The organism is Rathayibacter sp. AY1F9 (assembly GCF_002932155.1).
Taxonomy (GTDB): Bacteria; Actinomycetota; Actinomycetes; order Actinomycetales; family Microbacteriaceae; genus Rathayibacter.
In genome coordinates this window covers 1-53433 of sequence record NZ_PSVA01000010.1, presented here as the reverse complement: position 1 = coordinate 53433, position 53433 = coordinate 1, and the positions used below count along the sequence as shown (strand labels likewise).

Below are 53433 nucleotides of genomic sequence, written 5' to 3'. Positions count from 1 at the left end.
GAAGTCGCGGTCGATCACGTCGTCGTGCACGATCAGCGCGGTGTGCAGGAGCTCGAACGCCGCGCCGAGGTGGGCGGCGGCCTCCGGATCCTGGCCGCCGTGGGCCTCGTACGCCGAGATCACCATCAGCGGGCGGAAGCGCTTGCCGCCGCGGGTGTTGGCCTCCAGCGTCTGCCAGAGGGTCAGGTAGCGGGGTCCGAGACGCACCGCCCGGGACCTCGCCAACGAGAAGAACCTGTCCAGGACGGCATCGACGTGCTCCTGCCTCAACCGGGACAGAACCACGGGGTCGCGCGTATCCACGTGGGAAGGCTAACAAAGGGGAGAACCAGGACGATAAGCCGGCTGATGTGTTGCGGCGTGCTTGACTTGCGGGTATGACTTCGCCAGCCGCCACTGTGCAGACGGACCGGATCGAGCAGGTGGTCCTCCTCGACGAGGCCGGGAACGCCGTGGGGGTCGCCGACAAGGCGACCGTGCACGACACGGCCACCCCCCTGCACCTCGCGTTCTCCTGCCACGTCTTCTCCCCGGACGGCGCGCTCCTGGTGACCCGCCGCGCGCTCGAGAAGCGCACCTGGCCGGGCGTCTGGACCAACTCCTTCTGCGGGCACCCCGCCCCGGGCGAGCGGATCGAGGACGCCGTCGTCCGCCGGGCCGAGCGCGAGCTCGGCGCCCGGCTGGCCACGCTGGAGGTCGCCCTGCCGGACTTCCGCTACCGCGCGGTCGACGCGTCCGGCGTCGTCGAGAACGAGATCTGCCCCGTCTACACGGCGACGCTGTCGAGCCGCGACGCCCTCGATCCGCGCCTCGACGAGGTCATGGACTACGAGTGGGTCGATGCCGAGTCGACGCTCGCCGCCGTCCGCTCGACCCCCTGGGCGTTCTCCCCCTGGCTCGTGCTGCAGCTCCCCCGCCTGCTGGGCTGACCCCCGCGCCCTGATCCCTTCGCCGGCGTCAGTCGGTGTAGACGTCCGTGCGGTGGAAGCCGAGCGCCGAGCGCGACGCGGTCGGACCGCGCTGGCCCTGGTACCGCGAGCTGTACTCCGCCGAGCCGTAGGGCTTCTCGGCGGGCGAGCTGAGGCGGAAGAAGCACATCTGGCCGATCTTCATCCCCGGCCAGAGCGTGATGGGGAGCGTCGCGACGTTGCTGAGCTCGAGGGTGACGTGGCCGGTGAAGCCCGGATCGATGAACCCGGCGGTCGAGTGGGTCAGCAGCCCGAGCCGTCCGAGAGAGCTCTTGCCCTCGAGGCGCGCCGCGATGTCGTCCGGCAGCGACACCTCCTCGTAGGTCGAGCCGAGCACGAACTCTCCCGGGTGGAGGATGAACGGCTCGCCCTGCGGCGTCTCGACCAGGCGGGTCAGCTCGGGCTGGTCCTCGGCCGGATCGATGTACGGGTAGCGGTGGTTGTCGAACAGCCGGAAGAAGCGGTCGAGGCGCACATCGACGGACGACGGCTGCAGCATCGACGGATCGTGCGGGGCGAGCCCCACGCGGCCGGAGGCGAGTTCGAGCGAGATGTCGCGGTCGGAGAGGAGCACGCTGCGATCCTAGGGCGTGGCGCGACCCGGGGCATGGGCCGGCTCCGGGCCTTGCTACGATGTCCTGGTGCGCCCGAGCGGCGCCGCGCGAGTGTAGTTCAATGGTAGAACTTCTGCTTCCCAAGCAGATGGCGCGGGTTCGATTCCCGTCACTCGCTCTCCTCCCCCCCCCTCGTCTGCGGCCGGTCCTCCGGCCCGACGCGAGCGGCTCCTCCTCCGGCGCTGCAGCGGCGTCCGTCAGCGCAGCGGCGTCCGGCAGCCCCGCGGTGTCCGTCAGCCCAGCAGCGGCAGCCGCCCGACGATCCTGTCGATCCGGTTCCTCGGCCCCACCAGGCTGACCGCGAGGTACTGCAGCTCGTCGGAGCCGCTCGCCGCCACCGCCTCCCGGTACTCGTCGTACACCCGGGTGGCCTGCGCCGACGCGGGCATGTCGGCGACGAACGTCCCGTCGTGCGCCTCGGCCTTCGCGCGGATCGCGAGCAGGGTCGCCGCGTCGGCGGCGAGGACCGTGCAGCCGGCCCACGGCAGACCGGGATGCAGCGATCCGGACGCGTCGGCGGGGCTCGGTCCGAGCAGTCCCGCGACGTGCGCGGCCGTCGCGGCGCCCACGCAGATCGCGGCGTTCACGGCGCGGCCGGCGGGGAGGGACTCGTCGACGACGACCACCCACTTGAGGCGGGCCGAGCGGGTGGGCGCGGCGGTGTCGATCTCGTCGGGGTGGAAGCCGACGGCGTCGGGGGCGGGGATGGTCATGATGCTCCTCGGTTCGTGCGCAGCGACGTCACGAACAGTAGGCAGGAGGGCTCCCCTTCGGCAGGATCTCCGTATGAACGACCAGCAGAACGGCCCAGGAGCGGCACTCGACGAACTCGACGTCCGGATCCTGCAGGTCCTGCAGTCGGATGCACGGATCACGAACCGTGACCTCGCAGCCGCCGTGCACGTCTCGCCGACCACCGCCCTCGACCGCACGAGGAGCCTCCGGCGCCGCGGCGTGATCACCGGCGCGACGCTCACTCTCGACTTCGCGGCCCTCGGGCGCGGCGTGCAGGCGCTGATCGCGGTCCGCATCCGTCCGCCGTCGCGCGAGATCATCGAGGCCTTCCGCGACTGGGTCGCCGGCCTCGACGAGACGGTCGGCGTGTTCGTCACCTCCGGCTCGGAGGACTTCTTCATCCACGTCGCCGTCCGCGACAACCAGGACCTCTACGCCTTCGTCATCGACGAGCTGACGCAGCGCCGCGAGGTCGCCGACGTGCGCACCTCGGTCGTCTACGAGCACCTGCGCGAGCAGGTCGTCCTGCCGCTGAAGCCGCACGGTCGCGCGGAGCGGTGAGGCGCCCGCGCGGCGTTTCGACGCGACACGCCGGGCGGATCCGCGGCAGCGCGCGGGATCGCGGGACGCAGAGGGCAGGGTGGAGGGGTGACAGAGCTCGTCCAGATCCCGTCGCCGGGCGTCGCCCTCGAGTACGGGCACCCCGGCCGGCCCGTGGTGGTCGTGCTGCACGACGTGTTCGGGCGCCTGCCGTGGCTGGAGCCGTTCGCCGAGGCCGTGGCGAAGCACGGCTACCACGTGCTCGTGCCCGACCTCTACGACGGCTGGGCCACGCTCGCCCCGGAGGACGCGCGCGACCTCGCCGCGATGGCCGCGCAGGACCGCACCCTCGCCGCCGTCGCCGAGGCGGTCGGCACCGGAGTCGCGGCCGGGGCGCCGCGCAGCGCCGTCATCGGCTTCGGCTTCGGCGGCCGCCTCGGGCTGCTCGCCGCGGGCACCGGGCTCGTGGACGCGGTGGTCGCGTACTACGCCACCCTCGGTGGGGAGGAGCACGTGCTGGTCCCGTGCCCCACCCTCCTGCACTACGCGCAGAGCGACGAGTGGCCCGCGGGCGACGACCCGGAGTCGTTCGTCGGGCGGCTGAAGGAGTCGGGGACGCCGGTCACGGCGCACACCTACCCGGACACGCAGCGGCACTTCGCGAACGGCAACCTGCGCGACGCGGTCAGCCCCGCCTCCGCGGCGCTCGCCTACGCGCGGACGCTCTCGTTCCTCAATCCCCAGCTCATCGACACCTGAGCTCAGCCCTGCACGTCGTGCAGGTGGTGCTGGACGTCGTGCAGGTAGTAGCGGGCGATCGTGTCGACCGTGAACGCCGCGCCGTCGCTGCGGCGGCCTCGGCGCTGCCACTGGGCACCGGCGACGGAGTCGAACACCTCGGCGATGCGCTCAGCCGCCTCGACCAGCTCGCGGCCGACCGTCGCGGGGTCCTGCTGGTCGTAGCGCTCCTCCACGGCGGTGACGTCCTGGTCCCAGTTGGGGTAGAGCGGGTCGTCGCCGGCGAGCATCAGCTGCACACGGGTGCGGTAGATGCGGTGCACGTCGCGCACGTGCGCGGCGTACTCGAGCGGCGACCAGGTCTCGTCGTCGGGCCGGCCCGCCGCGTCGTCGCGGTCGAGCACGTAGGGCCAGGCGGCGGCGTTCTCGCGGATGAGCTCGGCGACCTCGTCGGCGTCGACGAGCGAGGCGTCGAAACCGCATTCGAGGCACGGGCGCTCGAGGACCCAGGTCCAGTCCTTGGTGTCGGGAGTGATCGGCATGGCACCAGAGTAGGGCGCCGCCGGATCAGCAGCGCGTCGGGGTCCCCTGCACGGCGCCGCGCTCGCCGTCGGCCGTCCACGGGAGCTGGGGCAGGCCCTCGGCTCCCGCCGCGGCTCCCTGCTCGACCGCGATGGCGGCCAGGGTGCGGGCGACCGTCGCGGCGAAGTCCCCGCCGGGCGTCGAGCTGTTGATCGAGACGGCCACGGTCAGGCCCGAGACCGGGTCGGAGTACGCCGCGGTGACGAAGCCGGGCGCGAGGCCCGAGAAGCCGCGGAGGGGTCCCGCCTCGTGCCCGCCGAGCCCGGCGCGGAGGTAGTCGGCGCGGCCCTGGCCCTGGACGACCGGGTCCCGCCACATGGCGTCGTCCGCGGGATCGGCCGCGAGACCCGTCGCCAGCCGCCGGAGGTCCTCCAGATCGGTCAGCGCTCCGCCCGCGGCGCCGAGCGCGGACGGGGACGCGGCGGTGACGTCGAGCCGCACGTCGCAGCGCTTCTCCCCGGTCGCCGGGTCCAGCGCGACCGCGTAGCCGCGGGGGGACGGAGCGGGCAGGTCGACCTCGGAGGCGCCGGGCAGCTCCGTGCTGCGCAGCCCGTACCGCGGCACCACGTACTGGTCGTAGAGCTCCCCGATGCTCCGACCGGTCACCTGCGCGGCGACGATGCCGGCGAGCAGCGGACCGGTGGCGGAGTCGGACCACGCCGCTCCGGGCTCGGCCGAGGCGCCGCGCACCTGGGCCGCGGCGAGCAGCTCGAGCGTCGGCCACTGCCGCGGGGGGTTCTGGAGCACGGTCGGCCAGAGCGCCGAGCGGAAGTCGGCCAGGCCGGAGGTGTGCGCGCAGAGCTCGCGCAGCGTGAGGCCGTCGATGCCGGGCAGGGAGCGAAGCGTCTCGCCGACGTCGGCGTCGAGGTCGACCCGGCCGGAGTCGGCGAGGGCGAGGACCACGTCGCAGGTCATCGCCTCGGTGCCGCCGGTGCCGAGCCGCAGGTGCGCGTCGGTGGTGAGGGCGGTGGCGCGCTCGTCCGACTCCCAGCCGACCGCGCCCTCCCAGCTGCCGCCCCATGGCGACCAGACGCCGGCGACCGCTCCGGTCGCGCCGGCGACGCCGACCGTCTCGTCGAGGAACCCCGACAGGGCGGAGGCGAGCTCCTCCGACGCCGCCTGCGCGGGCGCCTCCGCCACGCGCGAGGCGGCGGCGGGCGTGCAGCCGGCCAGTGCGAGCACGATGACCGGGACGACGAGCAGCCCCGTCCGCGTCCGTCTGCGAGATCCCATGCCGTGCGACTCCCCCGTCGTCTGCGAACGGCACCACTGTACGGGGGCTCCGTCGGGCCGGAGAGGGCCGCTGAGCGCCCGATCGCGATTCGTGTCCTGACCGTGACCGGCGGAGTCCACCCCGTTCCCAAACCGGCAGGCGCCCGGTTACGAAGAGAGGGAGTACAGCGCAGAGGCGCTGCTCGAAGGAGGTAAGAGACCATGCGCAGATCCCCCAATCGACTGCTGGCGACTCTCTTCGGAGCCGTCTACGTCGTCGTCGGGCTGCTCGGCTTCGTCGTGACCGGAGGCGTGCAGTTCCTCTCGACCGAAGGCGGGCTCCTGCTCGGCATCTTCGAGGTGAACCCGCTGCACAACATCGCCCACCTGCTCATCGGAGGCGCACTGCTGATCGCGGGCCTGTCGACCGTCGCCGCGGCGAAGACCGTCAACGTGACCGTCGGAGCGGTGTACCTGCTGCTCGGCATCGTCGGCTTCTTCCTGGTCGACACCGCTCTGAACGTGCTGGCGCTGAACACCGCCGACCACTTCCTGCACCTGGCCAGCGCGCTGGTGCTCCTGGGAGTCGGACTCGGCACCGAGAAGACGGCGAGGACGCGCACCACCGCGACCGCCTGACCCGGGCGGCACCCGCCGCCCCCCTCTACTCCGTCCGCCGTGGGCCCGCCGTTTTCCGCGGCGGACGGACTGAACGGCCCCGGACGACACGATGCGGTGTGTCGATCCGGGGCCTCCTCTTCTTCCTCGATTCAGCGAAGGAGCCGCTATGACCACCGTGGCCCGCTGCAACGCCGCTTTCGCCGGACTCGGCGCCGGGCTCGTCCACCTCTCGCTCGCCGCCGGCGGCGAGGGCGTGCAGGCTCCGGTGATCGGAGCGCTCGGTGCTGTCGAAATCCTCTGGGCGGTCCTCGTCCTGGCACGCGGCCGGATCGTCGTGCCGCGCTCCGCGCTGGTCGTCGCGGTCGCCTCCCTGGCGGCGTTCGCCCTCGCTCTGGCCCTCGGCGCACTCGCCGAGCCCCTCCCCGCGCTGGCCGCCGCGGTCCTCCAGCTGATCGCGGTCGCCGTGGTGGCCGTCTCGCTCCGCTCTCCGCGCGTCGAGGAGAAGGCCGTCTCGCCGTCGCGAGCTCTCGTCGGACTCCTGGCCGGCGCGCTCACCGTCTCCGCTCTCGCCACCCCCGCCATGGCCGCCTCCTCGGGCGGCTCGGGCGACATGGGCGGGATGATGCACTCCGTCGTCGACCGCGGACACGGGCACTGACGCCCTCTGGTCCCAGCGGCTCCGCTCGGCTAAGGTAAGGCAGTCCTCAGTCGCCGAGGGAGGCCACCGTGTCGAACGTCATCCCGTTCTCCGAGGCCCTACGCCTGCGCATCGGGCAGTCCGGCGCGGACGACGAGGGCGCCGCCTTCATGACCTCGCTGATGACCGGCTCCGGCAGCCGCGACGACTACATCGCGCTCATCTCGCAGCACTACTTCGTCTACGAGGCCCTCGAGGCCGTGGCGGAGGACATGGCCGGCGATCCGGTCGCGGAGCCCTTCCTCTCGGCCAAGCTCACCCGGCTCCCCGCGATCGCGGAGGACCTGCGCTTCCTCGTCGGCGAGGACTGGCGCGAGCGCATCCGCCCGCTGCCCTCGACCAGCGCCTACGTCGACCGGATCCGCACCGTGGCCTCGGGCTGGAGCGGCGGCTTCGTCGCCCACCACTACACGCGCTACCTCGGTGACCTCTCCGGCTGCGCGATCGTCCGCGGGCTGCTGCAGCGGCGGTTCGGCTTCGAGACCAACGGCGTCGGCTTCTTCCTCTTCGGCGAGATCGCCGCACCGTCGGCCTTCCGCGCCACCTATCGCGAGCAGCTCGACGCCGCGGGCTGGGACGAGGAGGAGCGCGAGCGGGTCATCGCGGAGGTCGCGGAGGCGTACCGGCTGACGACGGAGCTGTTCCGCGATCTCGCCCGGACCTGCGCGGCGGCCTGAGGCCCCTGCTCCCACGTCCTCCGCGGGGCGTCAGTCCGCGGACGCCTCCGCGACGGCGGCCGGCTCGGCTCGCCGTTCGGACATGAAGCGCAGCACGTCCTTGTCGACGATGATGTCGCTCGGCCGGAGCGGCCGCGTCAGGTAGAGCCCCTCGAGGCTCGTGATGCGGCTGAGCGCCACGTAGGTCTGCCCGGGGGCGAAGGCGCGCTGCCCGAGGTCGACCACGGCGGAGTCGTAGGTCTTGCCCTGCGACTTGTGGATCGTGACCGCCCACGCCAGGCGGAGCGGGAACTGCGCGAACTCGGCGACGATCTCGCGGGTGAGCTTCTTCGTCGCGGCGGAGTAGGAGTAGCGGTAGCGCTCCCAGGTCGCGGGCTCGACCTCGTGGACCTCGCCGTCCACCTCGACCCACACCGTCCCCGCGACCTTCGTCACACGGCCGATCGTGCCGTTCACCCAGCGCTGCTCGGAGTCGTTGCGCAGGAACATCACGTGCGCGCCGATCTTGAGCTCGAGGTTCTGGTCCGCTGGATAGGCACGCCCTCCGAAGTCGCCGCTGATCTCGGCCGACGCGGTCTTCAGCGGGCCCTTCAGCCGCGCGAGCGCCGCCTGGTTGATGCGGTTGACCGTGTCGTTGCGGGTCGCGAGCGTGATCGCGTCGTCGGCCGGAGGCGTCCGCGCGCCCGCCGCGTTCAGCACGTCGGCGATCTCCTTCGTCACCATGCCGAAGCGGACCGCGTTGAGCATCCACTTGAAGCGCTCGTCGCTCTGCCGGTGGATCCGGCCGAGCTCGACGATCCGCAGCGGCGCCTCCTGCCAGACGAGGGCGTCGAAGAACCACAGCGAGCGGTAGCGGTCGGCGAAGTAGGCGCGCTCCTCCGGATCGCCGGGAACGGGTGCGAGCTGGAACGGGTCGCCGAAGAGGACGACCTGCACGCCCCCGAACGGCTCGGAGCGCCGCTGCCGCGCCTGCCGGAGGCTGCGGTCGATCCCGTCGAGCAGGTCGGCGTTGACCATGGAGATCTCGTCGATGACGAGCGTGTCGATGGTGTTGAGGAGCTTGCGCAGCTCGGGCGGCTGGTCGAGGTCGGAGTCGGCGATGACGCCGATCGGCAGTCGGAAGAGCGAGTGGATGGTCTGGCCGCCGACGTTCAGCGCCGCGACGCCGGTGGGGGCGCAGATGACGATCTGCTTGTCGGTGTTCCAGCTCAGGTGGTTGAGCAGGGTGGACTTGCCCGTGCCCGCGCGACCCGTGACGAACAGGTGCTCGCGCGTGTTCTCGATGAGGTCGAAGACCCGCTGCTGCTCGTCGGAGAGGGTCGGCTGAGTCACCGCTCCACTGTACCCGCGGGCCGCCGGGACCCCGGGCCCGGGCGCGGATCAGCCGCGCTTCTGGAGGGCGGCCAGGCGGTCGTTGTAGGCCGTGAGCTCGGCCTCTCCGGTGCGGTCGGCCTGGCGGTCGCGGCGCTTGGTCTCGCGGGCGTCGGAGCGGCTCCACATCATCGCGACGACGATCGCGAGCGCGAGGGTGGGGATCTCGCCGATGCTCCACGCGATGCCGCCGGCCGCCTGCTGATCGGCGAGCGCGGACGTGCCCCAGCCCATCGCTCCGTACCAGTCGGCGAGGAGCAGCCCCTCCCCCGTCATCAGTGCGAGGCCGAAGAAGGCGTGGAACGCCATGGTGCCCAGCAGCAGCAGGAGTCGCATCGCGTAGGGCACGCGGTGCACGCTCGGGTCCACTCCGATCAGGACGCTGACGAAGAGGTACCCGGTGATCAGGAAGTGGACGATCATCCACTCGTGGCCGATGTGGTCCGTGGTGGCCCAGCGGAACAGCGGGGAGTAGTAGAAGCCCCAGAGCGACCCGACGAACAGCAGCGCGGCGACGATCGGGTGCGAGATCGCGGTGGCGAAGCGCGAGTGCACAGCGAGCAGCACCCACTCGCGGGCGCCGCGGGAGCCGTCGGTGCGGCGGGCGGCGGCGCGGGCGATGAGCGTGACCGGTGCCGCCGGGACGAGCAGCAGCGGCACCGCCATGGTGAGGACCATGTGCGAGAGCATGTGGGCGCTGAACAGGTACTTCTCGTACGCGTTCACCCCGCCGTTCGTGATGTAGGCCAGGAGGAGCATGCCCGCGATCCAGAGGATCGTGCGGTGCAGGGGCCAGCGGTCGCCCCGGCGGTGCAGGCGCACCACTCCGGCGACGTAGAACGCGATGGCGAAGGAGCAGACCAGGAGCCAGACCAGGTCGATGTTCCAGAGCGTGAGGAAGTTCATCGCGCTCGCGGGCGGCGGCAGGGGCTCGCCCGTCAGCAGCTGGGCCGGGGTCGGATCCGTGAGCTGGCTCGCGGCGATCTGGTCGACCGGGGTCGCGGTGCGCGCGAGAGCCGCGGCGACTCCGGACGCGATCCCCATGAAGGCGATCTCGGCGCCGACGAGCCACCAGAAGCTGCGGCCGCCGACACCGCCGGCCTTCCGCATCCGCTCGATGAGGTAGCGGCGCTGCAGAACGCCGAACAGGCCCAGCGCGACCAGCGCCGCGACCTTGACCAGCACGAGGATCCCGTAGCCGGTCAGCAGGTTGTCGAGAGTGGCGAGCCGGAGCTCGGCGCTGACGTACCCGGACGCCGCGACCACGACGAAGCTCACGAGCGCGAGGCTGGAGTAGCGCTCGATCACGGGCAGCAGGCGGGAGCCGCCGAGCAGGGGCCGCAGGGCGATGACGGTGATGAGGCCGCCCAGCCAGATCGCCGCGAAGACGAGGTGCAGGCCCAGCGCCGTGACGGCGGCGTCGTGCCCGCTCGCTCCCGCCGCGTGCCCCTGCTGCGCCATCGGCAGCAGCGTGAGCAGGGCCAGGCCCGTGACGAAGACGAGCGCGGTCTGGTTGCGGACGGCGAAGCAGAGGACGGTGACGACGGCCGCGAGCAGCGTCGTGATGAGCCAGGCCTGGCCGACCTCGATGCTGCCGATGAAGTAGCTGAGCTTGGTGCCGAAGTCGCGGTCGAGGCTCAGGGGCGTCTGCGTGACGTTGAGGAAGGTGAGGAACCCGGTCACCGCGCTGGCCGCCGCGAAGAAGGCGGCGCTGGCGGCGGCGACGTCGAGGGCGATCGAGAACTCGGTGCGCGGCTCGGGCGCGGCCTCGGCGGGCGCGGGGCGCGCGGGGGCGACCGCGGTGCGCGTCGATCCGGCGCGGGAGGAGGACTGGCCGCCGCGCGAGGACTGGCCGCCCCGCGCGGAGGCGTGAGCGGTCGAAGAGCGGGACGAGGACCGGGCGTCGCGGGCGGCGGCGGCGCGGGGGCTCAGCGCGAACAGCGTCAGCACGAGCGAGCCGATCATGCCCGCGGCGCCGAGATTGACGGCCAGCTTGGCGATCGGGAGGCCGTAGCGGACCACGGGGCCGGGATCGTTCAGCAGCGGAGCCGCGGCTCCCCCGCCGAAGGCCAGGGCCGCGAGGAGGGCGACGAGCGCTGCGGCGACGAGCACGAGCGCAGGGCCGACGATCCGGACGGTTCGATTCACCGGGCCAGCCTACGTTCCGCGGCTGATCGGCAGCCGCGTCCGCGGACGATCGGCGGCCGCGTCCGCGGACGACGACGGCCCCGGCGCAGTGCCGGGGCCGTGTCGGAGGGCGCGACTACTTCGCGGCGGCCTTGAGCTTGGTGCCCGCGGAGACCTTGACCGAGTGGCCGGCGGCGATCTGGATGGTCTCGCCGGTCTGCGGGTTGCGGCCGGTGCGCGCGGCGCGGGAGGTGCGCTCGACGGCGATCCAGCCGGGGATGGTGACCTTCACGTCGTTCGACACGGAGTCGGCGAGGGTGGTGAAGAGCGAGTCGAGGACGCCGTTGACGGCGGCCTGGCTCTGGCCGGAGTCGGCGGCGATCTTCGCGACGAGCTCGGTGCGGTTGAGCGACTTGTCAGCCATGGAGTGTCCTCCCAGGACGTTCTCGCTGTCGGAACAGCTGGTTTCGATGGATCGTCCTCGGCCGGGGACGGACGTCCTCAACCGGTCGGACCGTCGGTAACCTACCAGCCCCGCCCCGGATCTCCGGCGATTCCGGCCTCGAGACGCCCGGAACGACGCCGATCGCGCCGGTCGGTCCCTCCACAGGAGGCGCTCGGCGCCTCTCGTCCACCGATCCGCCGATCGCCACTCCGCAGAGTCCGCCGCCTGACGAGGATCGGCTCATGACGACGACGGCACTCCTCCCTCCATCCGCTCCGGCCGACGCGGCCCTCCCCCGGCCGCCCCGGCGGCACCCTCCCGCTCGCCGGCCGTACGAGCCCGGCCTCGCCGCGCTCGCGCTGGGCCTGCTCGCGCTCGCGTCCTCCGTGCATCCGCTCTGGGCCCTCCCCGCCGTCGCCGTGGCGGTCGCCGCGGTGATCGCGTCCGTGCGGGCGCTACGGTGGGCGGGCGAGCGGAGGAGCGCGGTGGCCGGGCTCGCCTGCGCGGCTCTCGCGCTGCTCGTCTGCACCGTCACGGCACCCGCCTCCGTGCGGGCGGGCCTCGCCGTGCTGGCCTGGATCGCCGCCCTGCGGCCCGGCTCGTGAGCGGGCGCGGCTCCGGTCCAGCCCGCCTCGCTACAGTGACGGCGGCCCGCGCCCGAGCGGGCCGGGAGGACGGCCACGATGGCTCAGACGGACGGTTGGATCTCGACGGCGATCTGGTGGCACGTCTACCCGCTCGGCTTCACGGGCGCCGAGGCGAGCGCCTCGGAGGGTCCGGGCCCGGACGACGAGCCGCAGCACCGCCTCCGCGCCCTGCTCCCCTGGCTCGACGACCTGCTGGCGCTGGGCTGCAACGGGCTGCTGCTGGGGCCGGTCTTCGCCTCCTCCACCCACGGCTACGACACGGTCGACCACTTCCGGGTCGATCCCCGCCTCGGCGACGAGGCAGACCTCGACGCGCTGATCGCCGCGTGCCGCGAGCGCGGGATCCGGGTGCTGCTCGACGGGGTCTTCAACCACGTGGGACGGGAGCACCCCTGGTGGCGTGCCGCCGTCGCGGCCGGCGAGGGCTCCCCCGAGGCGGCGCGCTTCTCCCGCAGCGAGCGGTCGCAGGAGGTCGACGGCCTCCGCGTCGACGTGTTCGAGGGGCACGACGCCCTGGTCGAGCTCGACAACGGGAACCCCGAGGTCGCGGAGCACGTGTCCTCCGTGCTCGCGCACTGGCTCGAGCGGGGCATCGACGGCTGGCGGCTCGACGCGGCGTACGCGGTCGCGCCGGCGGCCTGGCACGCGGCGATCGACCCGGTGCGGCAGCGCTTCCCCGACGCGTGGTTCGTCGGCGAGGTCATCCACGGCGACTACACCGGCTACGTGCGGGAGTCGGGGCTCGACTCGGTCACGCAGTACGAGCTCTGGAAGGCCGTCCGCAACTCCCTCGAGGAGGCGAACCTCTTCGAGCTGGCCTGGTCCCTGAAGCGCCACGACGACTTCGTCCGCGAGTTCCTGCCCCTGACCTTCGTCGGCAACCACGACGTGACCCGGATCGCCAGCGCCGTCAGCGACGAGCGCCACCACGGCCACGCCACGGCGATCCTCGGCTTCGTCGCCGGCGTGCCGAGCATCTACTCCGGCGACGAGCGGGGCCTGCGCGGCGTCAAGGAGGAGCGGATCGGCGGCGACGACGCGATCCGCCCGGAGTTCCCGGCCGAGCCCGCCGAGTGGCCGGGCGGGGAGGCCTACCGGGCCCACCAGGAGGTCGTCGCGTTCCGCCGACGGAACCCGTGGCTGGTCGGCGCGAGCACCCGCACGGTCGACCTCTCCAACACCGCCGTGATGCTCGTGGCGGAGGGCCCGGAGGGACGCACCGCGCGGCTCGCGCTGAACATCGGCGACGAGACGGCGACCGTCGGCGGCGTCCAGGTCGCTCCCCACTCCTGGTCGCTGCACGACTGACCCGGCGCGCGGGCGGCCCGGCAGTGCGCGACGGAGCGTCGACCTCCGGGGGCCCGTCCTCTACGCTCGGGCGCATGCCGAGACCTGCACGAGGACCCTTCGACGGGCGAGCCGACTCGATCGACGACGCCGGGATGCCGGCGTCCGGACTCGAGCAGGCGTTCGCCGCCCCCGTCGACCCGGAGAGCGACCCCGGACCGGGCGAGAGGAGCGGCCTGTCGAGCCGCATCGCCCAGGAGCTGCTCGAGGACGGCTTCGGCCTCGACGCGAGCGACGAGGAGCCCCCGTCCCGCGCCGTGGAGATCGACGATCCCGCCCGCGCCGTGGGTGACGATCCCGCCCACCCCGTGCACGGCTCGATGTCCGGCGAGTTCGAGCGCCGCTGAGCCCGGCCGCCGTCGGTCGGTCGTCGACAGCCCGGCGGCACCGCTCCGCCCGCCGGCCGTCGTCACCCCGCCGGTACCGCGCCGCCGGCCGCCGGAGCCGGGTCCGGGCCGGCCGCCTGCAGCTCGGCGAGGAATCCGGGCCGGAGCACGCGTGCCTCGATCGACGCGGCTCCCGAGGTCCAGCCGTCGCCGAGCGGACGCTCGGGCGTGAGCAGCACGTGGCCCGGCGTCCCCGCTCGGCCGAGGGCGGCGGCGACGCGGCCCTCCGGATCGTAGAGGGCGTGGTCGACGAGCGGCCCGTAGACGGCGTGCACCGCGAAGTCCTCGCGGCTGCCGAGGAGGACGGGCAGCAGCTCCTCGCCCGGGCGCAGGCCGTGGGGCCACCAGCGGAAGCGCTCGACGAGCGCGTGGCAGGCGGCGCACGAGGGCGAGAAGAAGACGAGGTGCGTCGCCGGGCGGGACAGCTCCTCGAGCGTCAGGAGCTCGCCGGCCACTGTGACGAACGCGAGGTCGGCGGCCGAGAGGTCGCCCTCGGGCGCGCGCCCCGGCGCGGACTCCCTGTCGGCTGCGGACAGGCGGGCGGCCGCCCGGACGCGAGCGGCCGTCGACGCCGCAAGGCGGTCGCGCACCAGCACGAGCGAGACCGCGGCGAGAGCGGCGGCGAGCCCGGACGCCGCCGCCGAGGCACCGCCGCCGCCGAGCAGCGCGGCCGGAGCGAGCCCGCCGAGGGCCCCGGCGACCGCGAGCGCGAGCAGCACCGCGTTCCTCGCGACGGTGCGTCCGGTCATCCGTGCCGAGCCCAGCCCGCCGAAGCACTCGCAGTCGACGTCCTCCGTCGCGCGGACCGCGCGGACGGCGACGACGAGGAACACGGCGTCGAGGAGCGCCACCGGCACGAGGGCGGCACGGTGCGCCGGAGCGGGCGCCAGCACCACCGCGGCGCCCAGCGCGATCTCGACGACGGGGAAGGCGGCCGCGAACCAGCCGCGGCGCCGGAGGAGGAGGGGGACCCCGAGCGCCTCGAGGCTCGCCCGGAACCGCTCCGTGCGGCCGAGCTTCAGGGCGCCGCTGACGACGAGCACCGCGCCCGCGCACCACGCGGCGATCGCGAGAACCGCCTCCAGCATCCGTCGCCCTCCTCGCTCGGCATCGACCCGAGCAACGCTACCGGCGCGGACCGGCCTCCCGCGGCCGAGGCGGGGAACGGGGCGGAGACGGCGCGATCCGGCGCGTTCCGCCCTCCGGACGAGCCGCTGCCGGCGCATCCGGCGCCCCGATCCCTCCAGGCGGGGCGCCCCCGGGCTCCCTCCCGGTCCCGGACGGCCGCTCCGCCGTACACTGCGAGAGGATCGGAGGGGTCATGCGGGGACGGCGAGCGCGCGACGAGCGGCACGGCACGGCGGCGAGTCCGCCTGCGGCCGCCGCTCCCCCGGCTGCGGTCACGGCTCCGGCCCCCTCGGACTCGCCGGACGACGCCTCGGGCGACGTCTCGACCGGGATGCGGATCGCCGCCGCCTGGTCGTGGCGCTTCCTCGCCGTCGCCGGGCTCCTCTACCTCCTCGTGCGCCTCGTCTCGCTGCTGCCCGTGATCGTCGTGCCGGTGCTGATCGCGCTGCTGCTCACCGCGCTCCTCACCCCGCTGCGGAACCGGCTCGAGCGCCTGCGGCTCCCCCGCCCGCTCGCGGTCCTGGTCTCGATCGTCCTGATGCTCCTCCTGCTGACCGGCCTCGTCGGGCTGGTGATCGTGCAGTCGCGCTCCGGCTTCAGCGGAGTGGGGCAGCGCGCTCTCGACGCGGTCGACGGCGTCGAGGCGTGGCTGCGGAGCCCGCCGCTGTCGTTCTCGGATGTCCAGCTCTCGGACTGGGCGCAGCGCGCGGTCGACTGGGCCGACGCGCAGGCGTCGACGATCGCATCCGGGGCCCTCGCCGTCGGCTCCCAGCTGGCCGAGGTCTTCGCCGGAACCCTCCTCACCCTGTTCTCGCTGATCTTCCTGCTCCTCGACGGCCGCCGGATCTGGCACTGGTTCCTCCGCCTCCTCCCCCGCCGCGCCCGGCCGGCGATGGAGCGCGGCGGCGCCGCCGGCTGGCGGACCCTCAGCCAGTTCGTGATCGCGCAGCTCGGCGTCGCCGGGATCAACGCCGTCGGCATCGGCATCGGCGCGCTCGCGCTGCAGCTGCCGCTCGTCGTGCCGATCGCGATCGTGGTGTTCCTCGGCTCGTTCGTCCCGATCCTCGGCGCGATCGTGACCGGTGCGCTCGCCGCGCTGGTCGCGCTGCTGTTCAGCGGGCCCGTCGCCGCGCTGGTGATGGTCGGCGTCGTGATCCTGGTGCACCTGCTCGAGGGGCACGTGCTGCAGCCGCTCATCCTCGGGACCGCCGTGAAGGTGCATCCGCTCGCCGTGGTGCTCGGAGTCGCGACCGGGCTCGAGGTGGCCGGGCTCGCCGGGGCGCTGTTCGCGGTGCCGACCATCGCGACGCTGAACGCGGCGGTCACCGCCATGCGGGCGCGCGCGCCCGGAGCGGAGTGAGCGCGTTCGATCCGGCCGCCCGACCCGGATCGACGGTGCTGCCCGCCCTCGCCTGCCCGGTCTGCGGCGGCGCGCTCGCCCCCGATGCGCTGCCCCGCCCCTCCTCGCTCCGCTGCCCCCTCGGGCACAGCTCCGACCTCGCGCGCCAGGGCTACGCCTCGCTCCTGCGCGGGAGGCACGCGACCTCGGGCGACACCGCGGCGATGGTGCAGGCCCGCGCCGACCTGCTCGGCTCCGGCCACTACCGGGTGATCCAGGACGCGGTCGCCGCGGCCGTCCCCGCCGGCGCACGGCTCGTGGTCGACCTGGGCTGCGGCACCGGGGCGTACCTCGCGGCCGTGCTCGAGGCGCATCCGGCGGCGGACGGGCTGGGCCTGGACCTCTCGGCCCCGGCCGCCCGCCGCGCCGCCCGCGCGCACCCCCGGGCGGCGATCGCGACCGCGGACCTCTGGCAGCCCCTCCCGCTGGCCGACGCCTCCGCCGACGCGCTGCTCACCGTCTTCGCGCCGCGGAACGCCCCGGAGATGCGGCGGGTGCTCCGTCCGGGCGGCGTCGCCGTCGTCGTCACTCCGCGCGAGAGGCACCTGCACGAGATCCGCGAGCGGTTCGGGATGCTGGGCATCGACGCCGGCAAGGCGGAGCGGCTCGACGAGCAGCTGGCGGGGTTCGCGCTCGGGGAGCGCATCGAGCTGGACACGACGGTGCTCATGAGCGTCGACGAGCTGCGAGCCGAGGTGCTGATGGGGCCGAGTGCCCACCACGTGGATCCCGAGGCGCTGGACGCGCGGCTCGCGGCGGTGGAGGGGACGACCGCGGTGACGGTCGCGGTCACCGTGTCGCGCTTCGTGCGCGCGGAGTAGCGGCGGGCGCGCCGCCGGCCCCGCGTCAGTACGTCTCGCGCAGGCGCTCCTGGTCGACCACCGCTTCGCGGTCCGCGAGGCGGCGCAGGCCCGCGAGGGGCTGCGCCATCCGGTGGTTGCCGCGGAGAACGGGCTCGGCCCGGTCGAGGAAGGCCCAGTACCCGGCGGTCACCGGGCAGGCGTTCTCGCCCAGGCGCACCTTCGGGTCGAAGCGGCAGCCGCCGCAGTAGTCGGACATCCGGTTGATGTAGGCGCCGCCCGAGGCGTACGGCTTCGTCGCGACGACGCCGCCGTCGGCGTGCTGGGACATCCCGATCACGTTCGCCGGCATCACCCACTCCGTGCCGTCGACGAAGACGTCCACGAACCAGTCGTTGAGCTCCGCCGGATCCCACCCCCGCTGCAGTCCCCAGTTGCCGAGCACCATCAGGCGCTGGATGTGGTGCGCCCAGCCGTGCCGGTGCACGTCGTCGAGCGTCTCGTGCAGGCAGTTCGCCTCGATGCCGCTCGGGTCGAGCGCGAGCAGCCCGGCGGGCAGCGGCGTGGAGGCGCCGAGCGCGCGGCTGCGGTTCCGGTACTCCGGCCCGAGGTGCCAGAACAGGTTCCAGACGTAGTCGCGCCAGCCGAGGATCTGGCGGATGAACCCCTCCGTCGCCGCGATCGGCGCGCCCCCGGCGGCGTACTCCGCCTCGGCCGCCTCGACGACCGTCCGCGGATCGAGCACGCCGAGGTTCATCGGGGCGCTGAGCAGCGAGTGCGCCATCGTCCAGTCGCCCGAGAGCATCGCGTCCTCGTAGGTCCCGAAGTCGCCCAGCCGCGACGACACGAAGTCGGCGAGCGCCGCCTCTGCCTCGGCGGGCGTCGCGGCGAAGCGGCGCGGACCGTCGGCGCCGACCAGGCGGACCGCCCCCTCGGCCTCCCAGCGCGCGAGGTCGGCGCGCACCTCCTCGTCGATGTCGTCCTCCTCCGGCCACCACGGGTCCGGCAGGCCGAGCCGGGAGGCGCCCTTGGGCGGAGGCTGGCGGTTGTCGTGGTCGTAGTTCCAGCGGCCGCCCTCGGGCTGGTCGCCGCGCATCAGCACGCCGGTGCGCTCGCGGCTCCACCGGTAGAAGTCCTCCAGCAGCAGGCGCTTGCCCGAGCGGGAGAGCGCCCACTCGCGGAAGTCCTCCTCGGCCGTGATGAAGCCGCGGCTGGGCAGGACGCTCATGCCGAGCCTGCGGGCGAGGCGGCGGCCGCCGCGGGTCGGCGGGTCGATCACCTCGAGGTCGTCGCGCCCGGCGAGGGCCTCGCCGAAGGTCTCGGAGCGGACGTACTCGGCGCGGTCCCCGAGCTCGCGGGCGCGGTGGCGGAGCGCCGACAGCAGCAGCTGCGCCTTGGCGCGGTGCATCGGGCGGCGCCCGAACGCCGATCGGGCCTCGACCAGCAGCATCGGACCGCCGTCGTCGAAGGCAGGGCCGAGCTGGCCGATGACGCTCCAGCGGGTGCGAGGGGGTCTGCTCATCCTCGGAGGCTAGGCGGACGGATCCGGCGCCGGTAGGAGTTGCGCGGCACGGATGTGCAGCCGCCACGTCTTGCACCCCCGCCCCCGATGCAGAAGTCTCGGAGCGAGCGCGGCGGATCCGACCGCGCACCGACGCGACGAAGCGAGGAGGCCGCCATGGCCCACCACGACCACGACAACGAGCACCACGAGGGTCACGAGCACCACGACCACCACGAGGGTCACGACGAGCACACCGCCGGCCACGGCCGTCACGTCGCCGAGGGCACGAGCACCGAGGACACCGAAGGCGGCGAGTACACCTCGACGGAGGGCGTCTCGCACACCGCCGGCGAGGCCGAGGGCAGCTACGTCGACACCTCGGTCAACGAGCAGAGCACCGCCGACAAGGGCAGCTACGTCGACACCAGCGCCGCGGGCACCTCCGCCGAGGGCGAGGGCGAGTACACCGACCGCGACGAGTGACCCGCGCCCGGGCGCCGCGCGTCCCGCCGGGACACCGCGCTCCGGCCGGTGTCCCGGCGGGGAGCCGGCGCCTCGGCGGGACGCGGTGGTCCGCCGGCCCTTCAGGCGGGCTTCAGCGGGGCCGCGGCTAGCCTGGGCTCGCGCGGGGCCCCGCGCGCCGAGCCCGGGGAGGCCGCCATCCGCATCCTGGTCGTCGACGACGAGATCAACCTGCTCCGCGCCCTCGAGACGGGCCTGGAGGCCGAGGGCTTCGCCGTGGACACCGCCACCACCGGCACCGACGCCCTCTGGTACGCGCAGGAGGCCGACTACGCCGCCATCGTCCTCGACCTGATGCTCCCGGACGTCAGCGGCTTCCGCGTCTGCGAGCGGCTGCGCGCCGCCGAGGACTGGACCCCGATCCTGATGCTCACCGCGAAGGACGGCGACCTCGACCAGGTCGAGGCCCTCGACACCGGCGCCGACGACTACCTCACCAAGCCGTTCTCGTTCCCGGTGCTCGTCGCGCGGCTGCGCGCCCTCATCCGCCGCGGAGCCGCCGAGCGGCCCACGGTGCGCGTCGTCGGCGATCTCGTGCTGGATCCGGCGTCCCGGACCGTCGAGCGGGGCGGAGTCGCCGTGCCGCTGACCGCGCGCGAGTTCAGCGTCCTCGAGTACTTCGTCTCGCGGGCGGGCGAGGTCGTCTCCAAACGCGACGTCCTCGGAGCCGTCTGGGACTTCGACTACGACGGCGACCCGAACATCGTCGAGGTCTACGTCCGCACCCTGCGCAACAAGATCGACCGGCCCTTCGGCCGCGACACCCTCCGCACCCGGCGCGGGGCGGGCTACACGCTGGTGGCCGGGTGAGCCGCCGGAGCCTGCGGACCCGCATCACCGCGGCCGCGACCGCCGTGGTGGCCGCCGCCGCGCTCCTCGGGAGCGTGCTCTTCGTCCTGGTCCTCTCCTCCGTGCTCGCCTCGAGCGCCGCCTCCGCCGCCGACGCCGAGGCGGAGCGGGTCGCGGCGCTGGTCGAGCAGGGCGGCCCGGAGGCCGTCCGCGGCTCGGAGGGACTGGTCCAGCTCGTGGTCGACGGGCGGGTGACCGCCGCGGGCGAGGACGCGGAGGACCTCCCTCCGCTCGCGCTGGCCGAGAGCGACGACCCGGTCACGGTCGACGTGGACGACGAGGGGGCGGTGGTGGTCGCCGCCCGCGAGCTCGACGACGACTCCCTCGTCGTGGTCGGCGTGCCCGACGAGGGCCGCGAGGAGGCGGTGTCCACGACGATCGGGCTGCTCGCGGTCGCCGTCCCACTGCTGATCGCGCTGGTGGCGGTGGTGTGCGCCGTCGTCGTCGGCCGGGCGCTGCGCCCCGTGGAGCGGATGCGCGCGGAGGCCGAGGCGGTCACCTCCTCCGCCCTGGACCGCCGGATCGCCGCTCCCGGCTCCGGCGACGAGGTCGACCGGCTGGCGCACACCCTCAACCGGATGCTCGATCGGCTGCAGAGCGGGCAGGAGCGGCAGCGGCGCTTCGTCTCGGACGCCTCGCACGAGCTGCGCTCCCCCGTCGCGGCGCTGCGTCAGTCCGCGGAGGTGGCGCTCGCGCACCCGGACCGGCTCGACTCCGCCCGGCTGGCGAGGACGGTCGCGGAGGAGTCGGTGCGGCTCGGCGGGCTGATCGAGGGCCTGCTGCTGCTCGCCCGGGCGGACGAGGCGCGCCTGGCCGTGGCGGCGGCTCCCGTGGACCTCGACGACCTCGCCCTCGGCGAGGTGCGGCGCCTGCGCGACTCCGGAGCCCGGGTCGACGCGAGCGGGATCTCGCCCGTGCAGGCGGTGGCCGACGAGGCCCTGCTCTCGCGGGCGCTGCGGAACCTGGTCGACAACGCGGTGCGGCACCGCTCCTCGCAGCTGGCGCTCTCGACCCGGATCGACGGAGCGGAGGCGGTGCTCGCGGTGGACGACGACGGGCCGGGGATCCCGGCGGCGGAGCGCGAGCGGGTGCTCGAGCGCTTCGTTCGCCTCGACGAGGGCCGGGCGCGCGACGCCGGAGGCTCGGGCCTCGGCCTGGCGATCGTCGCCGGGATCGCCCGGGCCCACGGCGGACGGGTCGTCGTCGGCGACTCGGCGCTGGGCGGCGCCCGGGTCGAGGTACGGGTGCCGCTCGTCCGCTGAGCGGGCGCTTCAGGCTCGCTTCAGCGCCCGACCGCGAGAGTGCTGGAGGCGTCGACGAGCGGCGCCGGGACGGAGCCATCGTGCAGAAGAAGACGAAGATCATCGCCGGGATCGCCGGAGCGGTCGTGCTGATCGGAGCCGGGACGGGCATCGCCTACGCCGCGACCGACGGCTTCGAGGGATCCGACTCCCTCATCGGCAGCGACCTGGACCGCGCGAGCGAGGCAGCGCTCGCCGAGATCGGCGGCGGGACCGTCACCTCGGCCGAGCGCGACGACGACGGCGCCACCGGCTACGAGCTGGACCTGACCGACCGCGCCGGCCTCGAGTACGAGGTGCGCCTCGACGACTCCTTCGCCGTCCTGTCCGTCGACCCCGACGACCGCGCCCTCCAGGCCGGCTCCGACGACGACGGCGTGCCTGCCGGCGACCCGACCGCCGCCGCCGTGGACCCGGACGACCTCACCGGCGACGACCTCGCCCGCGCGAGCGAGGCGGCGCTGGGCGCCGTCGGCTCCGGGACCGTCACCGAGGCCGAGCGCAGCGACGACGCCGACCACGCCTTCGAGGTGGAGGTCACCCGCGAGGACGGCACGGACGTGGACGTCGAGCTCGACGCCGCGTTCGCCGTGCTCTCGACCCAGGAATAGCGCTCTAGCGGCCGCCGGGGCCCTTCGCGGCCCCGGGTGCGGCACCGCTGCCCGCGGGGGCGCCGACGCCGGTCGCCGCACCGCGAGCGCCCGGGCCGTTGCCGTTGCCGTTGCCGTTGCCGTTGCCGTTGCCGTTGCCGGGAGCGTTCCCGCTGTTGCCGGGTGCGTCGCCGCTGTTCCCCGGAGCGTCCCCGCTGTTCCCCGGAGCGTCGCCGCTGTTCCCCGGAGCGTCGTCGCCGGGAGCGGCCGGGGTCTCCTCCGCGGGCTCCTCCGGCTCGGTCGGCGTCTCCTCCGGCTCCGACTCCTCGGGCGAGGGGGCGGGGTCGTCCTCGGTCTCGACGGGGGCCGGCGTGTCCTCCGGCTCCTCCTCGACCGGGGTCGTCTCCTCGGGAGCCGGGGCGGTCGTCTCGGCCGGAGCCGGCTCCGGGGCTCCCGCGATCAGGGCCTCGAGGTCGGCGCGGACGACGTCGACCTGCGCCTGCACCGTCGCTGCGCGGTCGGAGCTGACGGAGTCCTCGGCGAGCGCGGCGTCGAGCGCCGACTGCAGCGAGGCGAGCTCGGTGAGAGCGCCCTGGTAGTCGTCGGCCGAGGCCTTCTCGGCGACGGCCACCACCGCGTCGTCGAGGGTCTGGGCGGTGCCCTCATCGATGCCCTGCGGCGCGGAGGAGCATCCGCTCAGCAGCAGGACCGAGGCGAGCACGGCGCCGGCGGCGCGCAGTCTGAGGCCCCTCACGAGCGGATGCTCTCGCGCAGCTGACGGAGGTGGTCGCCCAGCTCGCCGTCCACCTGCGGCAGAGGCGACTGGGGACCGTCGATCAGGATGATCGCGAGCCCGACGGCGACCGCGACCAGCGCGAGCACCAGCACGATCAGCCACGGGCTCGGGCCGCGGCGCTGCGGAGGGGCGGCCGCGGGGCGGAGCGGAGCCGTGCGCGGCGCCGGAGCGGTCTGCGGTGCCGGAGCGATCCGCGGTGCCGGAGCGATCCGCTCGGTCGCGGTGACGCGCTGCGTCGGAGCGATCGCCTCCGTGGCCGGGTAGGCGTCGGCCGCGAGCCGGCGGGTCGGGTCGAGCGCCTCCGTCCGCGTGATCGGCTCGGTCTCGGCGAGCGGCTCCGTCGACATCACCCGGGTGGCGGGGACGTCGGGGACGACGATGGCCGCCGGCGGGGAGTCGCGCCGCGGATCGATCAGGCGGCGTGCCGACTCCGCCACCTGCAGCGCGGCGGGACGCTCGCCGGGCTCGCGCCGCGTCATCGAGGTCAGGAGCGAGGTCCAGCCGCTGCCGAGCGACTCCGAGACCTCGGGGTCGCGGAGCAGGCGGGCGAGCGTGACCTCGATCGCCGAGCCCGTGAACGGGCGGCGGCCGGTCAGCGACTCCAGGAGCACCAGGCCGAGGGAGTAGATGTCGCTCGCCGAGGTGACCGGGTCGCCGTGCGCCTGCTCGGGGCTGAGGTAGGCGGCGGTGCCGATGAGGGTGCCGGGCGCGGTGATCCGCGTCGCGTCGATGAGGGAGGCGATGCCGAAGTCGGCCAGCTTCGGGCGGAACTCGCGGCTGGTCAGCGGGCTCGGGACGAGCAGCACGTTCGACGGCTTCACGTCGCGGTGCACGACTCCGGCCGCGTGGACCGTGTGCAGGGCCTCGCCGAGGTCGCCCGCCATCGAGGCGACGTCGTTCGGCGCGACCGGGCCCTCGGCGAGCCGCTCGGACAGGCTCGGGCCCTCGGCGAGCTCCATCACCATGTAGGCCTGGCCGTTGGTGTCGTCGCCGCCGTCGTGCGCGTCGTAGAGGGTGACGAGGGCGGGGTGGTTGAGCGCCGCGAGCAGCCGGATCTCGGACGCCTTGCGCTGCAGGTCCTGGGCGTCGTCGATGCCGGGGGCGAACATCTTCAGCGCGACGGAGCGGCCGAGGACGCCGTCTCTCGCCCGGTAGACCGTGGCCATGCCGCCGCGGCCGATGAGCTCCTCGATCGTGTACCGGCCGTCGACCGTCGTCCCGACGATGCGGGTGTCGCCTGTCCGGTGGGATGCCACGGGTCCTCCTCGCGGTCGGCGGCGGGTGTGCCGCGCCCCCCGGTGCGACCGTCGACCCAGGGTAGTACGTCGACCCTGCACGCCGCCCTCCCCCGGCCGGGCTGTCAAGCGGGTGCCCCCGCGCGCGCCCCGACGTAGCGTCGGAGGTCCCGACGAAAGGCGACGACATGGACCAGGACCGCACGGAGCAGGACGACCAGGGCTCGACCATCGGCAAGCCGGACGGGGCGGCTCCCGCCACCTCCTCCGAGAGCGAGACCATCGAGAAGGACATCTCGGAGTCGCCCGGCAGCGAGCGCGAGACCGAGGCCAAGCAGGACTCGGATCCGGCGGAGAGCCGCACCGAGGTCTCCGGCTCGGCCGAGGTGAAGGCCGTGCCCGGCACGGGCGGCCCGGACGACGTGGGCGACGTCGAGGTCGACCCCGACGAGGTCTCGCTGAACGGCAAGCCGTTCCCGGGTCACGCCGGCACGAAGTAGGACGCCCGGGAGGGGCGGGGCCGCGGCTCCGCCCCTCCCGTGCTCTCCGGTCCACCCACCACCCGTCGTCCGCCCTCGCCCGGGGGGTTCCGCAGATCGCGCGGATCGTCCCGCGCCTTCCGAGCGAACGGCCTCAGGCGACCGGCGTCAGCAGGCCCGGGTCGCGGCGGTCGACGGTGCGGGAGTTGTTCACGCGGCGGTCGACCGGGTGGGCCGTGACGGTCGAGGCCATCGCGACGGACGCCCGGTCGAGGGTGGCGAGCATCTCCTCGGCGGAGGCGAGCGGAGCCGGGTCGAGCCAGGCGTCGCGCACGTCGGGCGTGAGGAACACGGGCATCCGGTCGTGCACTTCGCCGGAGGCGTCGCGCGCCTCGCGGGTGATGATCGTGAAGGAGACGCGCCAGTCGTCGCCCTCCTTGCGGGCCGTGTAGAGGCCGGCCGCGGCGAGGATCGGCTCCTCGCCCTGCAGGAACCAGGGCTGCTTGCCGTCGGCGCGGGTCTCCCACTCGTAGTACCCGCGCATCGGGACGATCGCGCGCTGCTTGGCGAACGCCCCGCGGAACAGGCCGTTCGTCGCGACCGACTCGAGGCGCGCGTTGATCGGCGAGGGCCCCCTGCCCTTCGACCAGGACGGGGTGAAGCCCCAGGACGCGAGCTCCAGCTCGCGCTCCCGCTCGCCGTCGTGGAGCCGCTCGCGGACGATCGGCGCGACGTCGGTGGGAGCGACGCTGTAGTCGGGCGCCCAGTCCTCGGCGCGCCCGCCCGCGGCGACGAACTCGCGGATCAGCTCATCGGTCTCGGAGTCCATCGCGAAGCGGCCGCACATGCGGGACAGGCTACGCCGCACCTCCGACGCCGCGCGAGGCGCCCGGTCCGACCACCCGGGACTTCGCGGACCAGAAGCGCATCAGCGCGCCGGCGAGGATCGAGCCCAGCGCACCTGCGGCGAGGTCGCCGAGCGTGTCCTCGTAGCCGACGAAGATCGAGGAGTCGATGAAGCGGTGCCCCGCCCACTCGCCCCACTCCCACAGGACACCCGCCGTCGTCCCGAAGCAGGCGCAGAGCACGACCGCCGGGAGCAGCGGCCCGCGATCGCCCGCGACGGCAGGCACGACTCCGGCCCGCGCGGCGACGATGTAGGCCACCGCGGCGATCAGCCCGTTGAGCACGCAGTGCACGACCAGGTCCCACTGCGGCCAGGCCTCGTAGAGGCCGAGGACGCTGCTCCAGGACGCCACGAGCAGCGCGAGCCCGAAGAGGGCGTCGAGCGCCGGACGGATGCCGAGGAAGCGCGGCAGCACCAGCCCGATCGCCGCGAGCGCGAGCACCGCCACGTCGACCAGGTCCCAGCCGATCGCGGCCGCCACGATGCTCGCCGCCCCGATCGCGCGGATGCCGTCGGCCGTCCACTCCCCGCGGGTGCGCGGGGGCACCAAGAAGGTCTCGACGAGGGCGGAGCCGCTCACGGGTTCGTGAAGCGCAGCACGGCCTGGACCGGCTCGTGGTCGGAGGGCGCCGCTCCCCCGTAGCGGACGGCGTTGATCCCCGCGGAGACGACCTCGAACGCGCCCTCGCTGACGAGCAGCCAGTCGATCCGCTTGCCCGGCGCCGGCGGGCGGTAGTTCGAGAAGGTGCTCCACGAGTGGGTGAGGTGCTTCTCCGCCGTCTCCCACGCGTCCGCGAGGCGGCCCTCCTCGAGGATCGTCCGGTAGGGGACGGTGTCGACGTCGGTGTTGGTGTCGCCCATCACGATCGCGGGGCGTCCGAGCTCGAGGACGCGGCGGGCGATCAGCTCGGCGGAGCGCTGGCGCGAGCGCCGCGAGATGTGGTCGAAGTGGGTCGAGACCACGGTGAGCTCGCGGCTGGTCGCGTGATCGGTCAGCTCCGCGATCACGGCGGTGCGCGGGATGCGGTTGCCCCAGCTGCGCGAGCCGGCGACGTCCGGGGTGTCCGAGAGGGCGATCTGGGTCCAGTGCCGGACGGCGTAGCGGCTGCGGTCGACGAAGAGCATCACGCGCTCGCCGCCGCGGTCCGCGTCCCGGCCGAAGCCCATCGCCTCGAAGGAGGAGCCCAGCGCCTCGTGCACGGCGGCCGACTGGTCCGGCAGCGCCTCCTGCACGGCGAGGATCGAGGGGCGCTCCTGCTCCAGCACCCGCTGGACGAGCGGGCGGCGCCGGTCCCACTGGTCGACGGCGCGGGAGGTGAGGCGCGGCATCCGCCGGCGGATGTTGTAGGTCATCACGTGCAGATCGGGCGCCTCGGTCGGGCCGATCAGAGGCGTCGCGTCGGTCATCACTCCACCCTACGGGGGCGGATCGAGGTGCCACGGAGGCTTGCGGTGACCGCTCCCGGCCGCTCTACTTCGGACATGCCCCTCTCCCAGGACCTCACCGCTCTCGCCGACGAGCGCTTCGTCTCGCTCACCACGTTCCGGAAGTCCGGGGACGCCGTCTCGACCCCGGTCTGGATCGCCCGCGACGGCGACGAGCTGATCGTCACCACTCCCCGCCGCAGCGGCAAGGTGAAGCGCCTCCGCAACGACGCGCGGGTGACCCTCGTCCCGTGCGACCGCCGCGGCCGCGTCTCCGACTACGCGGTGCCGGTCGAGGCCGCCGCGGAGATCGACGCCGACCCCGGCGAGGTCGAGCGCCTGGGCCGCGTGTTCCTGGCGAAGTACCGGCTCGAGTACCGCGTGTTCCTCCTGATCGAGGGCCTGGTCACCCGCTCCGACCGCACCCGCGTGATGCTCCGCGTCTCCGACCGCTGACCCGCACCGCCCTACACCCCCGGAGGCTCCCGCCGGAAGGCCTGGGGGCCGCCGGACCCGGGGTCTACCGTGGGGCGATCGCCGGTGCCCCTGCGCGCTTCCCGCGCGCGCTCCGGCGGCAGTCAGAAGGAGCACGCAATGAGCATCGGAGCAGGGATCTTCCTCCTCGTCGTCGGCGCGGTCCTCGCCTTCGCGGTGGACGTGCAGGTGTCCGGGATCGACCTGAGGCTGGTCGGCTACATCCTCATGGCGGCCGGAGCGGTCGGCCTGATCCTCGGGCTGGTCCTGCTGACGCGCCGCCGCCAGGCCGTCTCGACCACGCGCTCGGCCGTCGACCCGGCCAGCGGCGAGCAGGTCACCCGCCGCTCGAGCGAGAGCGACGGCCCGCTGATCTGATCGGCGGATCGACGAAGGGCGGGACCTCGCGGTCCCGCCCTTCGTCGTTCACGGCCCTACTCGGCGGGCTCGTCCGGCTCGCCGCCGGAGACGGTGTCGGTGTCGCCGCCACCGGAGGAGGTGTCCGTCCCGGTGCCGTCGGGGAGGTCCTCGGTCTTCTCGGTGTCCTCACCCGTGGTGCGGTCGGTGCTCATGGCGCTCTCCCTTCGCGTCGGCGACCTGCCGACCCTCCCACTCTGCTCCGCCCGCGCCTCGCGGGGCAGGGGGTAGCGGAGGCGGAGGCCGGCGTGGAAGGCGCCTACTCCTCGACGACGATGGTGGTGATGACCGGGTTCCGGCGGTGGCGGCGGGTCAGCCAGCGGCCGAGGGTGCGCGTGATCAGCGCCTCCATGGCCTCGAGCTCGACCGGCTTGCCCGCGGCCTGCAGGACGGCGTCGTCGATCGCCTTGCTCGCATTGGCCTTCCAGCCCGGCTCCTCGACGAAGCCGCGGGTGAAGAACTCGACCGGCTCGCCGAGCGTGCCGCGGTCGAGGTCGGCGATGGCGAGGACCGTGATGGCCCCCTCCTCGGCGAGGACGATGCGGTCGTTCATCGCGTCCTCGGTGGCGACGCCCATCGTGGTGCCGTCGACCAGGATCTGGTCGGCCGGGATGCGCCCGCTGATGCGCGAGCGGCCCTTCACCAGGTCGATCGAGACGCCGTCCTCGATGACGAAGACGTCCTTCTCGTCGATCCCGGTGCGGGTCGCGATCGCCGCGTTCGCGGTGAGGTGGCGCCACTCGCCGTGCACGGGGAGCACCGCGGTGGGGCGGAGGATGTTGTAGCAGTAGGCGAGCTCGCCCGCGCTGGCGTGACCCGAGACGTGCACCTTGGCGTTGCCCTTGTGCACGACCGTGGCGCCCCAGCGGGTGAAGGCGTTGATGATCCGGTAGATCGCGTTCTCGTTGCCGGGGATCAGCGAGCTGGCCAGCAGCACGGTGTCGCCGGGGCCGATGTCGATGATGTGGTCCTTGTTGGCCATGCGCGAGAGCGCCGCCATCGGCTCGCCCTGCGAACCGGTGCAGATCATCACGATCTCGGTCGCGGGGAGCTTCTCGAGCACCTTCATGTCGACGACGAGGCCGGCCGGGATCTTGAGGTAGCCCAGGTCGGCGGCGATGCCCATGTTGCGGACCATCGAGCGGCCGACGAAGGCGACCTTGCGGCCGTGGCGCTGCGCGGCGTCGAGGACCTGCTGGATGCGGTGCACGTGGCTCGCGAAGCTGGACACGACGATGCGGCGCGGCGCGGTGCGGAACACCTGGTCGATCGCGGGGGCGAGGTCACCCTCCGAGATCGCGAAGCCGGGGACGTCGGCGTTCGTGGAGTCGACCAGGAACAGGTCGACTCCCTCGTCGCCGAGGCGCGCGAAGCCGGGGAGGTCGGTGGTGCGCCCGTCGAGCGGGAACTGGTCCATCTTGAAGTCGCCCGTGTGCAGCACGAGGCCGGCCTCGGTGCGGATCGCGACGGCGAGCCCGTCCGGGATGGAGTGGTTCACGGCGAGGAACTCGAGGTCGAAGACGCCGGCGTCGATCCGGTCGCCCTCCTTCACCGGGCGCGTGCGCGGCGTGATGCGGTGCTCCTGCAGCTTCGCGCTGATCAGCGCGAGGGTGAAGGTCGAGGCGATGATCGGGATGTCGCCGCGCTCCTTGAGGAGGTAGGGCACGCCGCCGATGTGGTCCTCGTGGCCGTGGGTGAGGACGATGGCCTCGATGTCCTTCAGGCGCGAGCGGATCGCGGCGAAGTCGGGGAGGATCACGTCGATGCCGGGCTGGTTCTCCTCGGGGAAGAGGACGCCGCAGTCGACGATGAGCAGCTTGCCCTTGTGCTCGAAGACGGTCATGTTGCGGCCGATCTCGCCGAGGCCGCCGAGCGGGGTGATCCGCATGGCGCCCTTCTCGAGGGGCTTGGGCTTGGGGAGCTCGAGGTGGTGGCGGGCGGGCTTGGCGGTTCTGGCGTTTCTCATGCGGTTCTTCCGGGAGGGAGTGGCTGGACGCGGGCGCGCGGCGCAGGGTCCGACCGCGCGCCCGGTCGGGCCGCGGTGATGTGTCGCTCCGGCGCTGTGAGCGCTGTCGGGAGCGGGTGGAGGTGTGCGGGACGGGGCCGGGCGGGGCCGCTCTCAGCGGGCGGTGCCGTCCGTGCGGCGCGCTCTCGCGCACCGACCGTCCCGTACATCCTGCCAGCGTTCCCTGGGTCGCGGGTCCAGGAGGCGGGATCCGGGCCTCGCAGGCGCTCAGGCGCGCGCGTCCTCGACCTCTCGCCGACCCACCGCGTCCTGGCGGCTGCGGAGGAGCTGGCGGCCTGGCGCGCGTGACGGGCGCCGTTCGATGGCTTTACTGCGCTTCACTCGATCTGGATAAAGCACAGTAAGACTCCTGAACCGGCCCGTATGGATGCCGTCGACAATCCCTACACGCCGAACGCGGGAGCGCGACCGGAGATCCTCATCGGCAGAGACGAGCAGACCCAGGCGTTCCGCACGCTGCTGACGCGCCTGCGACGGGGCCGCACGAACCAGTCGATGACCATCACGGGTCTGCGGGGCGTCGGAAAGACGGTCCTTCTCAACAGCTTCCGGACGATCGCCCAGGAGGAGAACGGGGAAGTGATCGAGTTCGAGGCGGTCAAGCACGACAAGGGCCGGTTCCGCCAGGTGCTGGCATCCCAGCTCAAGGCGGCACTCCTCCGCCTGTCCCCCGGCGCGAGATGGACCGACCGCGGGAGGCACGCCGCCGCGGTCTTGAGCGCCTTCGCGGTGTCTGTCGGAGCGGACGGCGTGTGGTCCATCGGATGGGGTGTACCGCCGGCAGAAGGGGTGGCCGATCATCGGGATCTCGGACTGGACCTGACGGACGTCCTCGTCGCCGTGGGTGAAGCGGCGGCCGAGCAGGGCGAGGGGATCGTCGTGCTCATCGACGAGGTCCAGTTCCTCGACTCACCGCAGCTCTAAGCGCTCATCCAAGCCATCCACAAGACCGTGCAGCGGAGCCTCCCCGTCACGTTCGTCGGTGCCGGTCCTCCGCAGATCGCCGAGCTGGTCGGCGATGCGAGATCGTACGCCGAGCGGCTCTTCACCTTTCCGCGGATCGACTCGCTCGATCACGACGAAGCGGTAGCGGCTCTCCGAGAGCCGGCAGCGGCCGAGGGCGCGGTCTACGACGACGACGCTGTTGAGCTCGCAGTCGAGATCACGAGCGGATACCCCTCTTTCATCCAGGAACGGGGCTACCAGGTCTGGACGGTGGCTGAGAACGATCGCATCCACCGGGAGGACGTCGAATTGGCGAGGGAGGCCTAGGAGGCGAAGCTGGACAGCTCCTTCTTCCGCGTGCGACTCGATCGGGCGAGTCCACTTCAGACCGCGTACATGCGAGCCATGGCGGAGCTCGGACCAGAGCCCCAGAAAGCGGGCGACGTCGCGGCGCTTCTGGAGCGCGCGTCCACTCAGCTCGGATCGGTCCGCGCGGAGCTGATCGGGATATGGCTCCTGTTCACTCCCGAGCACGGGTACGCCGCGTTCACTGTTCCGGACTTCGACCGGTTCATGAAGCGTGCAGTCCCCGTCTTGGAGGTGCCTCCCGTCGTGAGCCGGGGAGCCCGTCGAGCACCCGCCACCGAGGTCTGAGCCAGGCCGCACCCGTTCACGGCCGCCCGGCGTCAGGACTCGTCGGCCTCGAAGCGCAGGGACCGGTCGGCCACCGGCAGCCCGGAGTCGCGCACGGCGGCCTCGATCGCGGCGTGCCCGCCGTCGGGCGCGACGATCCGCAGGCCGTCCTCGGTCGCCCAGTAGGCGGTGACGCCGTGCTCCTCGACGAGGGTCGTGAGCAGCGCGGCGGTCCGCTCCTGCTCGCCGGGACCGACGGTGATCGCGGCCCAGGGACCGGAGATCTCGACCGGGGCGCCCCGCTCCGCGCCCGCAGCGTCCCGCAGGTCCTCCGCCGCGCGGACGATCGGGAGCAGCGCGGGCAGCCCGCCGGAGACGTCCTCGAAGGAGTCGAGGGCGAAGGCCCCCTCGCGGAGCGACGCGTGCAGCTCCAGGCCGCGGCCGAGGCCGTCGATCCGCTCGAGCAGGGCCGACGCGTCGACAGCGGGAGCGGGGCACGCGGCGGTCGGCTCCTCCGCGCCCGCGAAGGAGAGGGTGTTCCCGCCTGCGGACGTCGCCCGGAACGACCACAGCACCGGATCCGCGTACTCGGTCGCGCAGGCCGTCGCGAGGGCGTCGGCGAGCGCCGGCTCCTCGACCGCGACCCCGACCCAGGAGGTCGGCGGGCCGAACGCCGGCGCCTCGACCCAGCGCTCGGCGCCATCGAGGGAGACTCCGGGCACCGCGGCGACCTCGCTCGTCAGACGGTCGAAGCCGGCGTCGGGCCGTGCGAACGGCGTCTCGTCGATCGTCCAGACGAGGAGCGTCAGCCCGCCGGCGGCGAGGGCCGCGGCGAGGACGCCGGCGACGGGGAGGAGGAGGCGACGGGACACGCCCCCATCCTCGCTCCCCTCCTCCGCGGCGTCACGTGGACATCGGGTGAACGGACGGTGCGTCGGCGACGCCGGCTCCCGCCTCGATCGAGCGCATCATCCGGGTGTTCACGGGCGACGGGTGGACCGAGTCGACCCGGACGCCGGTGCCCGCGACCTCGAGGGCCGCGCTCCTGGTGAGCCCGGCGACCCCGCGCTTCGAGGCGACGGAGGGGCTGAGGCCCGGGGCGCCGTCGAGCCCGGCGACGGAGGAAGTGGTGATCACGCTGCCCCGCCCCTGCTCGATCATCCGCGGCAGCACGGAACGGAGCCGGTGCCGACCCGCTCCCAGCACGCTGGGCGGCCGCCGGCCGCCTGCCACGGGGGTCGACCTCCGCGGGGGTCAGGGGTTACCGGCGCAGTCCCGAGACGAGCGCGAGGAGCCCGTCCATCGACTCGACGACGAGGGGCGGGAGGTCGCCGCGCTCGGCGACGAAGGCGATCGGGGTGGTCGCGACGACGTGCCCGGCGAGCTCGCCGTCGACGTGCACGACCAGGAGGCCCGCCCCCTCGGCCTCGGGGGTGCCGACCACGACCTCCCGCTCGCCGAGGAAGCCGGTGCGCGGTTCCCTCCGGGCGGTGCGGATCCACGCGGGCAGCGGCTCCTCGGCGACGTACCTCGCAAGGGCGTCCTCGAGCGACGGGCAGGTCACGTCCTCCTGCGGCAGCCCGAGGCGGTGCGCCTCGAAGCCGCCGTCGACCGGCGTGATGAAGCCGAGCACGGCCTCCGGCTCCCGCGGGTCCTCGGTGCGGGCGCGGACCCGCCAGCCGTCGTCGCCGACCGGGTCGAGCTCCACGTCGTCGACGGTCGCGGGCAGTGCTGTGCGGATCACGGGTGGTCCTTCCTCGAGGGACCGTCCAGTCCACCGGACGGCGGAGGGCGCGTCACCGGGGTTGACGACGGTCGCACCACCCGCATCGAGCACGCCCGCTCCGGACGCGTCCGACTGCTCCCGCTCCGGCACAAGGCCCAGCGCGCGGGCCGCCGTCTCCGCTTGACTGGGGGCGACGCGCCGACCCTCGGCGCACCCGGGAGGCGACATGGCGAACCACCGTTTCGAGCTGCGGTCCGGCCGCGGGATGGGCGTCTCGGCGGCGGGCGATCCCGTCGCCGACCGGCTGGTGGTGTTCTGCCACCCCACTCCCGGAGCGGGCGGCTTCGACCCCGACCCGACCGTCACCGGTCCGTGGGGCCTGCACCTGCTGATCCTCGACCGCCCCGGCTACGGCGCCTCGGACCCGGTCGACGCCGCTCACGGCCGCGTCGAGGACCGCGCGGACGACCTCGCCGAGTACCTGCGCCGCTCCGAGCGCACCGCCCGCATGGTCGAGGGCGCCCGCTTCGGCAGCGTCGGCGTGGTCGGCTGGGGCTCCGGCGGCGCGTTCGCGCTCTCGCTCGCGGCCCGGCACCCCGACCTCGTGGACCGCCTCGCGCTGGTCGGCACCCCCGCGCCCCCGCAGGCCGGCGTGATCGTGCACCCCACCAGCGCGTGGGAGCGGCGCGAGACCCTCCGCGGGGAGGACGCCGACGCGATCGCCGCCGCCCTCCCGCAGACGCAGCCGGGCCTGGACGCGCTCGGGATCGACTCCGACGACCCGGTGCTCGCCACCCACGGCGGACTGCGCAACCGGCTGGAGCGGATGCTCGCCGAGGGCTGGCGGCAGGGCCCGAGCGGCGCCGCGACCGACCTCGCGGCGCTCCGCGACGGCTCCTGGGCCGACGACCTCGACCGGGTGACCGCCGAGACGCTCCTGGTCCACGGCGACGCGGACCCGGCGGCGAGCGCCGAGGACGGCCGCTGGTACCGCGGCCGCCTCGCGCGGGCGCGCACCGTGACGGTCGACGGAGCCGGCCGGCTGGCGCTCGTGCGCGAGTGGCGCCGGATCCTCGACCACGTCGCTCCGCTCGAGCGCGGGGCGGAGGGCCGATGAGCCGCCTGGGCGCGGGCCCGCTCGTGCTCGTGTCGGCGATGGCGGTCTCGGGAGTCGTCCACCTGGTGCACCCGCGGACCTTCGACGCGGTGGTCCCGCGAGGGATGCCCGGCTCGGCGCGCGGATGGGTCCTCGTCTCGGGAGCGGCGGAGCTGGTCTGCGCGGCCGCGACGCTGCACCCGCGGAGCCGCGCGGCCGGCGGTCTCGCCTCCGCCGCCCTGATGGCCGCCGTCCTCCCCGGCAACGTGCAGATGGCGCGGGACGCCCGTCGGCCTCGGACCCGGGTGATCACGCTGCTGCGCCTCCCGCTCCAGATCCCGCTCGTGCTCTGGGGTCTTCAGGCGGCACGCAGCCGCTGACGCAAGCCCGCGCGTGCGCGGATCGCCCGCTGCTACCGTCCAGGCATGACCGACCAGAGCGCGGACGACCGCCACGACCAGCTGACCAGCGCCCCGAAGGCGACGGAGGCCGACGCGGCCCCGCGCATCGAGGTCTCCACCACCGAGGCCGGCGACACCCGCATCGACATCCGCGAGGACGCCGCCGTGCGACCGGGCCGTGTCGACGAGAACGGCGACGAGCTCGACGAGAGCCGCGACGATGCCTGAGCGCCGCCGTGCCGCGCTCGTCTACAACCCCGTCAAGGTCGACCTGGAGTCGGTGAAGGCCGCTGTGAAGCGCGCCGAGGAGGCCGCCGGCTGGGAGGAGACGCTCTGGTACGAGACCTCCGTCGAGGACCCCGGGGCCGGTCAGACGAAGGAGGCCCTCGCCGCGGGCGCCGACGTCGTGATCGCGGCCGGCGGCGACGGGACGGTCCGCGTCGTGGCGGAGGCCCTCCGCGGCTCCGACGCCTCGCTCGCGCTGCTGCCCTCCGGCACCGGCAACCTGCTCGCCCGCAACCTGAACCTCACGCTCGACGACATCGACAACTCCCTGACCGTCGCGTTCTCCGGACAGGACCGGGCGATCGACGTCGGGATGATCGACATCGAGACCTCCACGGGCCGCGACCGCCACGCCTACGTCGTGATGGCGGGCCTCGGGATCGACGCGAAGATGCTCGCCAACACCGACGACGACCTCAAGAAGCGGGCCGGCTGGCTCGCCTACGTGGACGCGCTGCGGAAGGCCCTGCTCGACAAGAACCAGCTCGAGTTCCGCTACCGCCTCGACGGCTCGAAGACCCGCAAGGTGCGCGCGCACACGATCATCGTGGGCAACTGCGGCGCCCTGCCGGCGAACATCCTCCTGCTGCCGGACGCGGCCGTCGACGACGGCGAGTTCGACATCGTCCTGCTGCGCCCCGAGGGCTTCTTCGGCTGGGTGCAGATCATCTTCAAGGTGGTGTGGGAGAACGGCGTGCTCCGCCGCAGCGGCGTCGTCGGCAAGAAGCTGATGGGCCTGACCAAGGAGGTGTCGGCCCTGCGGTACGTGAAGGGCCGCGACCTCACGGTCCGCCTCGAGCACGCGCAGGAGATCGAGCTCGACGGCGATCCGTTCGGCTCGACCTCGGCGTTCCGCACCTGGATCGAGCCCGGCGGGCTGACGGTGCGCGTCCCGGCGTAGCGCCGGCGGCGGCCGGGCGGATCCGCCCGGTCCGCCTCCCGCCGGGAGAGAGGATCGTCATCCCTCCCGGCGGAGGCGTCTGCTCCGAGCAGGGCGGTGCAGTGCGGCTTCGGGTACCGCACCCCATGCACCTGCATGAACACGGCGACTGTAGTGCGGAATCCGTCGCCGCCGCAACGATCCGCGGGGCTCCGGCGGCTCGAATGGGTAGTTCCACCGTGCGATGCTCCGTGGCAGCGACGGATTCCGCAGCTGACTCGCCCCGGCAGGAGCGTCATCGCCCGTCCGTCGATCGACGAGGCTTCTCCTCGGCACGGTGCCGACACGCGCACGAAACGCCCGCCCGCTAGCGTGCGGACATGACATTCCGTGCGTCAGCCGCGCTCAGCGCGCTCGTGGCCTCCTCCCTCCTCCTCGCACCCGCCGCCATCGCCTCCCCCGCCGCCCGCGCGGGCGCCGTCGACGGGGGCACCAGCGCCGGCGATCCGTACTTCCCCGGCCTCGGCAGCAGCGGCTTCGACGCCCTCACCTACAGCCTCGTCCTGAAGTACGATCCGGCGACCCGGGCCCTCGGCGGCAGGGCCGTGGTCACCCTCGCGCCCCAGAAGGACCTGCGCTCGCTCTCCTTCGACCTGACCGGCCTCACCGTCTCGAAGGTCACCGTCAACGCCGGGGGCGCCCGGTTCTCGCAGTCGGGGGACGAGCTGACCGTCACGCCCGCCCGGACCCTCCGGAAGGGCCTGCCCGCACTGGTGAGCATCGACTACGCCGGGATCACCGGGAACCCCGTCGACGGCACCGGGGCCCCCTTCGGCTGGTGGTCGACGGACGACGGCGCCCTGGTCGCCAGCGAGCCGGACGGCGCCTCGACCTGGTACCCCGTCAACGACTCGCCCGCCGACAAGGCGCGCTACACCTTCAGCATCACGGTCCCGGAGGGCCGGACGGTGGTCGCGAACGGCCTGCCGGTCGGCTCCCCCACCACGTCGAAGGGGTGGACGACCTCGCGCTGGGTCGAGACCAGCCCGATGGCGAGCTACCTCGCCATGGTGAACATCGGCGACTACGACCTGGTCCGCTCCACCCAGAGCGGCGTGACGACCATCGACGCGATCGACCGGGACATCACCGGCGACACCCGCGCCCGCACCGAGGCGGCGCTCGCGAAGCAGGGCGCGATCATCGACTACTTCTCCTCCGTCTTCGGCCCGTACCCGTTCCGCTCGGCCGGAGCCGTAGTCGACGACGAGCGGATCGGCTACGCTCTCGAGACCCAGGGCCGCTCGTTCTACTCCGGCGGCGCGGACGAATCGACCGTCGCGCACGAGACCGCGCACCAGTGGTACGGCGACAGCGTCACTCCGGAGACCTGGTCCGACATCTGGCTGAACGAGGGCTTCGCGACCTACGCCGAGTGGCTCTGGGAGGAGCACACCGGCGGCGCGAGCGTCACCGAGTCCGCCGCCCGGGTCGCCGCCGCTCCCGCCGACGACCCGTTCTGGTCGACCGCCGTCGCCGACCCCGGAGCTGGGGGCCTCTTCGACGCGCCCGTCTACGCCCGCGGCGGCCTGACCCTCGTCGCCCTCCGCGACCGGATCGGCGCGGACGCGTTCGGCGTGCTGCTGAAGCGCTGGGCCTCCGAGAACCGCTACTCGAACGCGACGACCGCCGACTTCCAGGCCCTGGCCGAGAACGTCTCCGGCTCCGACCTGGCGGACTTCTTCGATGCCTGGCTGCGCACGCCGGAGAAGCCCGCCGGTCTCTGACCCCCGCATCGCCGCGGCGCGGGCGGGGTGTCAAGGAGGGACGGCAGGTCGGCCCGAGCCGATACCGTCCCTCCATGGGCTTCTTCGACCGCAACGACTCCTCGACCAGCGCCGCAGCGCCGCAGCCGAGCGCACCCGATCCGCAGCGGCGGGTCTGGAGCGACGGCCTCGGCCGGTTCGCCACCCGCTGCCTCCAGGTCGTCATCGTCCTCCTGCTGGCCTCGGTGCTCGTCTTCGCGATGACGCAGCTCACGCTGGTGCTCATCCCCGTGATGATCGCGCTCATCCTCGCCGCGGCGATCCACCCGGTCCTGGCGTGGATGCGGCGCAAGGGCGTGCCGTCGATCCTCGCGACCTGGCTGGCGCTGATCGGGCTGCTCGCGATCCTCGGCGCGGTCGGCTGGCTGATCACGGTCGCGGTCCGCAACCAGTGGGACGAGCTGGTCAGCAGCGCCTCCGACGGCATCACCTCGCTGCAGGACTACGTGCAGCACCTGCCGTTCCAGATCACCGACGAGCAGATCGAGTCCGCCCGCCAGTCGGTCGTCGACTTCCTCACCTCCAGCTCGTTCGGCAACGGCGCGCTCGCGGGCGTCTCCGCGGCGGCGAACTTCATCACCGGCCTCGTGCTGATGATCGTGGTGCTGTTCTTCTTCATGAAGGACGGCCCGAAGATCTGGGAGTTCCTCCTGCGCCCCTTCACCGGCTCGGGCTACGAGCGCGCCAAGCGCGTCGGGCACAAGACGGTCGACGTGCTGGGCGGCTACGTCCGCGGAACGGCGACCGTCGCGGCGGTCGACGCGATCGGCATCGGCGTCGCGCTGGCGATCATCCAGGTGCCGCTGGCGATCCCGCTGGCCGTCATCGTCTTCCTCACCGCGTTCATCCCGATCGTCGGAGCCACGGCCGCCGGCATCCTCGCCGCTCTCGTCGCCCTGGTCGCCAACGGCCCGGTCGCCGCGCTGATCGTGATCCTGGTCGTCATCGGGGTCAACCAGCTCGAGGGCAACTTCCTCCAGCCGGTCGTGATGGCGCGCTCGCTGAAGCTGCACCCGCTGATCGTCCTGATCGCCCTGACCGTGGGCACCGTCCTCGCCGGCATCGTCGGCGCCGTGCTGGCCGTGCCGATCGCGGCCGTCGTCTGGGGCATCGTCTCGATCTGGAACGGACCCTCCGACCCCGCCGAGCCCGCGCGGCAGAAGCGCGCCGAGACGGTCTAGGCCCCCGGGATCGTCGAGCGCGCGCCTAGCGCTCGACGATCCCGTCGCGCAGAGCCTGCCTGCGGAGCGAGATCTTCGTGCCGACGGCCAGCCCTTCCGCCCGGTACTTGCCTCGGGCGCTGCGCAGCGAGCTCCGCGCGGCGTCCTGGGTGATGCCGAGGAGCGTGGCGACCTGCTTCAGCGGCATCCCGTCGACGAAGAGGCGGACGATCTCCCGCTCGCGGTGCGTCAGGGTGCCCGGGCGGTCGGCCCCGAGCAGCTCCCGCGTCTGCGCCGTCAGGAAGCGCTCGTCGCGCGCCGCCGCGCGGATCGCCGCGAGGATCGTCTCGGTCCGCTCGCTCTTGACCACGTAGCCGTGCGCCCCGGCCTCGAGCGCCCGGCTGATCGTGCCCGGCTCGGAGTGCGTGCTGATGATGATCGTGGCGGCGCCGGCGGCCGCGATGATCCGGATCTTCATGGCGAGGTCGAGCTCGTCGCCGAGGTCGATGTCGAGCAGCACCACGTCGGTCGGGAAGGCCGGATGCGCGAGCAGGTCCGTCCAGGTGCCGACCGTCGCCGCCACGCGGATGTCCGTGCCCGAGCGGCGGATCCACTCCGCCAGCGCCGCCAGCAGGATCGGGTGGTCGTCGAGGATGGCCAGCGTGATCGCGGGCTCGTCGCTCATGTCGTCGTCCTCCTCCGGGGCCGGTGGGCGACGAGGATCCTCGTCGCGCCGTGGTCGGTCGTCGTGCGGTACTCGCCGAGCTCGCTGAGGATGCCCCAGACCGAGCGGTCGAGGTCGCGGGCGCGGATGCCCGCGGCGACCAGGGCGAGCTCCACCCCGCCGCTCTGGCCCGGCTCCAGGCGGACGGCGAGCGGAGTCCTCCCCGCGGGGGCGGTGAGCAGCCAGAGCACCGAGAGCAGCCGCGAGCGGTCGAGCGGGGCCAGCAGCGCCGCAGCCCCGCTCGGATCGTCGATCGCGACAGCGGAGGACAGCAGCGCCGACTCCTCCACCGCGATCCTCAGCCAGGTGCGGTCGTGGCTGCGGGCGAGCGCCTCGCGGAGCTCGTCTCCGAGCACCCGCGCCCGCTCGCCCAGCTCCTCGTCCAGCGGCACCGGCGTCCGGACCCGTTCGAGGAGCTCCTCGATGCGGGCGTCCACCTGCGAGAACTCGTCGTCCGCGGCGTGGACGGTGCCGTCGGCCAGGCTGCGGTCGAGCGTGCGCCGCACGTACTGGTCGAGCGAGGTGAGCACGACGACGCACACGGCCGCGGGCGCGACGGCGAGGAGGACGTTGCTCACCGCGAGGGCGGCGCCTCCGTCGCCGAGGAGCGCCTGGCCGACGAGGCCGAGCGCCGTGAGCCCGACCAGGACCACCAGAGCGAGGAACGAGCGCGAGAGCGGCTGGAAGGTGATCAGCGCGATCACGCCCGCGCCCACTCCCACGCAGACCGACGGGTAGTACATCGGAGCCGGTGTCGGCAGGGCGTGGTCGGCGAACTCGAGCAGCAGCGCGGCCACGTCCACAGCGAGGACGCCCGCGAAGGCCCGGCGCGGCAGCTCGCCGTGGCGGCGGAGGGCGATCGAGACCCCCACCGCGCTCGCGGCGACGACCAGCAGCCAGGAGAGTCCGCTCAGCCAGGTCGCGGACCGCGCGTCGAGGGACCAGAGGTACGAGATCACTCCGCGGATGTCGAGCAGCACCGCCATCGTGAGGAAGCCCAGCCCGAGGTAGCTCCCGCTCAGGCGGTTCGGCCGGGTGAGGCGCTCGCGGATGCTCCACAGCGCGCCCGGGCTCCTGTCCGCCGCCCGGACCAGCTCCAGGAGCGTCCCCTCCTCCTGCCGCGACCCGCTCACAGCGGCACGCTCAGCAGCACGGTCGCGCCGGACCCGGGCGCCGAGAAGACCCGGACCTCGCCGCCCACCGCCTCGATCCGGCCGACGACCGACTCCGCGAGGCCGAGGCGTCCGGCCGCCACCGCGGCCGGGTCGAAACCGCGCCCCTCGTCCGAGACGACGACGCGGAGCGAGCCCGCCTCCTCCGCCACGCTCACGTGGGCCAGGTCCGCTCCGGAGTGGCGCCGCACGTTCTCGAGGCACTCCCCGGTCGCGCGCACCACGGCGTCGAGCACCTCGGGTCGGATCCGCGGCTGCGCACCGCCGTGCCAGCGCACCTCCACGCCCACCGCCGCCGACCGCCGACCGAGCGCGAGGAGCGCCTCCGGCACCCCGGCCGCCCCGTCCGGGTCCGGCTCCTCCACCGTCTCCAGACCGCGCAGGAGGGCCAGGTCGGCGGCGGCCCGGTCGCGCAGCACGGGAGCGGGTACGCCCTCCCCCCGGTGCGCCACCATTGTCAGCGTCGCCAGGATCGTGTCGTGCATCAGCCGCGCGTCGGCGCGGTGCCGGGACTCGCTCTCGCTCGAGCGGCGCTCGGCGTCGTGGGCGGTCCGGAGGCGGGCGGTGCCGACGTGCGCACGCGCGACGCAGCCCGCGAGCCACCGCGCGGCGGTCAGGAGCAGCGCCCAGCAGACGACGACCGAGATCAGGACGAAGGGAGCGCGCCCGGACGCGCCCGTCGCCGCCGCGCCGAGGGCGAGGACCGGGAGCAGCGCGAGGACCGCGGCCCACGGCATGCCCCGCCAGGAGCCGACGGCGAGCAGCGCGCACGGCAGCGCCATCGAGGCGAGCATCGTGATCCCGCCCAGAACGGCGCGGAGGGAGGCGTCGACGCCCGGCGAGAGGAAGGCGGCGAGTGCCGCGACGTCCAGCGCGGATCCCAGGATCACGGCCCTCGTCCCGGTCGCGACCGATCGGCCGGGCGCGAGCTGCACGAGCGCCGAGACGACCAGTAGCGCCAGGCTCGGCAGCACCGTGGTCAGCTGCGCGGGCGTCAGGGCGAGCAGGTGCAGCGCGGAGGCGGCGGTCAGCACCCCGCCCGCACGCCGGGCGCAGAGCACGCCGACCTCGCACTGCTCGCGCAGCAGCACCGCGGCGTCGGCGGGCCGGGGAGGCAGGGGCACGGTGACCTCGGGAGGACGGGCTCCGGGCTCGTTCCGGGGCGACGGTGGCGGGGAGGCTGTGGCGGGGAGGCTGTGGCGGGGATCGGCGGCGGGGATCGGCGGCGGGGAACGGCGCGATCCGAGTCGTATCGTGGCACACCGCGACCCGCCCGGACAGCGGTTCCGGCCGCCTCGCGCACGCGGATCGGCGCGCCGTCTGACGCGGGCGGTCGCGCTCGGGGGCCGTGATCCCGTAGAGTCGAGACATCTCCTGGGCGATCGCCCGAATTCCACGGCTGAGAAGTCGCACGACGACGAAGAGACTCAGCCCCTGATAGAGACCGCACCGACCGAGAGTATCGTCCTCGGTCGTCCGGTTCGAACGCCCGCCTCGCAGACGGGTACCGCCCTTCACAGGACGCCGCGGAAGCCGCGCCGTTCCTCGTTCGACCCCCGCTCCACCGGCTCGCCCGGTCCGCGGGACGTTCTCCCCCGCAGAGCCGCCCTCCCCCGGAGGCGCGAGCTCAGCCCCTAGACGACCCGGACGACTCCGGCAGACGCGTGTTTCACCCGCGGAGGCCGAGTCGAGCGGGTACCGCACACTCGTGCGGACTCTGACGACGCCGGCCCCGGTCGGCGTCATTAACACATAAGGAAAAGAAATGCCTACTGGCACCGTTAAGTGGTTCAACTCCGAAAAGGGCTTCGGCTTCATCGCTCCCGACGACGGAGGCGCCGACGTTTTCGCGCACTTCTCCGCCATCGCGAAGCAGGGCTACCGCGAGCTCGTCGAGAACCAGCACGTCGAGTACGACGTCGAGCAGGGCCGCAAGGGCCCGCAGGCCGCGAACATCCGCGGCGTCGGCGAGTAATCTCCGACTTCCGACGCCCCGTCGACCAGGATCCCCGGATCCGGTCGGCGGGGCGTCCGTCGTTGACGGGGTGATCCCGCCCCCGGCCGGCGGAGGCGAAACCCGTGTCACCCCTCCGGGCCGCAGGATCGGTATCCTCTCCGTGGCGGCTCCCGAGCTCACGGAGCCCGCGACGCCGTCCGGGACTCCGGCGCGTCGGCACCACTTCACGGCGGAGACAATGGGACGACTGATCTACGGACCGCAATCACTCGAGATCGACTTCGAGGACCGGCTCCTCGCGCACCTCAAGGTCGCGATGTTCACCAAGATGCGGCGGAACGAGTCGTTCAGCCTCTCCTGGAGCGAGCCGGAGTCGTCCGGCTACGGCCGCAGCTCCGTCTGGGTGCACCCGACGACTCCGCTGCACTTCCGGTTCCACGGCAGCAAGCGGCCGTCGCTGAACCGCCTGTGGATCGAGCAGTTCATCGCGAGCGCGAACAACACCGGCGAGATGACCGTGGTGCCGGAGCCGGCCGAGGGCTCCTGACCCGCGACGCTCCTCAGACCACGAGCGGCCGGGCCGTGTGCACGAGCTCCTCGTGCGGCAGGGCCCCGAGGCGCTCGGCGATCTCGGCACGGGCGCCTGCGTCGACCGACGCCCGGGCGTGCTCCTGCGGCCGCAGCGGCGTGAGGGTGACCAGGTCGGCGTGACCGGTCGCCAGGTCGAGCCGCTCGGGCAGGCCGGGGCTGCGCAGGCCCAGGAGGACACCGACGGTGCCCTGCTCATCGGTCCAGGCGGGCGGCGCCGCGACGTTCGCGAGCCGCGCCGTGTCGAGGGAGCTGCGACAGCACACCCCCTGGAGGGCGGCCCGTCGGGCGGCCTCGTACAGCAGGCGGAAGTGCCAGTGGTTCCAGAGCTCGGCGGTGGGGACGCCGCGGACGGCGGACGTCTCGAGGCACAGCTCGAGGCCGAGACCGGTGCCGGGATGCGCGAGCCGGTCGAAGGGATCGCTCAGCCCGTCGGTAGCGAGCACCACGGAGGCGCCGCGGTCCACGCGCAGGAACGCACGGTGATCGGTGGGCCAGCGCGCGCCGCCGCGGACGCCGGGATCCTCGGTCGAGACGACGACGGTGCGATCGAGCGCACCCACTCCGCGCCAGGCGTCGGCCCGGTCCTCCGCCACCGCCTCGGCCAGCGCCCGCCTCTCGTCCTCGGTCCATCGGACCTCACGAGTGCGGTTCAGGAACAACGACATGGGACTCCCCGTCCGCGCGACCGGCGTGCCGCGCTCCTGGAACGCTACGGCGCCCACCCCTGCTCCTCCTCCGAGCAACCGGAACGCCAGCTGTGTTTGTTGCGCGGCGGTCCCCGCCCGCCGCGGCGCGGTCGGCTCCCAGGAGTGGCCGGGCAGGTGGAGCGGGTCGCGTCCGGCTACGCCGAAACGCTGGAACGCGTTTCGACGGTTCGCCTCCGGCGGTGGTCGTTACCGCGGCGGTAGCCGGCCGCCGCGGAAGACGGCTCACCCCAGCGGGTTGATGCCGTTGGTGCGCCAGCGCTCGTCGGCGAGCTGGCCGGGGGTGCCGGCGCTCGCGTTCTCGCCCAGGGGCTCGCCGCCCTCGACGGCGTCGGCGCCGAGCGCGGTGCCGGCTCCCTCGGCGGTGCTGCCGGGGGGAAGCAGGCCCTCCTCGTCCTCGCGGGGGCCGACCTCGTCCTCGGGGGCGTTCTCGGAGCCGCTCTCGCTCATCGGGTCGTAGCCGTGGTCCGGGTCGCGGCTCTCGTCGGCCGTCGTGTTCTCCTCGACCTCGGCGTCGGCGGGACGGACGTCGTCGGCCTTCTCCGCATCGGTGGAGGGGGTGGCCTCGAAGCCTGCGAACTCGGGGCTGTCGTCTGCGCTCATGGCCGCCACGGTAGCACCGGGCCCGCGGGCACCGGAGGGGGTTCCGCCGGGCTCCCGCGACGCCTCCGCTCAGCGGCCACGCCCTAGGCTCGGGGGGGCTGGCACGGACGACGGGAGCGACATGCGACGACTCGGGTACGACAGGTTCGGCGGGCCCGATCTGCTCTCGTGGCGGGAAGCGCCGGTGCCCATGCCAGGTCGCGGCGAGGTCCTGGTGCGCACGCGCGCGGCGAGCATCAACGCGACCGACGAGAAGATCCTGTCCGGCTCCGCGCGGATCATGGCCGTCGGCCGCTCCCGTCCCTACGGGTTCGGCCTCGACATCGCCGGCACCGTCGAGGCGCTCGGCCCGGGGTCGCACTCGGTCGCGATCGGCGACCGCGTGGTGGGGATGACCCGCGACGGCGACGCCTTCGCCGACGCGTCCATCGCCCGCAGCCGCTCGCTCGTCCCGATGCCCGACTCCCTCGGCTTCGTCGAGGCCGTCACGCTCGCGATGTCGGGCGGCACCGCGGTGGGCCTGGTGGACGCACTGCACGTGCGCGCCGGCGAGCGCGTCCTCGTCAGCGGCGGCTCGGGAGCCATCGGCGATCCGACGATCCAGCTGCTGGTGCGGGCGGGCTGCACGGTCGCGGCCACCGGCTCGGCCGCCTCCGCCGACCTGCTCCGCTCGCTCGGCGCCGAGCCGCACGACTACCGCGCGCTCGACCTCGGGGTGCTGGGCGGCCGCTTCGACGTGGTCGTCGACGTCTCCGGCCACCTGCCGGTCGACGACGCGGCGATCCTCCTGGCCGAGGGCGGGCGCATCACGACGCTGGTGCCGAGCGGTCCGGCGCTGGTCTCGCAGGCGACGGGCCTCGTCCTCCGCGACCGCCCGCGGGTGCGCAACATGATCGTGGTGGCGACGGCGGAGCGGATCGGGCGCGCGGTCTCGCTCGCCACCTCCGGCGAGCTGCGGCCCCGGCCGGGCGCCGTGCATCCGCTGGGCGACGTCGTCGACGTGCTGTCGCGCCGAGCGACCGGCGCCGACCGCACGATCGGCAAGATCGTCTTCACCGCCGACGACTCGGCTCCGCTGAGCTGACCTCCGGCTCCTCCTCCTCTGCCGGGCGGCCGAGCGAGAGCGTGGCCAGGAAGCCGACGGCGAGGAACCCGGCGGCGGCGAAGGCCGCGTAGCGGGTGCCGTCCGAGAACGCCTCGCCCGCCGCCCGGGCCGCGTCGGCGGTTGCCGGCGACGCGGCGAGCCCGGCGATCGCGGCGCCGGAGGAGTCGACCACCGCGTCGACGGTGCTCGCGACCTGCTCCGCGGGGAGGCCCTGCTGCTCGAGCGAGGTCGTGAGGACCCCCGCGGTCGAGGTGTAGAGGATCGTCCCGAGCACGGCGATGCCGAGGGCGGAGCCGATCTGCCGTGCGGTCGACTGCGTGCCCGAGCCCTGCCCGCTGAGCTCGACGGGCACGTCCCGGAGCACGACCCCGGTCAGCTGCGCCGTCGCGAGGCCGACGCCGAAGCCGTAGACGGCGAGGAACGGGACGAGGGCCCACCACGGGGTGGAGTCGGAGACGACCAGGCCGATGCCCGCGACTCCGACGATCTCGGCCGCGAGGCCCACCCGCACGATCAGCACCGGCGCGACCCTGTTGCCGAAGGCGCCGGCGAAGCCCGAGGCGACGAAGGAGCCGAGCGCGAGCGCGAGGAGCACCAGGCCGGTCTGCACGGCCGTGTAGCCGAGGACGCTCTGGAGCCAGATCGGCAGCGCCAGGATGATCCCGAACTCGCCGAGCGAGACGATCATCGCGGCGAGGTTGCCGTTGCGGAACGAGGCGAGGCGGAAGAGCCCGATCGCGAGCATCGCGGAGCGCCCGGCGCGCTCGCGGGCCCGCGCCCAGAGGACGAAGGCGACCCCGGCGAGCACCGCGACGGCGAACGCGATCGGGACCGGCGAGAGGCCGAGCGGCCAGCTCCATCCGCCGACGCTCAGGCGCTCGTCGACACCCCACCAGCCGAGGGTGCGCCCCTCGATCAGGGCGAACACCAGGGAGGCGGAGGCGATGATCGAGAGCGCGGCGCCGACGAGGTCGACCCGCCGCCCGTCGGGCTGCCGCGACTCGTCGACGAACAGCAGCGCTCCGACCACGATGATCACGCCGAGCGGGATGTTGATGCCGAACGCCCAGCGCCACGAGAAGTCGGTGGTGAGCCAGCCGCCGAGCAGCGGGCCGACCGCGGTCATGCCGCCGATGGTCGAGCCCCAGACGGCGAAGGCGATGGCGCGCTCGCGCCCACGGAAGGTGGCGTTGATCAGCGAGAGGGTCGTCGGCAGCACCATCGCTCCTCCGACGCCCTGCACGACCCTGGAGAGGATCAGCAGGTCGCCGGTCGGAGCGAGGGCCGCCGCGACGGAGGAGAGCGCGAAGAGCGAGACGCCGACGATCAGCATGCGGCGCCGGCCCCAGCGGTCGGCGAGGGTGCCGAAGACCAGCAGGAGCGCGGCGAACACGAGCGTGTACGACTCCTGCACCCACTGCACCTGGGTCGAGGTGATCCCGAGATCGGCGACGATCGACGGGATGGCGACGTTGACGATGGTCGAGTCGACGATGATCGTCGCCACTCCGAGGCTGATGACGACCAGCCCGATCCACTTGCGGTTGCGCACGACGCTCTCCTCCGACGATTTAGTAAGCCAGCTGACTATATGCCCGCGGAGGGCGCCGTGTCGAAGGGAGGGCCTGGAAGATTAGCGGGAGGCGGGCGCGGCGACAAGGGCGCGAAGCTCCCGGAGCCGCCCGGTCAGGATGGACGCATGCCCGCATCCCCCCGTTCCTTCCCGTATCCCCTCGGCGTCTCCCTCCGCGGCGACGCCGGCGCCGACGTCGCCGTCTACTCCGAGACCGCGGACAGCGTCGAGGTCTGCCTCTTCGACGAGTCCGGAGCAGAGACCCGCGTCGCCCTCACCGAGCGGACCGGCCACGTCTTCCACGGCCTCGTCCCCGAGATGGGCATCGGCACCCGCTACGGACTGCGCGTCGACGGCCCCTGGGACCCCGCCAACGGCCTCCGCCACAACGCCGCCAAGCTCCTCCTCGACCCGCACGCCACCGCGATCGAGGGCTCGTACACCTGGTCCGAGGACGTCTTCGGCCAGTTCTACGAGGACGCCGACACCCGCAACGACGCCGACTCCGCGCACGCGGTCCCCCGCTGCGTCGTCACCGATCCCGACTCCTTCGACTGGAGCGGCGACACCGCGCCGCGCATCCCGCTCGAGGAGACCGTCGTCTACGAGGTGCACGTGAAGGGCTTCACGAAGCTGCACCCCGACGTGCCCGAGGACATCCGCGGCACCTACCGCGGCCTCGCTCACCCCGCCGCGATCAAGCACTTCACCGACCTGGGCGTGACCTCGGTCGAGCTGCTCCCCGTGCACCAGTTCGTGCAGGACTCGCACCTCGAGGAGAAGGGCCTGCGCAACTACTGGGGCTACAACTCCCTCGGCTTCTTCGCGCCGCACAACGAGTACTCGCACGCCGGCGACGACGGCTCGCAGGTCGACGAGTTCAAGGCCATGGTCAAGGCGTTCCACGAGGCCGGCCTCGAGGTCATCCTCGACGTGGTCTACAACCACACCGCCGAGGGCAACGACAAGGGCCCCACCCTCTCGTTCAAGGGCATCGACAACGGCTCCTACTACCGACTGGTGGAGGAGGACCGCGCGAACTACTTCGACACCACCGGCACCGGCAACAGCCTCAACGTCGCGCACCCGGCCGCGCTCGGCCTGATCATGGACTCGCTGCGCTACTGGGTGACCGAGATGCACATCGACGGCTTCCGCTTCGACCTCGCCACCACCCTCACCCGCCAGACCGGTGAGGCCGAGGTGCACAGCGCCTTCCTCGACCTGATCGCGCAGGACCCGGTGCTCGCGCCCGTCAAGATGATCGCCGAGCCGTGGGACACCGCCGGCTACCAGGTCGGCGGCTTCCCCGCGGACTGGTCGGAGTGGAACGGGAAGTTCCGCGACGACGTGCGCGACTTCTGGAACGGCGCCGACTCGGTGCTCGGCACGACCGCGCAGCGCGTCCTCGGCTCCCCCGACGTGTACGAGGCCGACCGCCGCTCGCCGGTCTCCAGCATCAACTTCGTCACCGCGCACGACGGCTTCACCCTCGCCGACCTCACCGCCTACTCGCGCAAGCACAACGCGGCCAACGGCGAGGACAACAACGACGGCGAGAGCGACAACCGCTCCTCCAACAACGGCGCCGAGGGCCCGACCGAGAACGAGGCGGTCAACGAGCGCCGCGACCGCATGCGCCGCAACTTCCTCGCGACGCTGCTGCTCTCGGCCGGCGTGCCGATGATCCTGGGCGGCGACGAGATCGCCCGCACGCAGGGCGGCAACAACAACGCCTACTGCCAGGACGACGAGATCTCGTGGTTCGACTGGGAGAACGCGGACCGCGAGCTGCTCGCCTTCACCCGCGAGCTGATCGCCCTCCGCGCCGCGGAGCCGGCGCTGCGCCCGAAGTGGTTCCGCCGCGCCCCCGGCGACGGCGGCCCCGACACGGTCGACATCCTCCGCTCCGACGCGCAGGGCTTCGCCGACGAGGACTGGGACAACCCCGACGCCCGCTCGATCACCTTCGTGTTCGAGCACGAGGGCAGCGCGAGCTTCGCCCTGCTGCTGAACGCGGCGGAGAACGGCGTCGAGTTCACCGTTCCCGAGGCGCCCGGCGCCGAGTGGAGGCTGGCCGCCTCGAGCGACCCGGAGCAGGTCGTCGAGGGCGAGGTCACCACGCTGATCGTCCGCGACGGCTCGTTCACGCTGCTGCGCTCGGCCTCCTGATGACCGGCCGGACCCCGCGGCTCCTCCGCTTCGGCGGGCGCATCGCGGGGTTCGGCACGTCCTCGGGCACGAGGATCGTGCTGGGCCTCTGGGAGGACACCCCCTTCGGCCCGTTCGCCGACGCGATGGTCGAGGACGGCGACGGCCACCGCCTCCTGATCGCACCGACCCGCGAGGTCGCGGACTTCATCGGGTCGACGTACGCGTTCGACGAGGTGCGGATCGCGCCGGTGTCGTGGCGGAGGATCGCGGGCGGCCTGTCCGTCGCGGCCGGACCGCTCGCGGTGCGACTGGAGCTCGGCGGTCTCACTCCGCTCGGCCGGCTGCTGCGGATCGTTCCACGACCGCTCGCCGAGCACCCGGCATGGCTGACCGCGATCTCGCCGGTCGCCTCCCTGCTCGTCCGCGGAGTGAGCACGGCCGGGTCGGCAGGGCACGGACGCCGCGAGTACTACGGCGTGCGGGCGATCCGCCGCGTCGAGGGCGTCCACGCGGTGCTGGCGGAGGAGGACCTCGGCCCGCTGCGCCCGCTCTCGCCGCCCGTGCGGTTCGGCTTCTCGTCGGCGCCCGCCGCTCCGGCGATCGTCGACGTCACCACCACCATCGCGCTCCCGCGCGACGGGACCACCGCGCTCCGGCGCGACCGAGAGAGAGGAGCCGCCTCGTGAAGAAGGGCGACAAGATCAGCTGGAACACCTCGCAGGGCGAGACCCACGGCGAGCTGGTCGAGAAGAAGACGAAGGAGTTCCAGTTCGAGGGGCAGAAGTTCAACGCCTCGGACGACGAGCCCTACTGGATCGTGCAGAGCGACAAGACCGACGCGAAGGCCGCGCACAAGGAGTCGTCGCTGACGAAGAAGTGAGCGGGCGCAGGCCGAGCGGCTGCGGGCCGGGCTCCGGATCGACTCCGGGGCCCGGCCCGCGCCCGTCTCACGCGATGCGGATGAGCTTCTTGTTCACGAACTCCTCGAGGGCGGGGCGGCCCATCTCGCGGCCGGTGCCCGAGCGCTTCACGCCGCCGAAGGGCAGCTCGGCTGCGTCGCCGAGGACGAGGTTGATCCAGACCATGCCCGCGTCGATCCGGTCCGCCAGGCGCAGCGCCTGCTCCTGGTCGGTCGTGTAGAGGTAGGAGCCGAGGCCGTAGGGGGTGTCGTTCGCGAGGGCGATCGCCTCGTCCTCGTCGCGGACGCGGTAGAGCGCGGCGACGGGGCCGAAGAACTCCTCGCGGTAAGCGTCCATCGCGGGCGTGACGCCCTCGAGCACGGCGGGCGGGAAGAAGTTGCCGGTCACCTCGCCGCTGGCGCGGACGGTGGCCCCCTGCTCGCGCGCGGCCGCCAGCTGCGCCTCGAGGCGCTCCGTCGCGGCGGAGGAGGAGAGCGGGCCGAGGAGGGTGCCCTCCGCGAACGGGTCGGCCGGCTGGGCGCGGGTGAACGCCTCCGTGAACTTCTCGGCGAACGCGTCGTACAGCTCGTCGATCACGATGAAGCGCTTCGCGGCGTTGCAGGACTGGCCGTTGTTGTCCAGGCGCGCGGCGACCGCGTCCTCGACCGCCTTGTCGAGGTCGTCGGTCGACAGGAGTACGAACGGGTCGGAGCCGCCGAGCTCGAGCACGACCTTCTTCAGGTGGCGGCCCGCGAGCTCCGCGACGGCCGCGCCGGCCCGCTCGGAGCCGGTGACGGAGACGCCCTGGACCCGGGGGTCGGCGATGACGGTCGCGGTCTGCTCGTTCGTGGCGTAGAGGTTCACGTAGACGCCGGCGGGCGCACCCAGCTCCTCGGCCGCGGTGCGGAACACGTCGGCGATGGCGGCGGCCGACTCCGGGCACTGCGGCGCGTGCTTGAGCAGGATCGTGTTGCCCGCGACCACGTTCGGGCCGGCGAAGCGGGCCACCTGGTAGTAGGGGAAGTTCCACGGCATGATGCCCAGCAGCACGCCCAGCCCGGCGCGGCGGATCAGCGCGGAGCCGGTGCCCTCGGCGAGCTCGATCGGCTCGTCGGCGAGGAAGGCCTCGCCGTTCTCGGCGTAGTAGCGGTAGATGTCGGCGGCGAAGCCGACCTCGCCCTGCGCCTGGTCGAGCGGCTTGCCCATCTCGCGGACGATGATCGCCGCGAGCTCGTCGGCGCGCTCGACGTGCAGCTCTGCCACGCGGGCGATCAGCGCCGCGCGGGTCGTGACGGGCACGGTTCGCGACCACGAGGAGTAGGCGTCCTGCGCCGAGCCGATCGCCGCGGTCAGCTCGGCGTCGCCGAGGGTCGGGTACTCGCGGAGGGTCTCCCCCGTGGCCGGGTCGATCACGGCGTAGTGGGTGCTCATGCGGGCTGTGCTCCTTCGCGCTGGGGGGCCGGTGCGGTCGCGCCGTCCTCGTCGATGATCTCCTGTGCCAGGCGCCTGCCGACGCGGACGGCGCCGTCGACGTGCTGGTAGCCCTCGGCGGCGAGGTCGCTCGTGCCGAAGCGGAGCGGACCCACCGGCTCCAGCTGCAGCGCGCCGTACCGGGTCAGCCCGCCCAGGTCGAAGCTCGCGGCGTACGCGCCCTGCGTCCACTCCTCGGACGCCCAGTCGCTCTCGTAGTAGACGACCGGATCGAGTGCGGCCGCGCCGAAGTAGGCGGCGAGCGAGTCGAGGATCGCGGCCTTCCGCTCCGCCTCGTCGAGCGCGAGCACGCGGTCGGCCTTCTCGTCCGAGACGAAGCCGACCAGGGTGCCGCGCTCCTCCCCGTGGTTCGAGTTGTCGTAGGCCTCGTGGACGAGCGAGTGCGGGCTGAACGCGGTGCCGGAGAGGCCGTCGGCGCGCCAGAAGGGCGTGGCGTAGGTGGCGTGCACCTTGATCACGAGGCCGAGCGACTGGTGCTGCAGGGCCTGCTGCCGCAGGCGCGGGAGCGGCGGGTCGAACGAGATGCGGCCGACGAGGTTCGGCGGCACGGCGACGATCGCGCGGCGGGCGCGGAGGACGACGCCGTCGGCGCGCACCTCGACCCCGTCGTCGCCGTGGCGGACGGAGCGGACCGGGTGCCCGAGCAGGACGCGCTCGGCGCCGAGGCGCTCGGCGAGCCGCTCCGGGACCTGCTGGAGGCCGCCGATCACGCGCTTGTCGAGGATGAAGTCGGCGTCGACCAGGTTGCTGAAGCTCCCCGCGCTCGCGGCCATGAGGAGCGCCTGGAGGAGGGAGAAGGCGTGCGCCGGCTTGGTGAGCATGGCGTCGGCGAGGAAGAGGGCGATGTTGGCCCGCGCCTCCTCGTCGTCGCTCTGCTGCTCCAGCCATGCGGCGAAGGTGATGCGGTCGTAGTCGCGGGCGAGCGGGTGCGTCCACGGCGCCGCCGGATCCGTCTCGGCGACGAGGCGGTCGAGCACCTCGATCAGACGGGAGATCTCGGACTCGGTGCGCTCGCTCCCCGGGAAGATGTCGCCGGTGAAGCGGCGAGCGGAGCCGTCGGCGCCGATGTAGACGCTCTCGCCCTCGCGGTAGCGGGAGTAGGTGCCGAGGCCGAGCTCGTCGAGGGTCTCGAGGAGCGCCGTCTGGTCCGGCGAGACCCACTGGCCGCCGAGCTCGAGGAGCTGCCCGTCGACCACGCGGGTCTCGAGCCGACCGCCCACCCGCTCGCGCGCCTCGACGACGACGACGTCGAGGCCGTGCTGCTGCAGCCGAAGCGCCGCGGTGAGTCCGGTGGCACCGGCTCCGATCACGACGACGTCGTGCTCGCTGGGGGACATGACTTCTCTTTCCGTCGGTGATCGCGGGAGTGGACGCGCGAATACGGACGATCCTGTCACAGAAGCGGAGGAGAACGTCAGTGAGTGCGCCCGATGGAGGGTGGACTCGAAGCGCCCTCGACCGAACTACATAGGCGTGCTATATTGTTTCTCGTGCCCGATTCCAGTGCCCCCGTGCGTCTCGCCTCCGCCGCCACCGCCCTCACGCGGTTCGCGGGCCGGGCGAGCGGCGCGACCGGGCTCGGCGCGCAGTCCGGAGCCGTCTGGTCGACGCTCGCCGAGCTGCGCACCGCCTCCCCCTCCCGCCTCGGCGAGCTCGCCGAGCGGGTCCGCGTCACCCAGCCGACGATGACCGGCATCATCGCCCGGCTCGACGAGGCCGGCTGGATCCGCCGCGTCCACGACGCCGGCGACGGCCGCGCCTGGCTGATCGAGGGCACTCCCGCCGGCTTCGACGCCCTCGCCGAGCACCGGCTCCGCCTCGAGGCCGCCCTGGCCCCGCTGTTCGAGGACCTCGACGAGGACGACCGCCTCGCCCTCGAGCGCGCCGCGACCCTCGTCGAGGCCCGCGTCGCCCGGATCGCCGGCACCCCCGTCCCCTCCTCCCCCGAG

62 protein-coding genes and 1 tRNA gene (1 of these 63 only partly in view) are annotated in these 53433 nt (G+C 73.5%); 35 read left to right on the top strand and 28 right to left on the bottom strand.

Features of this window, described 5'->3' with window-relative positions:
- Window positions 1-207 carry the beginning of a polyprenyl synthetase family protein gene (locus tag C5C37_RS08515; protein WP_244229492.1) on the bottom strand. 768 nt of this gene lie to the left of the window's left edge, so only the first 207 of its 975 coding nucleotides appear in the window; its start codon is at window positions 205-207; its stop codon lies beyond the left edge, outside the window.
- A gap of 170 nt (window positions 208-377) precedes the next feature.
- Between C5C37_RS08515 and idi the strand changes: the two genes are divergently transcribed.
- A complete protein-coding gene (idi, locus tag C5C37_RS08510; protein WP_104337213.1) occupies window positions 378-929 on the top strand; it encodes an isopentenyl-diphosphate Delta-isomerase in 552 nt (183 codons plus the stop codon).
- 28 nt (window positions 930-957) lie between these two features.
- Here idi and dcd read toward each other — a convergent pair whose 3' ends face one another.
- The gene (dcd, locus tag C5C37_RS08505; RefSeq protein WP_104246931.1) at window positions 958-1542 is read right to left on the bottom strand and encodes a dCTP deaminase; all 585 of its coding nucleotides are present in this window, start codon (window positions 1540-1542) and stop codon (window positions 958-960) included.
- A gap of 87 nt (window positions 1543-1629) precedes the next feature.
- Between dcd and C5C37_RS08500 the strand changes: the two genes are divergently transcribed.
- Window positions 1630-1700 (top strand) — tRNA-Gly (locus C5C37_RS08500).
- Window positions 1701-1815: 115 nt separating this feature from the next.
- Here the strand turns inward: C5C37_RS08500 and C5C37_RS08495 are convergent.
- On the bottom strand, window positions 1816-2295 hold the full coding sequence (locus tag C5C37_RS08495; RefSeq protein WP_104222899.1) for a DUF2000 domain-containing protein: 480 nt from the start codon (window positions 2293-2295) through the stop codon (window positions 1816-1818).
- A 73-nt stretch (window positions 2296-2368) separates the two neighbouring features.
- Between C5C37_RS08495 and C5C37_RS08490 the strand changes: the two genes are divergently transcribed.
- Window positions 2369-2878, top strand: a complete 510-nt coding sequence (locus tag C5C37_RS08490; RefSeq protein WP_104246932.1) for an Lrp/AsnC family transcriptional regulator — start codon at window positions 2369-2371, stop codon at window positions 2876-2878.
- An 87-nt stretch (window positions 2879-2965) separates the two neighbouring features.
- Window positions 2966-3616, top strand: coding sequence for a dienelactone hydrolase family protein (locus tag C5C37_RS08485; protein ID WP_104233076.1), 651 nt, complete (start codon window positions 2966-2968; stop codon window positions 3614-3616).
- 2 nt (window positions 3617-3618) lie between these two features.
- Here the strand turns inward: C5C37_RS08485 and C5C37_RS08480 are convergent, their stop codons facing one another.
- Window positions 3619-4137: a DinB family protein gene (locus tag C5C37_RS08480; RefSeq protein WP_104222903.1), complete on the bottom strand. Its 519-nt coding sequence runs from the start codon at window positions 4135-4137 to the stop codon at window positions 3619-3621.
- 25 nt (window positions 4138-4162) lie between these two features.
- Window positions 4163-5410, bottom strand: coding sequence for a serine hydrolase (locus C5C37_RS08475; protein WP_104338791.1), 1248 nt, complete (start codon window positions 5408-5410; stop codon window positions 4163-4165).
- A gap of 201 nt (window positions 5411-5611) precedes the next feature.
- Between C5C37_RS08475 and C5C37_RS08470 the strand changes: the two genes are divergently transcribed.
- From C5C37_RS08470 to C5C37_RS08460, 3 genes are all read left to right on the top strand, one after another.
- Window positions 5612-6028 carry a DUF4383 domain-containing protein gene (locus C5C37_RS08470; protein ID WP_104262763.1) on the top strand — a complete coding sequence of 139 codons (417 nt, stop codon included), beginning with the start codon at window positions 5612-5614 and terminating at the stop codon, window positions 6026-6028.
- Window positions 6029-6176: 148 nt separating this feature from the next.
- Window positions 6177-6668: a hypothetical protein gene (locus C5C37_RS08465; RefSeq protein WP_104309351.1), complete on the top strand. Its 492-nt coding sequence runs from the start codon at window positions 6177-6179 to the stop codon at window positions 6666-6668.
- A 68-nt stretch (window positions 6669-6736) separates the two neighbouring features.
- Window positions 6737-7384, top strand: coding sequence for a heme oxygenase (biliverdin-producing) (locus C5C37_RS08460; protein WP_104226125.1), 648 nt, complete (start codon window positions 6737-6739; stop codon window positions 7382-7384).
- Between the two features lie 30 nt (window positions 7385-7414).
- Here C5C37_RS08460 and C5C37_RS08455 read toward each other — a convergent pair whose 3' ends face one another.
- The 3 genes from C5C37_RS08455 to C5C37_RS08445 all read right to left on the bottom strand — a co-directional run bounded on the left by C5C37_RS08455 (window position 7415) and on the right by C5C37_RS08445 (window position 11306).
- A complete protein-coding gene (locus C5C37_RS08455) occupies window positions 7415-8716 on the bottom strand; it encodes an ATP-dependent RecD-like DNA helicase (RefSeq protein ID WP_104222908.1) in 1302 nt (433 codons plus the stop codon).
- Window positions 8717-8764: 48 nt separating this feature from the next.
- Window positions 8765-10903: a bifunctional copper resistance protein CopD/cytochrome c oxidase assembly protein gene (locus tag C5C37_RS08450; protein ID WP_258074080.1), complete on the bottom strand. Its 2139-nt coding sequence runs from the start codon at window positions 10901-10903 to the stop codon at window positions 8765-8767.
- Between the two features lie 115 nt (window positions 10904-11018).
- Window positions 11019-11306, bottom strand: coding sequence for an HU family DNA-binding protein (locus C5C37_RS08445; protein ID WP_056037903.1), 288 nt, complete (start codon window positions 11304-11306; stop codon window positions 11019-11021).
- 263 nt (window positions 11307-11569) lie between these two features.
- Here C5C37_RS08445 and C5C37_RS08440 point away from each other — a divergent pair, with 263 nt between their 5' ends.
- The 3 genes from C5C37_RS08440 (at window position 11570) to C5C37_RS17880 (ending at window position 13668) form a co-directional block, all read left to right on the top strand.
- The gene (locus tag C5C37_RS08440; protein ID WP_104222909.1) at window positions 11570-11932 is read left to right on the top strand and encodes a hypothetical protein; all 363 of its coding nucleotides are present in this window, start codon (window positions 11570-11572) and stop codon (window positions 11930-11932) included.
- A gap of 78 nt (window positions 11933-12010) precedes the next feature.
- Window positions 12011-13282: an alpha-amylase family glycosyl hydrolase gene (locus tag C5C37_RS08435; RefSeq protein ID WP_104260427.1), complete on the top strand. Its 1272-nt coding sequence runs from the start codon at window positions 12011-12013 to the stop codon at window positions 13280-13282.
- 74 nt (window positions 13283-13356) lie between these two features.
- A complete protein-coding gene (locus C5C37_RS17880) occupies window positions 13357-13668 on the top strand; it encodes a hypothetical protein (protein WP_146076888.1) in 312 nt (103 codons plus the stop codon).
- Window positions 13669-13730: 62 nt separating this feature from the next.
- Here C5C37_RS17880 and C5C37_RS17875 read toward each other — a convergent pair whose 3' ends face one another.
- A complete protein-coding gene (locus C5C37_RS17875) occupies window positions 13731-14795 on the bottom strand; it encodes a MauE/DoxX family redox-associated membrane protein (protein WP_104269452.1) in 1065 nt (354 codons plus the stop codon).
- 233 nt (window positions 14796-15028) lie between these two features.
- Here C5C37_RS17875 and C5C37_RS08420 point away from each other — a divergent pair, with 233 nt between their 5' ends.
- Both C5C37_RS08420 and C5C37_RS08415 read left to right on the top strand, forming a co-directional pair.
- Window positions 15029-16195, top strand: coding sequence for an AI-2E family transporter (locus C5C37_RS08420; RefSeq protein ID WP_104226121.1), 1167 nt, complete (start codon window positions 15029-15031; stop codon window positions 16193-16195).
- Window positions 16196-16230: 35 nt separating this feature from the next.
- Window positions 16231-17055 carry a methyltransferase domain-containing protein gene (locus C5C37_RS08415; protein ID WP_374954043.1) on the top strand — a complete coding sequence of 275 codons (825 nt, stop codon included), beginning with the start codon at window positions 16231-16233 and terminating at the stop codon, window positions 17053-17055.
- Between the two features lie 25 nt (window positions 17056-17080).
- On the opposite strand, the gene C5C37_RS08410 is transcribed toward C5C37_RS08415, so the two are convergent.
- A complete protein-coding gene (locus tag C5C37_RS08410; RefSeq protein WP_104258008.1) occupies window positions 17081-18556 on the bottom strand; it encodes a cryptochrome/photolyase family protein in 1476 nt (491 codons plus the stop codon).
- Between the two features lie 156 nt (window positions 18557-18712).
- Here C5C37_RS08410 and C5C37_RS17470 point away from each other — a divergent pair, with 156 nt between their 5' ends.
- The 4 genes from C5C37_RS17470 to C5C37_RS08390 all read left to right on the top strand — a co-directional run bounded on the left by C5C37_RS17470 (window position 18713) and on the right by C5C37_RS08390 (window position 21821).
- On the top strand, window positions 18713-19021 hold the full coding sequence (locus tag C5C37_RS17470; protein WP_181027115.1) for a hypothetical protein: 309 nt from the start codon (window positions 18713-18715) through the stop codon (window positions 19019-19021).
- Window positions 19022-19198: 177 nt separating this feature from the next.
- Window positions 19199-19870, top strand: a complete 672-nt coding sequence (locus tag C5C37_RS08400; RefSeq protein ID WP_104249963.1) for a response regulator transcription factor — start codon at window positions 19199-19201, stop codon at window positions 19868-19870.
- The gene (locus C5C37_RS08395) at window positions 19867-21171 is read left to right on the top strand and encodes a cell wall metabolism sensor histidine kinase WalK (protein WP_104338789.1); all 1305 of its coding nucleotides are present in this window, start codon (window positions 19867-19869) and stop codon (window positions 21169-21171) included. Before C5C37_RS08400 ends, C5C37_RS08395 begins: the two co-directional genes overlap by 4 nt.
- Before the next feature lie 80 nt (window positions 21172-21251).
- Window positions 21252-21821, top strand: coding sequence for a PepSY domain-containing protein (locus C5C37_RS08390; protein WP_104338788.1), 570 nt, complete (start codon window positions 21252-21254; stop codon window positions 21819-21821).
- 4 nt (window positions 21822-21825) lie between these two features.
- Here the strand turns inward: C5C37_RS08390 and C5C37_RS08385 are convergent, their stop codons facing one another.
- Both C5C37_RS08385 and C5C37_RS08380 read right to left on the bottom strand, forming a co-directional pair.
- Window positions 21826-22554: a hypothetical protein gene (locus tag C5C37_RS08385; protein WP_104338787.1), complete on the bottom strand. Its 729-nt coding sequence runs from the start codon at window positions 22552-22554 to the stop codon at window positions 21826-21828.
- Window positions 22551-23852 carry a serine/threonine-protein kinase gene (locus tag C5C37_RS08380; protein ID WP_104338786.1) on the bottom strand — a complete coding sequence of 434 codons (1302 nt, stop codon included), beginning with the start codon at window positions 23850-23852 and terminating at the stop codon, window positions 22551-22553. Before C5C37_RS08380 ends, C5C37_RS08385 begins: the two co-directional genes overlap by 4 nt.
- A gap of 167 nt (window positions 23853-24019) precedes the next feature.
- Here C5C37_RS08380 and C5C37_RS08375 point away from each other — a divergent pair, with 167 nt between their 5' ends.
- Complete coding sequence (locus C5C37_RS08375) at window positions 24020-24331, top strand: hypothetical protein (protein ID WP_104222919.1); 312 nt, start codon at window positions 24020-24022, stop codon at window positions 24329-24331.
- Between the two features lie 133 nt (window positions 24332-24464).
- Here C5C37_RS08375 and C5C37_RS08370 read toward each other — a convergent pair whose 3' ends face one another.
- Genes C5C37_RS08370 through C5C37_RS08360 form a run of 3 tightly spaced genes read right to left on the bottom strand, consistent with a single transcriptional unit; the run spans window position 24465 to window position 26624 of the window.
- On the bottom strand, window positions 24465-25157 hold the full coding sequence (locus C5C37_RS08370; protein ID WP_104226115.1) for an SOS response-associated peptidase: 693 nt from the start codon (window positions 25155-25157) through the stop codon (window positions 24465-24467).
- A 10-nt stretch (window positions 25158-25167) separates the two neighbouring features.
- On the bottom strand, window positions 25168-25797 hold the full coding sequence (locus C5C37_RS08365; RefSeq protein ID WP_104262772.1) for a hypothetical protein: 630 nt from the start codon (window positions 25795-25797) through the stop codon (window positions 25168-25170).
- Entirely contained in the window at window positions 25794-26624 is an 831-nt protein-coding gene (locus C5C37_RS08360; RefSeq protein ID WP_104262773.1) for an endonuclease/exonuclease/phosphatase family protein, read from the bottom strand. Before C5C37_RS08360 ends, C5C37_RS08365 begins: the two co-directional genes overlap by 4 nt.
- A 75-nt stretch (window positions 26625-26699) precedes the next feature.
- On the opposite strand from C5C37_RS08360, the gene C5C37_RS08355 reads away from it, so the two are divergent.
- Window positions 26700-27098, top strand: a complete 399-nt coding sequence (locus C5C37_RS08355) for a PPOX class F420-dependent oxidoreductase (protein ID WP_104338785.1) — start codon at window positions 26700-26702, stop codon at window positions 27096-27098.
- Between the two features lie 138 nt (window positions 27099-27236).
- Window positions 27237-27494: a DUF6458 family protein gene (locus C5C37_RS08350; RefSeq protein ID WP_104262774.1), complete on the top strand. Its 258-nt coding sequence runs from the start codon at window positions 27237-27239 to the stop codon at window positions 27492-27494.
- Window positions 27495-27550: 56 nt separating this feature from the next.
- Here the strand turns inward: C5C37_RS08350 and C5C37_RS17465 are convergent, their stop codons facing one another.
- Together C5C37_RS17465 and C5C37_RS08345 are read right to left on the bottom strand one after the other, a co-directional pair.
- Window positions 27551-27688 (bottom strand): hypothetical protein, encoded by a 138-nt coding sequence (locus C5C37_RS17465; protein ID WP_159940924.1) that lies wholly within the window; start codon window positions 27686-27688, stop codon window positions 27551-27553.
- A 104-nt stretch (window positions 27689-27792) separates the two neighbouring features.
- Window positions 27793-29499: a ribonuclease J gene (locus C5C37_RS08345; RefSeq protein WP_104222925.1), complete on the bottom strand. Its 1707-nt coding sequence runs from the start codon at window positions 29497-29499 to the stop codon at window positions 27793-27795.
- 423 nt (window positions 29500-29922) lie between these two features.
- On the opposite strand from C5C37_RS08345, the gene C5C37_RS17870 reads away from it, so the two are divergent.
- The 3 genes from C5C37_RS17870 (at window position 29923) to C5C37_RS17860 (ending at window position 31158) form a co-directional block, all read left to right on the top strand.
- A complete protein-coding gene (locus tag C5C37_RS17870) occupies window positions 29923-30483 on the top strand; it encodes an ATP-binding protein (RefSeq protein WP_258068643.1) in 561 nt (186 codons plus the stop codon).
- 27 nt (window positions 30484-30510) lie between these two features.
- Window positions 30511-30831 (top strand): hypothetical protein, encoded by a 321-nt coding sequence (locus tag C5C37_RS17865; protein WP_258074078.1) that lies wholly within the window; start codon window positions 30511-30513, stop codon window positions 30829-30831.
- A gap of 78 nt (window positions 30832-30909) precedes the next feature.
- On the top strand, window positions 30910-31158 hold the full coding sequence (locus C5C37_RS17860; RefSeq protein ID WP_258068640.1) for a hypothetical protein: 249 nt from the start codon (window positions 30910-30912) through the stop codon (window positions 31156-31158).
- 32 nt (window positions 31159-31190) lie between these two features.
- On the opposite strand, the gene C5C37_RS08335 is transcribed toward C5C37_RS17860, so the two are convergent.
- From C5C37_RS08335 to C5C37_RS08325, 3 genes are all read right to left on the bottom strand, one after another.
- Window positions 31191-32009, bottom strand: coding sequence for a hypothetical protein (locus C5C37_RS08335; protein WP_104323656.1), 819 nt, complete (start codon window positions 32007-32009; stop codon window positions 31191-31193).
- A 31-nt stretch (window positions 32010-32040) separates the two neighbouring features.
- Window positions 32041-32310: an SDR family NAD(P)-dependent oxidoreductase gene (locus tag C5C37_RS08330; RefSeq protein ID WP_258064113.1), complete on the bottom strand. Its 270-nt coding sequence runs from the start codon at window positions 32308-32310 to the stop codon at window positions 32041-32043.
- An 88-nt stretch (window positions 32311-32398) separates the two neighbouring features.
- The gene (locus C5C37_RS08325; protein WP_104338784.1) at window positions 32399-32881 is read right to left on the bottom strand and encodes a hypothetical protein; all 483 of its coding nucleotides are present in this window, start codon (window positions 32879-32881) and stop codon (window positions 32399-32401) included.
- Between the two features lie 208 nt (window positions 32882-33089).
- Between C5C37_RS08325 and C5C37_RS08320 the strand changes: the two genes are divergently transcribed.
- The 6 genes from C5C37_RS08320 (at window position 33090) to C5C37_RS08295 (ending at window position 38532) form a co-directional block, all read left to right on the top strand.
- Complete coding sequence (locus C5C37_RS08320) at window positions 33090-33980, top strand: alpha/beta fold hydrolase (RefSeq protein WP_104338783.1); 891 nt, start codon at window positions 33090-33092, stop codon at window positions 33978-33980.
- Entirely contained in the window at window positions 33977-34339 is a 363-nt protein-coding gene (locus C5C37_RS08315) for a hypothetical protein (protein WP_104338782.1), read from the top strand. Before C5C37_RS08320 ends, C5C37_RS08315 begins: the two co-directional genes overlap by 4 nt.
- Before the next feature lie 45 nt (window positions 34340-34384).
- Entirely contained in the window at window positions 34385-34588 is a 204-nt protein-coding gene (locus C5C37_RS08310; RefSeq protein WP_104222930.1) for a multidrug transporter, read from the top strand.
- Window positions 34581-35546 carry a diacylglycerol kinase family protein gene (locus tag C5C37_RS08305; protein ID WP_104222931.1) on the top strand — a complete coding sequence of 322 codons (966 nt, stop codon included), beginning with the start codon at window positions 34581-34583 and terminating at the stop codon, window positions 35544-35546. The genes C5C37_RS08310 and C5C37_RS08305 overlap by 8 nt, the downstream gene beginning before the upstream one ends.
- A 359-nt stretch (window positions 35547-35905) precedes the next feature.
- The gene (locus C5C37_RS08300) at window positions 35906-37312 is read left to right on the top strand and encodes a M1 family metallopeptidase (protein WP_104338781.1); all 1407 of its coding nucleotides are present in this window, start codon (window positions 35906-35908) and stop codon (window positions 37310-37312) included.
- A gap of 74 nt (window positions 37313-37386) precedes the next feature.
- Entirely contained in the window at window positions 37387-38532 is a 1146-nt protein-coding gene (locus C5C37_RS08295) for an AI-2E family transporter (RefSeq protein WP_104226105.1), read from the top strand.
- A gap of 25 nt (window positions 38533-38557) precedes the next feature.
- Here the strand turns inward: C5C37_RS08295 and C5C37_RS08290 are convergent, their stop codons facing one another.
- Genes C5C37_RS08290 through C5C37_RS08280 form a run of 3 tightly spaced genes read right to left on the bottom strand, consistent with a single transcriptional unit; the run spans window position 38558 to window position 41531 of the window.
- The gene (locus C5C37_RS08290; protein ID WP_104257995.1) at window positions 38558-39196 is read right to left on the bottom strand and encodes a response regulator; all 639 of its coding nucleotides are present in this window, start codon (window positions 39194-39196) and stop codon (window positions 38558-38560) included.
- The gene (locus tag C5C37_RS08285) at window positions 39193-40368 is read right to left on the bottom strand and encodes a hypothetical protein (RefSeq protein WP_104338780.1); all 1176 of its coding nucleotides are present in this window, start codon (window positions 40366-40368) and stop codon (window positions 39193-39195) included. Before C5C37_RS08285 ends, C5C37_RS08290 begins: the two co-directional genes overlap by 4 nt.
- A complete protein-coding gene (locus C5C37_RS08280) occupies window positions 40365-41531 on the bottom strand; it encodes a sensor histidine kinase (protein WP_104222936.1) in 1167 nt (388 codons plus the stop codon). The genes C5C37_RS08285 and C5C37_RS08280 overlap by 4 nt, the downstream gene beginning before the upstream one ends.
- 641 nt (window positions 41532-42172) lie before the next feature.
- Between C5C37_RS08280 and C5C37_RS08275 the strand changes: the two genes are divergently transcribed.
- Window positions 42173-42382, top strand: a complete 210-nt coding sequence (locus tag C5C37_RS08275; protein ID WP_055786246.1) for a cold-shock protein — start codon at window positions 42173-42175, stop codon at window positions 42380-42382.
- A 142-nt stretch (window positions 42383-42524) separates the two neighbouring features.
- Window positions 42525-42911: a hypothetical protein gene (locus tag C5C37_RS08270; protein WP_258066673.1), complete on the top strand. Its 387-nt coding sequence runs from the start codon at window positions 42525-42527 to the stop codon at window positions 42909-42911.
- A 13-nt stretch (window positions 42912-42924) separates the two neighbouring features.
- On the opposite strand, the gene C5C37_RS08265 is transcribed toward C5C37_RS08270, so the two are convergent.
- Entirely contained in the window at window positions 42925-43620 is a 696-nt protein-coding gene (locus C5C37_RS08265; protein ID WP_104257992.1) for a hypothetical protein, read from the bottom strand.
- A gap of 264 nt (window positions 43621-43884) precedes the next feature.
- Window positions 43885-44262, bottom strand: a complete 378-nt coding sequence (locus tag C5C37_RS08260; protein ID WP_104314845.1) for a hypothetical protein — start codon at window positions 44260-44262, stop codon at window positions 43885-43887.
- A gap of 121 nt (window positions 44263-44383) precedes the next feature.
- Between C5C37_RS08260 and C5C37_RS08255 the strand changes: the two genes are divergently transcribed.
- Window positions 44384-45346, top strand: coding sequence for an NADP-dependent oxidoreductase (locus C5C37_RS08255; protein WP_181127391.1), 963 nt, complete (start codon window positions 44384-44386; stop codon window positions 45344-45346).
- Here the strand turns inward: C5C37_RS08255 and C5C37_RS08250 are convergent.
- Window positions 45315-46919: a DHA2 family efflux MFS transporter permease subunit gene (locus tag C5C37_RS08250; RefSeq protein WP_104338778.1), complete on the bottom strand. Its 1605-nt coding sequence runs from the start codon at window positions 46917-46919 to the stop codon at window positions 45315-45317. The two genes, C5C37_RS08255 and C5C37_RS08250, sit on opposite strands and share 32 nt — an antisense overlap.
- Before the next feature lie 147 nt (window positions 46920-47066).
- Here C5C37_RS08250 and glgX point away from each other — a divergent pair, with 147 nt between their 5' ends.
- From glgX to C5C37_RS08235, 3 genes are read left to right on the top strand one after another with little or no spacing between them, the layout of a single operon-like run.
- Window positions 47067-49112, top strand: coding sequence for a glycogen debranching protein GlgX (gene glgX / locus C5C37_RS08245; RefSeq protein ID WP_104337198.1), 2046 nt, complete (start codon window positions 47067-47069; stop codon window positions 49110-49112).
- On the top strand, window positions 49112-49780 hold the full coding sequence (locus tag C5C37_RS08240; protein WP_104262783.1) for a hypothetical protein: 669 nt from the start codon (window positions 49112-49114) through the stop codon (window positions 49778-49780). The genes glgX and C5C37_RS08240 overlap by 1 nt, the downstream gene beginning before the upstream one ends.
- A complete protein-coding gene (locus tag C5C37_RS08235) occupies window positions 49777-49974 on the top strand; it encodes a DUF2945 domain-containing protein (RefSeq protein ID WP_056866275.1) in 198 nt (65 codons plus the stop codon). Before C5C37_RS08240 ends, C5C37_RS08235 begins: the two co-directional genes overlap by 4 nt.
- Window positions 49975-50041: 67 nt before the next feature.
- Here the strand turns inward: C5C37_RS08235 and C5C37_RS08230 are convergent, their stop codons facing one another.
- Window positions 50042-51424, bottom strand: a complete 1383-nt coding sequence (locus tag C5C37_RS08230) for an NAD-dependent succinate-semialdehyde dehydrogenase (RefSeq protein ID WP_104338777.1) — start codon at window positions 51422-51424, stop codon at window positions 50042-50044.
- Window positions 51421-52821 carry an NAD(P)/FAD-dependent oxidoreductase gene (locus C5C37_RS08225; RefSeq protein WP_104338776.1) on the bottom strand — a complete coding sequence of 467 codons (1401 nt, stop codon included), beginning with the start codon at window positions 52819-52821 and terminating at the stop codon, window positions 51421-51423. Before C5C37_RS08225 ends, C5C37_RS08230 begins: the two co-directional genes overlap by 4 nt.
- 153 nt (window positions 52822-52974) lie before the next feature.
- On the opposite strand from C5C37_RS08225, the gene C5C37_RS08220 reads away from it, so the two are divergent.
- The coding region (locus C5C37_RS08220; RefSeq protein ID WP_181127390.1) for a MarR family winged helix-turn-helix transcriptional regulator at window positions 52975-53433 on the top strand (459 nt) is incomplete at its 3' end.

Bases quoted from the DNA above. Each gene is read 5' to 3' on its own strand.
- idi (WP_104337213.1), top strand. From the start codon at position 378: ATGACTTCGCCAGCCGCCACTGTGCAGACGGACCGGATCGAGCAGGTG.
- C5C37_RS08495 (WP_104222899.1), bottom strand. From the start codon at position 2,295: ATGACCATCCCCGCCCCCGACGCCGTCGGCTTCCACCCCGACGAGATC.
- C5C37_RS08490 (WP_104246932.1), top strand. From the start codon at position 2,369: ATGAACGACCAGCAGAACGGCCCAGGAGCGGCACTCGACGAACTCGAC.
- C5C37_RS08480 (WP_104222903.1), bottom strand. From the start codon at position 4,137: ATGCCGATCACTCCCGACACCAAGGACTGGACCTGGGTCCTCGAGCGC.
- C5C37_RS08475 (WP_104338791.1), bottom strand. From the start codon at position 5,410: ATGGGATCTCGCAGACGGACGCGGACGGGGCTGCTCGTCGTCCCGGTC.
- C5C37_RS08470 (WP_104262763.1), top strand. From the start codon at position 5,612: ATGCGCAGATCCCCCAATCGACTGCTGGCGACTCTCTTCGGAGCCGTC.
- C5C37_RS08465 (WP_104309351.1), top strand. From the start codon at position 6,177: ATGACCACCGTGGCCCGCTGCAACGCCGCTTTCGCCGGACTCGGCGCC.
- C5C37_RS08445 (WP_056037903.1), bottom strand. From the start codon at position 11,306: ATGGCTGACAAGTCGCTCAACCGCACCGAGCTCGTCGCGAAGATCGCC.
- C5C37_RS08440 (WP_104222909.1), top strand. From the start codon at position 11,570: ATGACGACGACGGCACTCCTCCCTCCATCCGCTCCGGCCGACGCGGCC.
- C5C37_RS08435 (WP_104260427.1), top strand. From the start codon at position 12,011: ATGGCTCAGACGGACGGTTGGATCTCGACGGCGATCTGGTGGCACGTC.
- C5C37_RS17880 (WP_146076888.1), top strand. From the start codon at position 13,357: ATGCCGAGACCTGCACGAGGACCCTTCGACGGGCGAGCCGACTCGATC.
- C5C37_RS17875 (WP_104269452.1), bottom strand. From the start codon at position 14,795: ATGCTGGAGGCGGTTCTCGCGATCGCCGCGTGGTGCGCGGGCGCGGTG.
- C5C37_RS08420 (WP_104226121.1), top strand. From the start codon at position 15,029: ATGCGGGGACGGCGAGCGCGCGACGAGCGGCACGGCACGGCGGCGAGT.
- C5C37_RS08410 (WP_104258008.1), bottom strand. From the start codon at position 18,556: ATGAGCAGACCCCCTCGCACCCGCTGGAGCGTCATCGGCCAGCTCGGC.
- C5C37_RS17470 (WP_181027115.1), top strand. From the start codon at position 18,713: ATGGCCCACCACGACCACGACAACGAGCACCACGAGGGTCACGAGCAC.
- C5C37_RS08375 (WP_104222919.1), top strand. From the start codon at position 24,020: ATGGACCAGGACCGCACGGAGCAGGACGACCAGGGCTCGACCATCGGC.
- C5C37_RS08370 (WP_104226115.1), bottom strand. From the start codon at position 25,157: ATGTGCGGCCGCTTCGCGATGGACTCCGAGACCGATGAGCTGATCCGC.
- C5C37_RS08360 (WP_104262773.1), bottom strand. From the start codon at position 26,624: ATGACCGACGCGACGCCTCTGATCGGCCCGACCGAGGCGCCCGATCTG.
- C5C37_RS08355 (WP_104338785.1), top strand. From the start codon at position 26,700: ATGCCCCTCTCCCAGGACCTCACCGCTCTCGCCGACGAGCGCTTCGTC.
- C5C37_RS08350 (WP_104262774.1), top strand. From the start codon at position 27,237: ATGAGCATCGGAGCAGGGATCTTCCTCCTCGTCGTCGGCGCGGTCCTC.
- C5C37_RS17465 (WP_159940924.1), bottom strand. From the start codon at position 27,688: ATGAGCACCGACCGCACCACGGGTGAGGACACCGAGAAGACCGAGGAC.
- C5C37_RS08345 (WP_104222925.1), bottom strand. From the start codon at position 29,499: ATGAGAAACGCCAGAACCGCCAAGCCCGCCCGCCACCACCTCGAGCTC.
- C5C37_RS17870 (WP_258068643.1), top strand. From the start codon at position 29,923: ATGGATGCCGTCGACAATCCCTACACGCCGAACGCGGGAGCGCGACCG.
- C5C37_RS17860 (WP_258068640.1), top strand. From the start codon at position 30,910: ATGGCGGAGCTCGGACCAGAGCCCCAGAAAGCGGGCGACGTCGCGGCG.
- C5C37_RS08320 (WP_104338783.1), top strand. From the start codon at position 33,090: ATGGCGAACCACCGTTTCGAGCTGCGGTCCGGCCGCGGGATGGGCGTC.
- C5C37_RS08315 (WP_104338782.1), top strand. From the start codon at position 33,977: ATGAGCCGCCTGGGCGCGGGCCCGCTCGTGCTCGTGTCGGCGATGGCG.
- C5C37_RS08310 (WP_104222930.1), top strand. From the start codon at position 34,385: ATGACCGACCAGAGCGCGGACGACCGCCACGACCAGCTGACCAGCGCC.
- C5C37_RS08305 (WP_104222931.1), top strand. From the start codon at position 34,581: ATGCCTGAGCGCCGCCGTGCCGCGCTCGTCTACAACCCCGTCAAGGTC.
- C5C37_RS08300 (WP_104338781.1), top strand. From the start codon at position 35,906: ATGACATTCCGTGCGTCAGCCGCGCTCAGCGCGCTCGTGGCCTCCTCC.
- C5C37_RS08295 (WP_104226105.1), top strand. From the start codon at position 37,387: ATGGGCTTCTTCGACCGCAACGACTCCTCGACCAGCGCCGCAGCGCCG.
- C5C37_RS08290 (WP_104257995.1), bottom strand. From the start codon at position 39,196: ATGAGCGACGAGCCCGCGATCACGCTGGCCATCCTCGACGACCACCCG.
- C5C37_RS08275 (WP_055786246.1), top strand. From the start codon at position 42,173: ATGCCTACTGGCACCGTTAAGTGGTTCAACTCCGAAAAGGGCTTCGGC.
- C5C37_RS08265 (WP_104257992.1), bottom strand. From the start codon at position 43,620: ATGTCGTTGTTCCTGAACCGCACTCGTGAGGTCCGATGGACCGAGGAC.
- C5C37_RS08260 (WP_104314845.1), bottom strand. From the start codon at position 44,262: ATGAGCGCAGACGACAGCCCCGAGTTCGCAGGCTTCGAGGCCACCCCC.
- C5C37_RS08255 (WP_181127391.1), top strand. From the start codon at position 44,384: ATGCGACGACTCGGGTACGACAGGTTCGGCGGGCCCGATCTGCTCTCG.
- glgX (WP_104337198.1), top strand. From the start codon at position 47,067: ATGCCCGCATCCCCCCGTTCCTTCCCGTATCCCCTCGGCGTCTCCCTC.
- C5C37_RS08240 (WP_104262783.1), top strand. From the start codon at position 49,112: ATGACCGGCCGGACCCCGCGGCTCCTCCGCTTCGGCGGGCGCATCGCG.
- C5C37_RS08230 (WP_104338777.1), bottom strand. From the start codon at position 51,424: ATGAGCACCCACTACGCCGTGATCGACCCGGCCACGGGGGAGACCCTC.
- C5C37_RS08225 (WP_104338776.1), bottom strand. From the start codon at position 52,821: ATGTCCCCCAGCGAGCACGACGTCGTCGTGATCGGAGCCGGTGCCACC.